The organism is Microbacterium sp. SLBN-154 (assembly GCF_006715565.1).
Lineage (GTDB): Bacteria > Actinomycetota > Actinomycetes > Actinomycetales > Microbacteriaceae > Microbacterium.
Genome location: NZ_VFNL01000001.1, coordinates 2,149,405 through 2,205,769 on the forward strand (window position 1 = coordinate 2,149,405; position 56,365 = coordinate 2,205,769).

Annotated in this window: 51 protein-coding genes, 3 tRNA genes and 1 other RNA gene (2 of these 55 running past the window's edge); 27 read left to right on the forward strand and 28 right to left on the reverse strand. The window is 68.7% G+C overall.

The window, feature by feature from the left end:
- Positions 1–542: the 5' portion of a dihydrofolate reductase family protein gene (locus tag FBY40_RS10420; protein WP_141938531.1), read on the reverse strand. The gene continues 22 nt to the left of window position 1, outside the view; 542 of the gene's 564 nt are visible here — the first part of the coding sequence; the start codon lies at positions 540–542; the stop codon falls past the left edge of the window.
- Between the two features lie 130 nt (positions 543–672).
- Between FBY40_RS10420 and FBY40_RS10425 the strand changes: the two genes are divergently transcribed.
- Positions 673–936, forward strand: a complete 264-nt coding sequence (locus FBY40_RS10425) for a DUF6458 family protein (protein ID WP_141938532.1) — start codon at positions 673–675, stop codon at positions 934–936.
- A 30-nt stretch (positions 937–966) separates the two neighbouring features.
- A complete protein-coding gene (locus FBY40_RS10430) occupies positions 967–1,746 on the forward strand; it encodes an SDR family oxidoreductase (RefSeq protein ID WP_141938533.1) in 780 nt (259 codons plus the stop codon).
- A gap of 122 nt (positions 1,747–1,868) precedes the next feature.
- Here the strand turns inward: FBY40_RS10430 and FBY40_RS10435 are convergent, their stop codons facing one another.
- Positions 1,869–2,711 carry a carbohydrate kinase family protein gene (locus tag FBY40_RS10435; RefSeq protein ID WP_141938534.1) on the reverse strand — a complete coding sequence of 281 codons (843 nt, stop codon included), beginning with the start codon at positions 2,709–2,711 and terminating at the stop codon, positions 1,869–1,871.
- Positions 2,711–3,643, reverse strand: coding sequence for a pseudouridine-5'-phosphate glycosidase (locus tag FBY40_RS10440; RefSeq protein ID WP_141938535.1), 933 nt, complete (start codon positions 3,641–3,643; stop codon positions 2,711–2,713). Before FBY40_RS10440 ends, FBY40_RS10435 begins: the two co-directional genes overlap by 1 nt.
- A gap of 172 nt (positions 3,644–3,815) precedes the next feature.
- On the opposite strand from FBY40_RS10440, the gene FBY40_RS10445 reads away from it, so the two are divergent.
- The 4 genes from FBY40_RS10445 (at position 3,816) to FBY40_RS10460 (ending at position 8,594) form a co-directional block, all read left to right on the forward strand.
- The gene (locus FBY40_RS10445) at positions 3,816–4,763 is read left to right on the forward strand and encodes an SMP-30/gluconolactonase/LRE family protein (RefSeq protein ID WP_141938536.1); all 948 of its coding nucleotides are present in this window, start codon (positions 3,816–3,818) and stop codon (positions 4,761–4,763) included.
- 115 nt (positions 4,764–4,878) lie between these two features.
- The gene (locus tag FBY40_RS10450; protein WP_141938537.1) at positions 4,879–5,727 is read left to right on the forward strand and encodes a DNA-formamidopyrimidine glycosylase family protein; all 849 of its coding nucleotides are present in this window, start codon (positions 4,879–4,881) and stop codon (positions 5,725–5,727) included.
- A gap of 21 nt (positions 5,728–5,748) precedes the next feature.
- On the forward strand, positions 5,749–7,647 hold the full coding sequence (locus tag FBY40_RS10455) for an alpha-amylase family protein (protein WP_141938538.1): 1,899 nt from the start codon (positions 5,749–5,751) through the stop codon (positions 7,645–7,647).
- A gap of 26 nt (positions 7,648–7,673) precedes the next feature.
- On the forward strand, positions 7,674–8,594 hold the full coding sequence (locus FBY40_RS10460) for an AEC family transporter (RefSeq protein ID WP_141938540.1): 921 nt from the start codon (positions 7,674–7,676) through the stop codon (positions 8,592–8,594).
- A gap of 11 nt (positions 8,595–8,605) precedes the next feature.
- Here the strand turns inward: FBY40_RS10460 and FBY40_RS10465 are convergent, their stop codons facing one another.
- From FBY40_RS10465 to FBY40_RS10475, 3 genes are all read right to left on the reverse strand, one after another.
- Positions 8,606–9,304, reverse strand: coding sequence for a coenzyme F420-0:L-glutamate ligase (locus FBY40_RS10465; protein ID WP_141938541.1), 699 nt, complete (start codon positions 9,302–9,304; stop codon positions 8,606–8,608).
- Between the two features lie 12 nt (positions 9,305–9,316).
- Positions 9,317–10,672: an RNA polymerase sigma factor gene (locus FBY40_RS10470; protein ID WP_141938543.1), complete on the reverse strand. Its 1,356-nt coding sequence runs from the start codon at positions 10,670–10,672 to the stop codon at positions 9,317–9,319.
- A gap of 236 nt (positions 10,673–10,908) precedes the next feature.
- Positions 10,909–11,829, reverse strand: coding sequence for a proteasome assembly chaperone family protein (locus tag FBY40_RS10475; RefSeq protein ID WP_141938544.1), 921 nt, complete (start codon positions 11,827–11,829; stop codon positions 10,909–10,911).
- A gap of 82 nt (positions 11,830–11,911) precedes the next feature.
- Here FBY40_RS10475 and FBY40_RS10480 point away from each other — a divergent pair, with 82 nt between their 5' ends.
- From FBY40_RS10480 to sucB, 3 genes are all read left to right on the forward strand, one after another.
- The gene (locus FBY40_RS10480) at positions 11,912–13,384 is read left to right on the forward strand and encodes a leucyl aminopeptidase (RefSeq protein WP_141938546.1); all 1,473 of its coding nucleotides are present in this window, start codon (positions 11,912–11,914) and stop codon (positions 13,382–13,384) included.
- Positions 13,381–14,769 carry a dihydrolipoyl dehydrogenase gene (gene lpdA, locus FBY40_RS10485; protein WP_141938548.1) on the forward strand — a complete coding sequence of 463 codons (1,389 nt, stop codon included), beginning with the start codon at positions 13,381–13,383 and terminating at the stop codon, positions 14,767–14,769. The genes FBY40_RS10480 and lpdA overlap by 4 nt, the downstream gene beginning before the upstream one ends.
- Positions 14,770–14,863: 94 nt before the next feature.
- Entirely contained in the window at positions 14,864–16,675 is a 1,812-nt protein-coding gene (gene sucB, locus FBY40_RS10490; RefSeq protein ID WP_141938549.1) for a 2-oxoglutarate dehydrogenase, E2 component, dihydrolipoamide succinyltransferase, read from the forward strand.
- Positions 16,676–16,714: 39 nt separating this feature from the next.
- Here sucB and FBY40_RS10495 read toward each other — a convergent pair whose 3' ends face one another.
- Positions 16,715–18,064, reverse strand: coding sequence for a hypothetical protein (locus FBY40_RS10495; protein WP_141938551.1), 1,350 nt, complete (start codon positions 18,062–18,064; stop codon positions 16,715–16,717).
- 122 nt (positions 18,065–18,186) lie between these two features.
- Here FBY40_RS10495 and FBY40_RS10500 point away from each other — a divergent pair, with 122 nt between their 5' ends.
- Positions 18,187–18,897 (forward strand): DUF4191 domain-containing protein, encoded by a 711-nt coding sequence (locus FBY40_RS10500; RefSeq protein WP_141938552.1) that lies wholly within the window; start codon positions 18,187–18,189, stop codon positions 18,895–18,897.
- Positions 18,898–18,901: 4 nt separating this feature from the next.
- Here the strand turns inward: FBY40_RS10500 and FBY40_RS10505 are convergent, their stop codons facing one another.
- The gene (locus FBY40_RS10505; protein ID WP_124293268.1) at positions 18,902–19,294 is read right to left on the reverse strand and encodes an RDD family protein; all 393 of its coding nucleotides are present in this window, start codon (positions 19,292–19,294) and stop codon (positions 18,902–18,904) included.
- A 136-nt stretch (positions 19,295–19,430) separates the two neighbouring features.
- On the opposite strand from FBY40_RS10505, the gene glnA (FBY40_RS10510) reads away from it, so the two are divergent.
- On the forward strand, positions 19,431–20,855 hold the full coding sequence (gene glnA / locus FBY40_RS10510; RefSeq protein WP_141938554.1) for a type I glutamate--ammonia ligase: 1,425 nt from the start codon (positions 19,431–19,433) through the stop codon (positions 20,853–20,855).
- Positions 20,856–20,973: 118 nt separating this feature from the next.
- Here glnA (FBY40_RS10510) and FBY40_RS10515 read toward each other — a convergent pair whose 3' ends face one another.
- The gene (locus FBY40_RS10515) at positions 20,974–21,579 is read right to left on the reverse strand and encodes a hypothetical protein (RefSeq protein ID WP_141938556.1); all 606 of its coding nucleotides are present in this window, start codon (positions 21,577–21,579) and stop codon (positions 20,974–20,976) included.
- Positions 21,580–22,002: 423 nt separating this feature from the next.
- On the opposite strand from FBY40_RS10515, the gene FBY40_RS10520 reads away from it, so the two are divergent.
- Both FBY40_RS10520 and FBY40_RS10525 read left to right on the forward strand, forming a co-directional pair.
- Positions 22,003–22,236 carry a hypothetical protein gene (locus FBY40_RS10520; protein ID WP_141938557.1) on the forward strand — a complete coding sequence of 78 codons (234 nt, stop codon included), beginning with the start codon at positions 22,003–22,005 and terminating at the stop codon, positions 22,234–22,236.
- Between the two features lie 30 nt (positions 22,237–22,266).
- Complete coding sequence (locus tag FBY40_RS10525; protein ID WP_235014781.1) at positions 22,267–23,613, forward strand: hypothetical protein; 1,347 nt, start codon at positions 22,267–22,269, stop codon at positions 23,611–23,613.
- Between the two features lie 467 nt (positions 23,614–24,080).
- Here FBY40_RS10525 and FBY40_RS10530 read toward each other — a convergent pair whose 3' ends face one another.
- The 6 genes from FBY40_RS10530 to FBY40_RS10555 are packed head-to-tail and all read right to left on the reverse strand — an operon-like array spanning position 24,081 to position 30,222.
- Positions 24,081–24,626, reverse strand: coding sequence for a DUF4352 domain-containing protein (locus tag FBY40_RS10530; protein WP_141938559.1), 546 nt, complete (start codon positions 24,624–24,626; stop codon positions 24,081–24,083).
- The gene (locus tag FBY40_RS10535; RefSeq protein ID WP_235014782.1) at positions 24,623–25,297 is read right to left on the reverse strand and encodes a hypothetical protein; all 675 of its coding nucleotides are present in this window, start codon (positions 25,295–25,297) and stop codon (positions 24,623–24,625) included. The genes FBY40_RS10530 and FBY40_RS10535 overlap by 4 nt, the downstream gene beginning before the upstream one ends.
- 24 nt (positions 25,298–25,321) lie before the next feature.
- Positions 25,322–25,534, reverse strand: a complete 213-nt coding sequence (locus FBY40_RS10540) for a three-helix bundle dimerization domain-containing protein (protein WP_141938560.1) — start codon at positions 25,532–25,534, stop codon at positions 25,322–25,324.
- Positions 25,535–25,592: 58 nt separating this feature from the next.
- Positions 25,593–28,595 carry a bifunctional [glutamine synthetase] adenylyltransferase/[glutamine synthetase]-adenylyl-L-tyrosine phosphorylase gene (locus FBY40_RS10545; RefSeq protein WP_141938561.1) on the reverse strand — a complete coding sequence of 1,001 codons (3,003 nt, stop codon included), beginning with the start codon at positions 28,593–28,595 and terminating at the stop codon, positions 25,593–25,595.
- Between the two features lie 7 nt (positions 28,596–28,602).
- Positions 28,603–29,940, reverse strand: a complete 1,338-nt coding sequence (gene glnA, locus FBY40_RS10550; RefSeq protein WP_124293283.1) for a type I glutamate--ammonia ligase — start codon at positions 29,938–29,940, stop codon at positions 28,603–28,605.
- Between the two features lie 60 nt (positions 29,941–30,000).
- Complete coding sequence (locus FBY40_RS10555; RefSeq protein ID WP_124293284.1) at positions 30,001–30,222, reverse strand: SPOR domain-containing protein; 222 nt, start codon at positions 30,220–30,222, stop codon at positions 30,001–30,003.
- A 78-nt stretch (positions 30,223–30,300) separates the two neighbouring features.
- On the opposite strand from FBY40_RS10555, the gene ppgK reads away from it, so the two are divergent.
- Positions 30,301–31,098 (forward strand): polyphosphate--glucose phosphotransferase, encoded by a 798-nt coding sequence (ppgK, locus tag FBY40_RS10560; protein WP_141938562.1) that lies wholly within the window; start codon positions 30,301–30,303, stop codon positions 31,096–31,098.
- A gap of 138 nt (positions 31,099–31,236) precedes the next feature.
- On the opposite strand, the gene rnpB is transcribed toward ppgK, so the two are convergent.
- The 3 genes from rnpB to FBY40_RS10575 all read right to left on the reverse strand — a co-directional run bounded on the left by rnpB (position 31,237) and on the right by FBY40_RS10575 (position 34,143).
- Positions 31,237–31,597, reverse strand: an RNA gene (gene rnpB, locus FBY40_RS10565) — RNase P RNA component class A.
- Between the two features lie 43 nt (positions 31,598–31,640).
- Positions 31,641–33,377, reverse strand: coding sequence for a bifunctional 3'-5' exonuclease/DNA polymerase (locus FBY40_RS10570; protein WP_141938564.1), 1,737 nt, complete (start codon positions 33,375–33,377; stop codon positions 31,641–31,643).
- Positions 33,378–33,411: 34 nt separating this feature from the next.
- Positions 33,412–34,143 (reverse strand): zinc ribbon domain-containing protein, encoded by a 732-nt coding sequence (locus FBY40_RS10575; RefSeq protein ID WP_141938565.1) that lies wholly within the window; start codon positions 34,141–34,143, stop codon positions 33,412–33,414.
- Positions 34,144–34,273: 130 nt separating this feature from the next.
- Here FBY40_RS10575 and FBY40_RS10580 point away from each other — a divergent pair, with 130 nt between their 5' ends.
- From FBY40_RS10580 to FBY40_RS10615, 8 genes are all read left to right on the forward strand, one after another.
- A complete protein-coding gene (locus FBY40_RS10580; protein WP_141938567.1) occupies positions 34,274–35,239 on the forward strand; it encodes an LLM class F420-dependent oxidoreductase in 966 nt (321 codons plus the stop codon).
- A 33-nt stretch (positions 35,240–35,272) separates the two neighbouring features.
- A tRNA-Val gene (locus FBY40_RS10585) sits at positions 35,273–35,345 on the forward strand.
- A gap of 109 nt (positions 35,346–35,454) precedes the next feature.
- The gene (aceE, locus tag FBY40_RS10590; RefSeq protein WP_141938569.1) at positions 35,455–38,181 is read left to right on the forward strand and encodes a pyruvate dehydrogenase (acetyl-transferring), homodimeric type; all 2,727 of its coding nucleotides are present in this window, start codon (positions 35,455–35,457) and stop codon (positions 38,179–38,181) included.
- 18 nt (positions 38,182–38,199) lie between these two features.
- Positions 38,200–39,393 (forward strand): PucR family transcriptional regulator, encoded by a 1,194-nt coding sequence (locus FBY40_RS10595; RefSeq protein ID WP_141938570.1) that lies wholly within the window; start codon positions 38,200–38,202, stop codon positions 39,391–39,393.
- A gap of 94 nt (positions 39,394–39,487) precedes the next feature.
- Positions 39,488–40,402, forward strand: coding sequence for an ACP S-malonyltransferase (locus FBY40_RS10600; RefSeq protein WP_141938572.1), 915 nt, complete (start codon positions 39,488–39,490; stop codon positions 40,400–40,402).
- Positions 40,399–41,400: a beta-ketoacyl-ACP synthase III gene (locus FBY40_RS10605; RefSeq protein ID WP_141938574.1), complete on the forward strand. Its 1,002-nt coding sequence runs from the start codon at positions 40,399–40,401 to the stop codon at positions 41,398–41,400. The genes FBY40_RS10600 and FBY40_RS10605 overlap by 4 nt, the downstream gene beginning before the upstream one ends.
- Positions 41,401–41,468: 68 nt before the next feature.
- Positions 41,469–41,717, forward strand: coding sequence for an acyl carrier protein (locus FBY40_RS10610; protein ID WP_124293295.1), 249 nt, complete (start codon positions 41,469–41,471; stop codon positions 41,715–41,717).
- A gap of 60 nt (positions 41,718–41,777) precedes the next feature.
- The gene (locus FBY40_RS10615) at positions 41,778–43,016 is read left to right on the forward strand and encodes a beta-ketoacyl-[acyl-carrier-protein] synthase family protein (protein WP_141938576.1); all 1,239 of its coding nucleotides are present in this window, start codon (positions 41,778–41,780) and stop codon (positions 43,014–43,016) included.
- Positions 43,017–43,171: 155 nt separating this feature from the next.
- Here FBY40_RS10615 and FBY40_RS10620 read toward each other — a convergent pair whose 3' ends face one another.
- Positions 43,172–43,675, reverse strand: a complete 504-nt coding sequence (locus FBY40_RS10620) for a DUF3145 domain-containing protein (RefSeq protein ID WP_141938578.1) — start codon at positions 43,673–43,675, stop codon at positions 43,172–43,174.
- Positions 43,676–43,854: 179 nt separating this feature from the next.
- On the reverse strand, positions 43,855–44,628 hold the full coding sequence (locus FBY40_RS10625) for a hypothetical protein (RefSeq protein ID WP_141938580.1): 774 nt from the start codon (positions 44,626–44,628) through the stop codon (positions 43,855–43,857).
- A 152-nt stretch (positions 44,629–44,780) separates the two neighbouring features.
- On the opposite strand from FBY40_RS10625, the gene FBY40_RS10630 reads away from it, so the two are divergent.
- Both FBY40_RS10630 and FBY40_RS10635 read left to right on the forward strand, forming a co-directional pair.
- On the forward strand, positions 44,781–46,799 hold the full coding sequence (locus FBY40_RS10630; RefSeq protein WP_141938582.1) for a DUF262 domain-containing protein: 2,019 nt from the start codon (positions 44,781–44,783) through the stop codon (positions 46,797–46,799).
- 35 nt (positions 46,800–46,834) lie between these two features.
- Positions 46,835–46,911: transfer RNA gene (locus FBY40_RS10635), tRNA-Ile, on the forward strand.
- Positions 46,912–46,927: 16 nt separating this feature from the next.
- On the opposite strand, the gene FBY40_RS10640 is transcribed toward FBY40_RS10635, so the two are convergent.
- A complete protein-coding gene (locus tag FBY40_RS10640) occupies positions 46,928–48,007 on the reverse strand; it encodes a DMT family transporter (protein WP_235014784.1) in 1,080 nt (359 codons plus the stop codon).
- A gap of 42 nt (positions 48,008–48,049) precedes the next feature.
- Between FBY40_RS10640 and def the strand changes: the two genes are divergently transcribed.
- Positions 48,050–48,616, forward strand: coding sequence for a peptide deformylase (gene def / locus FBY40_RS10645; RefSeq protein WP_141938584.1), 567 nt, complete (start codon positions 48,050–48,052; stop codon positions 48,614–48,616).
- A gap of 269 nt (positions 48,617–48,885) precedes the next feature.
- The gene (locus FBY40_RS10650; RefSeq protein WP_141938585.1) at positions 48,886–49,263 is read left to right on the forward strand and encodes a VOC family protein; all 378 of its coding nucleotides are present in this window, start codon (positions 48,886–48,888) and stop codon (positions 49,261–49,263) included.
- A 55-nt stretch (positions 49,264–49,318) separates the two neighbouring features.
- Here the strand turns inward: FBY40_RS10650 and FBY40_RS10655 are convergent.
- The 5 genes from FBY40_RS10655 to dusB all read right to left on the reverse strand — a co-directional run bounded on the left by FBY40_RS10655 (position 49,319) and on the right by dusB (position 54,787).
- A tRNA-Asn gene (locus FBY40_RS10655) sits at positions 49,319–49,391 on the reverse strand.
- Positions 49,392–49,473: 82 nt separating this feature from the next.
- Positions 49,474–50,259 (reverse strand): ATP-binding cassette domain-containing protein, encoded by a 786-nt coding sequence (locus FBY40_RS10660; protein WP_141938586.1) that lies wholly within the window; start codon positions 50,257–50,259, stop codon positions 49,474–49,476.
- 43 nt (positions 50,260–50,302) lie between these two features.
- On the reverse strand, positions 50,303–52,216 hold the full coding sequence (gene dnaG, locus FBY40_RS10665) for a DNA primase (RefSeq protein WP_141938587.1): 1,914 nt from the start codon (positions 52,214–52,216) through the stop codon (positions 50,303–50,305).
- Complete coding sequence (locus tag FBY40_RS10670) at positions 52,216–53,559, reverse strand: deoxyguanosinetriphosphate triphosphohydrolase (RefSeq protein WP_141940134.1); 1,344 nt, start codon at positions 53,557–53,559, stop codon at positions 52,216–52,218. Before FBY40_RS10670 ends, dnaG begins: the two co-directional genes overlap by 1 nt.
- Before the next feature lie 61 nt (positions 53,560–53,620).
- Entirely contained in the window at positions 53,621–54,787 is a 1,167-nt protein-coding gene (gene dusB, locus FBY40_RS10675) for a tRNA dihydrouridine synthase DusB (RefSeq protein WP_141938588.1), read from the reverse strand.
- 57 nt (positions 54,788–54,844) lie between these two features.
- Here dusB and FBY40_RS10680 point away from each other — a divergent pair, with 57 nt between their 5' ends.
- On the forward strand, positions 54,845–55,351 hold the full coding sequence (locus tag FBY40_RS10680; RefSeq protein ID WP_141938589.1) for a glutathione peroxidase: 507 nt from the start codon (positions 54,845–54,847) through the stop codon (positions 55,349–55,351).
- Between the two features lie 21 nt (positions 55,352–55,372).
- Here FBY40_RS10680 and FBY40_RS10685 read toward each other — a convergent pair whose 3' ends face one another.
- Positions 55,373–56,068, reverse strand: coding sequence for a DsbA family oxidoreductase (locus tag FBY40_RS10685; protein WP_141938590.1), 696 nt, complete (start codon positions 56,066–56,068; stop codon positions 55,373–55,375).
- A gap of 29 nt (positions 56,069–56,097) precedes the next feature.
- Positions 56,098–56,365 carry the 3' end of an isoprenyl transferase gene (locus FBY40_RS10690; protein ID WP_141938591.1) on the reverse strand. The gene runs 560 nt beyond the window's last position, so 268 of the gene's 828 nt are visible here — the last part of the coding sequence; its start codon lies off the right edge, out of view — the gene reads right to left on this strand; the stop codon is at positions 56,098–56,100.

The following is a 56,365-nucleotide window of genomic DNA, read 5'->3' on the forward strand; positions in this document are numbered from 1 at the left end:
CGAAGCTCGGCGAACTGGCCCGCACGTGACATCGACTCGAGGCGAAGTCGGTCGGGGCCGATGCGTCGGGGGAGAAGCGGGCGACCCGAGGGCAGGGTCGCGGGAGCGACCGAGAGCCTGATCTCGGTCAAGAGTCCGGCGTCGGCGAACTGCCCGGCGAGGTCGCCGCCTCCGACGATCCAGACCGCCCGCTCCGCCGCTGCCGTACGGATCGCCGGCCACTGCGGCGCCACGTCACCCCGTGCGAACCGGATGTTCGCGCCGGCGATGCGGGGCAGGTCGCGGGTTGTGAAGACCCAGGTCGCGCGGTCGCCGTAGATCTCCGTCCACTTCTCGGGATGGCTCGACAGGTCTTCGTGGTCGACGACCCATTCGTATGTCGTGGACCCCATCACCAGCACGCCGACCGTCTCGAGGAAGGCGGAAAAGTCGCTCTCGGCCTCGTCCGCGCCGGGTGTCGCGAAGAGCCAGTCCAGCGAATCCTGATCGTCAGCGAGGAATCCGTTCAGCGTGGTCGCCGTGTGGAAGATCACCGGAGTCATGGCCGAAGCATAAGGCTGACCTCCGACATGCCGCATCCGACCCCTGCGTGTCAAGTGGGTGCGCGCGTCTTCGTCGACCCGTCACAGTGAGGGGGGTTACCGCCCTCGCATACCCGGAAAGGGGAGACCCATGAGTATTGGTGCTGGCATTGCTCTGTTCGCCATTGGAGCCATCCTGGCGTTCGCCGTCAACGTGCAGGTCGAATGGGTCAATCTCGACCTGATCGGCTACATCCTGATGGGCGCGGGAGCTGTCGTCTTCCTCATCGGCATCGTCCTGCTCGCTCGCCGCCGCAGCACGGAGTCGGTGAGCCGCACGACGGTCGACCCCGCGACCAACGAGCGCGTCACCCGTCAGTCGACCAGCCGTCCCGACGACGCCGCAGGGCTCTGAGGCCTACCCGGCGGACCGTAGGCTCGAGGGATGAGCCCTTCGTCTCCGCCGGGTACCGCCCTCGTCACCGGCGTCGGACGTCGCCGGTCGATCGGATCGGCGCTCGCTCTCGGTCTCGCCCGTGATGGGTGGGACCTCGTGCTCAATCACTGGGACGAATACGACGAGCGTGTGGGCCTCGATCGCGGAGCATCCGATCCTGACGACATCGCAGACGAGTGCCGTGCGCAGGGCGTCACGGTGACCGTCATACGCAGTGACCTCGCGGACCCCGCCGTGCCGGAGGAACTCGTTGCCGCAGCATCCATGGGGGGTTCCCTCCGCTCCCTGGTGATGTCCCACTGCGAGTCCGTCGACAGTTCCATCCTCACCACCGATGTGGCGAGCTTCGACCGTCACTTTGCCGTCAACGCGCGGGCGACGTGGCTTCTCATCAAGGCGTTCGCCGAACGGCTGCCGCAGAATGCTGCGCCGGGACAGGTCGCGGGGTCGATCATCGCCCTGACCAGCGATCACACGGCGCACAACCTTCCCTACGGCGCGAGCAAAGGCGCCCTCGATCGGATCGTCATCGCGGCGGCCGTGGAGCTGGGCGCGCGAGGCGTGAGGGCGAATGTCATCAATCCGGGGCCGATCGACACGGGCTGGATGGATGAGGGCATCCGACGCTGGGCGCGCGAAGCCACTCCGGCAGGACGTCTCGGTACACCCGACGACATCGCGAACACGGTCCGGTTCCTGCTGTCACCGGAAGGTTCGTGGGTCAACGGCCAACTGCTGAAGGTGAACGGCGGGTTCGCCGCCGGCTGAGGGCGCCGCCGCGAGGCGGCGCGTCCGAGGCGAGCCACCGTCTTCGCGTCGAGACACCCCATATATCGCGGCGGCTCGATGCGAACGCAGTGTCTCGGCGGCGAGAAGTGCAGACGAGCTGGCTACAGGGCACCGGGTCGGAGGAGTCCTTCCCGCGCTGATGCACAACCGGCGGCGGCGCACCCGGCGGGATCCTCGCCGCGAAGCGCTGCGACGATGTAGCCGGCGGCGAATGCGTCTCCGGCACCGGTGGTGTCGATCACTCCCTCGACGCGATCGACCGCGATCTGCATGAGGCCGTCGTCCTCGCGGACCTGCACCGGGTCCTCACCGCGCTTGATGACGAACACCGTCCCCGCGGGCAGCGCGACGGTCAGGCCGTCAAGGAGTACGGCTTCCTCGGCGTTGGCGAAGACCACAGCGGGGGAGAGGCGTGCGAGCAGATCGCTCAGCGTCTCCCTTCCCAGCGCCCGCATGGTCGCCACGCTCGACAGATCCAGGCTGATCGGCAGACCCCGCTGCCGCGCCCACGTCGCTGCGGTCGACAGTGCCTCACGCGAGACAGCATCGACCACGCCGTAGAGGGGGAGGTGCAGCCAGTGCGTTCCCTCGAGCCATCCGGGATCGATCGGCCCGAGTTCGGCCGCGGCCCCACGATCGGTGAGCATCGTCCGCTCGGCGAACTCGTCGACCAGGATGACGATCGAACCTGTTCGTCCCGCCCGCTGCACACAGACCTCGACCCCCGAACGCTCCAGTTCGTGAACGAGCGCCTCGCCCTCGGCATCCGATCCGACCCTGCCGATGAATCGGACGGATGTCGCGGGCGCCGCTGCGGCGGCGACGTTGGCTGCGCTGCCCCCTCGGGTGTGGGTGATCGTCACCGGGTTGTCGGTGCCCCGCTCCAGAGAGGAGGCGCCGAGCACGACGATGTCGGCGAGGAGGTCGCCGATGACCGTGAGCATCACTCGGCGCCGGCGAGGGCGGCGGCGATCTCGGCGCCGAGCGCGACATTGCCCCGATACACCTCGACGTTGACGTCGAGGCTCCGGCCCCCGGTTTCGCGTTGCATGAAGTCCAGGAGGAAGGGCGTGATGTCGTGGCCCGAGACGCCGGCCGACGCGGCGGCGTTCAGTGCACGGGAAAGAACGGCATCATGAAGCTCGGGCGGCAGCTGGAGGTCGGTGTCGACGGGCCGCGCGACAAGGAGCGTGGAGGTGATTCCGAGCGCGTCGCGCGCACGGGCGATGTCGGCGATCTCGTCGGCGGAGTCGGATGAGTACTCGATGTCGAGCCCCGAGTCGGCGATGTAGAAGCCGGGGTAGTCGGTCGTCCTATACCCCACGACGGTGAGGCCCAGCGTCTCCATTCGCTCCAGGGTGAGTGGGACGTCGAGGATCGACTTGACGCCGGCGCTCACCACGACGAGGGGGAGTGCGGCGAGCGTCGGCAGATCGGCCGATTCGTCGAAGGTCTGTTGCGCGTCGCGGTGCACGCCGCCCAGACCACCCGTCGAGAAGACCCGGATGCCCGCGCGAGCGGCGAGGAATGCGGTTGCCGCGACCGTGGTGCCGCCGCTCAATCGCTTCGCGGCGGCCACAGGAAGGTCGCGGAGGCTCAGTTTGACCACGTCGTCGTCGTTTCCCAGTCGATCGATCTCGGCGGGGGACAGGCCGACGATCGCTCGCCCGTCGACGACGCCGATCGTCGCCGGGACGACGCCTCGACCGCGCAGCCGGTCTTCCGCTTCTCGCGCGACCTCGAGGTTGCGGGGGCGGGGGAGTCCGTGGGTGAAGATCGTCGATTCCAGTGCGAGCACGGGGAGGCCGCGATGGAGCGCGTCGTGCACCTCCGGCGAGATCTCGATGTGGCCGAGGGCGTGGTGGGGTGAGGGCATCAGGTCTCCCTTCCGTGGGCTGTGCTCAGTCAACCAGGCGGGGCGACGATTGAGCAGGCGTTCGAACCGCGGAGCCGTCGCGCGAACGATCGCCGGTTCGGCGTCGTGGCGCGTGTCTGAGACCTTTCTCATCTCCGCCCCCATGCCCCAGGACCGCCCATAGGATCTGGCCATGACGCGCCGACGCTTCGCCCTCGTCCTCCCCGCCCTCGCTGTCGCGGGGCTCCTGGCGGCACTCCCGGCCACCGGCGCTGTTGCGGCTCCACCGGTCTCGCGGGGAGGGGCAGTCGACCAGATCGCGCTTCCTGACGGGTTCCAGCCCGAGGGCATCGCCATCGACAACCGAGGGATCGCCTACTTCGGCTCGCTTGTCGACGGCGACATCTATGCCGCCGACGTGCGTACCGGCAAGGGTGCCATCGTCAGCGAGGGCCCGGGCATCCCGGCCGCGGGGCTCAAGGTCGATCAGCGGGGAAGACTCTTCATCTCGGGCGGGCCCACGGGCATCGCCCGGGTCGTCGACACGGAGACCGGCGATGAGGTCGCGCGATATCAGCTCACGGCCCCCGGCGGATTCATCAACGACGTCGTCCTCGCACGTGATGGCGCGTGGTTCACGAACTCGTCCGCGGCGGAGCTGTACTTCCTGCCCATCCCGCGTTCGGGCGTCCTGCCCGACCCGTCCGAGATCGTCACGCTGCCGCTCACGGGGGAGTGGGTGCAGCAGGAGGGATTCAACGCCAACGGCATCGCCCTGACCACCAACCGCCAGGCGCTCCTCGTGATTCAGTCAGCAACGGGCACCCTGTTCCGCGTCGACCCCGAGACGGGTGTCGCCACCACCGTTGACCTGGGCGGATTCTCGCTGCAGAACGGTGACGGACTCCTCGTCGTCAACCGCACGCTCTACGTGGTCCAGAACCGACTCAATCAGGTGGCCGAGTTCCGTCTCGATGTGCAGGGAACATCAGGAACGCTCGAGAACATCATCACCAGTGAGGCGTTCCGTGTGCCGACGACGGTCGCTTCGTACCGACAAGATCTCTATCTGCCGAACGCACGATTCGGCACCCCGCCGACTCCCACGACCGATTACGACGCGGTGCGAGTGGATCGCTGATTCTTCCCGGGGGAGTCGCGCGGTGGGCGGTCCGACGTCGGGGCCGTATCTAAACTGACATAATGTGCATTATCGGCGTAACGGTGGTGTCTGATGTTCCGCCTAGAGTTGCGGGATGCCCGAGGGTGACAGTGTCTACCGCCTGGCCCGTCGGCTGGAGCATGCGTCGGTCGGTCGCACGATCGTGTCGGGTGAACTCCGCTCCGGCAGCCACGCCGGGGCGAAGCTCGACGGACGACGAATCCTCTCGTACGACTCCCACGGCAAGCACCTCTTCACCCGCTTCGACGACGGATGGACGCTGCACACCCACCTGAAGATGCAGGGATCGTGGTCGGTGACCAGACGTCCGCTTCCGCGTGCGGAGCTGCACCGCGTCCGCTGCCGGTTCTCGCTCGACGAGGGCGTCACACTCTGGGGCGTCGACGTGCCCGTCCTGGAGTACGCGCCGACCGCCGACGAGCACCGCGTGCGCGAACGGCTCGGCCCCGACCCGCTCCGTCACGACTGGGATGCCGCGGAGGCGACGCGACGGCTGTCGAGACGCCCGGACAGGCCGACGGTCGCTGCGCTGCTGGATCAGTCGAATCTCGCCGGTCTTGGAAACCTGTGGGTGAACGAGCTCGCGTTCCTGCGCGGCATCCATCCTTTCGCCTCCATCGGCCGGACCGATATCGCGGCAGTGGTCGACCTGGCCGCCCGGTGCCTGGGCATCTCGGCCACCGTTCCGGGCATGTATCAGGTGACGACCGGCAATCGCGGGCGCGGGGCGACCCATTGGGTGGTGGGTCGCGCCGGGCGACCGTGCCTGCGCTGCGGCACGACCATCGAGGTCGCCGCCGAAGTGCCGAACGATCCGGCCCGCCGGCGCACGTGGTGGTGTCCGCGATGCCAGCCGGGCGTATCGCCGCCGGTCGAACCGGACCCGGAGTCCACGGCGGGCGATACGATGCGATCCACGTGATCCCCGTCGATGTGGAGCGCCATGACACGCCTCAGCCCTGATTACTCGATCGACCTCGAGGCAGCCACCGCGGCGGCGACGGCGGCGCTCGGCGACATCGACCCCGGTTTCGATGAGCGCCTCGCCTCGATCCTCCCCGACCTGCACCGGCTGTTCCTGCGCCTCTACGGCGATCGCGAAGACGGACGAGAGGCCCTCGCCGAGGTGGTCGCAGCGGCAGCAGCCGGGTGGCGGGAGCGACCGGCTGAACTCAAAGACCTCGACGCCCGGCGCACGGAACACCCGGACTGGTTCCTGTCGGAGCGGATGCTGGGCGGGGTCTGCTACGTCGACCGCTACGCGGACACACTGGCCGGCATCCGGGCACAGATCCCCTACTTCCAGGAGCTCGGGCTGACGTATCTGCACCTCATGCCTCTGTTCGACTCCCCCGAGGGCAACAACGACGGCGGCTACGCGGTCTCGAGCTATCGCAAGGTCGACCCGGCGCTGGGAACCATGGCCGATCTGGCCGCTCTCTCGGCCGATCTGCGGAAGGCCGGCATCTCGCTGGTGCTCGACTTCATCTTCAACCACACCAGCGACGAGCACGAGTGGGCGAGGAAGGCCGTCGCCGGCGACCCCGACTACGAGGACTTCTACCTCATCTTCCCCGACCGCACGATGCCGGACCGCTACGAGGAGACGGTGCGCGAGATCTTCCCCGACGACCACCCGGGCGCATTCGTGCAGCTGCCCGACGGGCGCTGGATCTGGGCGACCTTCTACCACTTCCAGTGGGACCTCAACTACGCCAACCCCCGGGTGTTCCGGGCGATGGCGCAGGAGATGATGTTCCTCGCCAACCAGGGCGTCGAGGTGCTCCGCATGGATGCCGTCGCCTTCATCTGGAAGCGCCTGGGAACGTCATGCGAGTCGCTTCCCGAAGCGCACCTTCTCCTCCGCGCCTTCAATCTCGTCCTTCGCCTCGCCGCACCCTCAGTGCTGTTCAAATCCGAGGCGATCGTCCACCCCGACGAGGTGATCACCTACATCTCCCCCGACGAGTGCCAGCTCTCGTACAACCCGCTTCAGATGGCGCTGGGCTGGGAGGCCCTCGCCACCCGCGACGCACGTCTCCTGCAGAAGGCGCTCGACGAGCGCCACGCGCTGCCGCCCGGGACCTCGTGGGTGAACTACGTGCGCAGCCACGACGACATCGGATGGACGTTCGCCGATGAGGATGCCGCAGAGCTCGGCATCGACGGCTACCCGCACCGCCGTTTCCTCAACGACTTCTACGTCGGTCGCTTCGAGGGCACGTTCTCGCGCGGCGAGCCGTTCCAGGAGAACCCCAAGACCGGTGACGCCCGAATCGCCGGAACGACCGCATCGCTCGCGGGCGTTGAGGCGGGTGACCCCGGAGGTGAGGATCGCGTCATCCTCGCCCACGCCCTCGCCCTGTCCACCGGTGGTATCCCGCTGATCTACCTCGGTGACGAGGTCGGTCAGCTCAACGACTACGGCTACCGGGATGATCCGGTTCATGCCGATGACAGCCGGTGGGTGCATCGCCCGCATCGAGACGAGAGGGCCTACGCGTCACGCCACGACACGGCTACCGTCGCGGGCCGCATCAACACCCGGCTGCATGCACTGATCCGGGCCCGGAAAAAGTCCCCCGAGTTCGCCGCCGGCAATCCCCTCCTCCCCTTCCACACGCCGTTCCCGGAGGTGGTGGGTTTCCAGCGTGTCGGCGCGGACTCCACGATCCTCGTGCTCGGCAACGTCGGTGACTCCGGGGTCCTGATCGAGCCGGTCACGCTCTCGGGATTCCGAACGGAGGCCACGGAGATCGTCTCAGAGTCCCCCATCGCGCTCGCGAACGGCCTCATGCTGCCCGCGCACGGTGTCGTCTGGCTCCGCGTACGACAGGCCTGAGAGATCGGCCGCACTAGCATCGAGGGATGCTCTCGGCTCTCACCGGCTTCGTCGTGGTGGGCGTCTCGATCCTCATCGGCTACATCCTCGGGCGCATCAACCTGCTCGGGGAACACGCCCGCCCCGTGCTGGCGCGGCTGACCTTCTTCGTCCTGTCGCCGTTCCTCCTGTTCGTCGTGCTCGCCGAGGCCGATGTGCGAACGCTCTTCTCGTCGTTGTTGCCGGTGTCGGCGATCGCGGCGGTGGCGGTCATCGTCGTCTATGCCGTCGTCGCCCGATTCCTCTGGGGCCGCTCCATCGCCGAGACGACGATCGGCAGTCTCAGCGCGGGCCAGGTGAACTCAAACAACATCGGCATCCCGCTGTCGCTCTACCTGCTGGGAAACGCCGCCTTCCCGGCCCCCGTCATCCTTCTGCAACTCCTGGTGTTCACGCCGATCACGATGGCGATCCTCGACGCGGTGACGGCCGGCCGTTCGTCGCTCTGGAAGACGATCGGCCGCGTCGTGACCAACCCCATCGTCATCGGCTCCGCTCTCGGCGCCACCGTCTCGATCAGCGGCATCGAGATCCCCGAGGTCGTCATGGCGCCCGCCCAGCTGGTCGCCGACGCCTGCGTGCCGGTCCTGCTCATCAGCTACGGTCTGTCGCTGTTCGGTCAGCGTGTGCTCGGCGCACATGGGCGCCGTCGCGACGTGATCCTCGCCACGACGCTGAAGCTTCTGGTGATGCCGGCGATCGCCTGGGTCGTCGCCGCGCTGGTGTTCGCACTCCCCCGCGCCGACGTGCTCGTCATCGTGGTGCTGGCCGCTCTCCCGACCGCCCAGAACGTATTCAACTACGCTCAGCGCTTCGACGTCGGCGAGGCAATCGCGCGGGACACCGTATTCCTCACCACGATCGGGTGCATCCCCGTGCTTCTCGCCGTGACGGCGGTCCTCGGCTGAGGAGCAGAGGGTCAGGAAGCGCGGATGATACCGAGCGGCGTGGACTGGTGGCCCTGTCCCAGCGGGTTGTCTTTCAGGATCTTGACGAGTTGATTCTCGCGGGCCTTGCTCACCGTGGAGCCCAGGATGTTGCCGCCGAGGTCGTTGATGTCGACCACCGCCACCTCGGGAACGCCGTCGAGGAGGTCTTTCAGCCGACGCGCCACGTCGCGGGGGCGATCGGGTCCGAGGACCACCGCTTTGTTGTAGGGCGGAATCGTGCCGCTCGTGGGGCCGTCGATCGCGCGCGCCTTGTCGCCGGCGATCCGATAGAAATCACCCTTGCGACCGAACACCTTCGTCACCGCGGACACGGCGGCGGCGAGCAGGATGCGGGGGGTTCCGCACTCGCGGAGCGCCATCTCCATCGTCTCGGGCATCCCGAGTCCGATGCCGTGCGGGGTGCGGGTCACGTACCGCGACAGGAACCGCGCAAGCCGTCGCGGCTGGATCTCGTCCAGCGGGTACGAGCGGCCCTGCGTGATCGCGACGATCTTCTCGGTCACGAACAGCAGATCGTCGGGTCGGACGAGGCTCGCCGCGTACTCGCGGACGAAGGCGTCGAGGTCATCGCCCGGCATCACGACCCGCGTGCGGATCGGGATTCGGGCGAAGGACTCCCCGTCGACGGTGACCGTCAGGGCCTTGCCGTCGTTCGCTTCGCCGGTCACGCGTCCGACCGCTTACTCAAGGTAGTCCCGCAGCGACTGCGACCGGCTCGGGTGGCGGAGCTTGGCCATCGTCTTCGACTCGATCTGGCGGATCCGCTCACGCGTCACACCGAAGGTGTCGCCGATCTGGTCGAGGGTCTTGGGCTGGCCGTCGCCGAGCCCGAAGCGCATGCGGATGACGCCCGCCTCGCGTTCCGACAGCGAGTCCAGCAGCGACTCGAGCTGACGCTGCAGCATGGTGAAGCCCACCGCATCGGCGGGCACGACCGCCTCGGTGTCCTCGATCAGATCCCCGAACTCGCTGTCGCCGTCTTCACCGAGCGGCGTGTGCAGAGAGATGGGCTCTCGCCCGTACTTCTGCACCTCGATGACCTTCTCGGGGGTCATGTCCAGCTCTCGGCTGAGCTCTTCCGGCGTGGGCTCGCGGCCCAGATCCTGCAGCATCTGACGCTGCACTCGAGCGAGCTTGTTGATGACCTCGACCATGTGCACCGGGATGCGGATGGTACGCGCCTGGTCGGCCATGGCACGGGTGATTGCCTGGCGGATCCACCACGTCGCGTAGGTCGAGAACTTGAAGCCCTTGGTGTAATCGAATTTCTCGACGGCACGGATCAGGCCCAGGTTGCCTTCCTGGATGAGGTCGAGGAACTGCATGCCGCGTCCGGTGTAGCGCTTGGCGAGGGAGACCACCAGGCGCAGGTTCGCACCGAGCAGGTGGCTCTTGGCGCGCTGACCGTCACGGGCGACCCACTGCAGGTCCAGACCCAGCTGCGACGCCTTCTCGGCTACCGACATGTGCGACAGCTTCTCTTCGGCGAACAGGCCCGCCTCGATGCGCATCGCCAGCTCGACCTCTTCGGCCGCGTTCAGCAGCGGAACCTTGCCGATCTGCTTCAGGTAGTCCTTGACCGGGTCGGCGGTGGCGCCGGTGATCTGCGTCGAGTAGACGGGGATGTCGTCCTCGTCGTTGGAGATGACGATGGCGCCGGTCGGAAGCGGCTCGGCGAACACCGGCTTGGTGTTCTCCTCCTCATCCTCCTCGGACTCCCCCTCGGTCGTCGCTGCGGCGACGGCCTTGGGTGCCGCGGTGTCGGCGTCACCCTCGGTGTCATCGACCTCGTCGCCGGAGATCTCGTCGTCGGCGTCGAGCTCGACGTCGTCCATCTCCTCATCGACCTCGTCGGCGTCAGCCTTCTTCTTGCCGGCCTTGGCCGTCGTCTTGGCGGCGGGCTTCTTGGCAGGGGCCTTCTTGGCCGCGGGCCGCTTCTTCGCGGGCGCTGCGGCGGCGGTCTCGACTTCCTCGACCGTGTCGGCGGTGTCGGTGTCCTTCGTGGTGCGGTTCGTCGTCTTCGTGCCTGCGGTCACGGTTCGCCTTTCACCGACACGAACGCGGAGCGCCGCGGCGGTATCTTTCGGACACTAGTAAGACCCTTGTCAAGTCCCGTTCCCGTACGCAGGGCAGCGGACGGGGGACGACAATGGGTCAGAACGTCCATTGTCTCACATCTGTCTGGGCGGTTCGCATCCCCGCTCCCCCACGAATCCCCGAAACCACCCTCAGGCGTCAACGTCCAGAGCGCTGGGCGAATTCCCTTCGACGGTCAGGGGCGCTTGTCCTCGTCGCCATTCGGCCGCGAGGCGAGGAAGCGCTCCAGCTCCGCTGCGAGCTCGTCGGCGCTCGGGAGATCGCCGGTGTGGAGGATGGGCGTGGCGTTGGTCGCACCCGCCATGTACGCATCGTAGCGCTCTTCGAGCCCCTGCAGCATGCGGGACAGTTCGTCACTGCCCGCGACCTGCTCCTCGACCTTCGTCAGGTACTCGCGGTTCTCTTCGCGCAGACCGTCTCCGTCGAAGACGAGACCGGTGGCGACCGTGATGCTGTCAAGGCCCGCCAGAGCCGCGGCGGGGTATTCGGTGTCGGCGAGATAGTGGGGCACGAGCAGGACGAACCCGGCGACGGCGGCCCCTCTCTCGGTGAAGCGGTACTCCAGCAGGTGCGCCACGGTCGCGGGCACCTGGGTGTGAGGCTGCCACACCGAGTGCGCCTCGGTCAGCTCGGTTCGGGTGCCGCTCACGGTCGTGCCGATCGGACGCGTGTGCGGGACCGGCATGGGGATCGCGTGGACCCAGGTGATGGAGGAGACACTGAAGCTCGCGGCGAGGTCGAGGACGGCCTCCGACACCCCGTCCCAGGCGAAGTCGGGCTCGTAGCCTGCGAGCACCAGGAACGGCGTGCCGAGGGCGTCGCGCGCAAGCGAGAGTTCCAGCCGCGGCGGACGGTAGTCGGTGAGGTGGTCGGCTTCGAAGGTCACGATCGGCCGGCGCGCGCGGTAGTCGAGCAGGATGTCGTTGGAGAAGACGGCAAGCGGAATCGGGTCCAGGTCGTCGCGGATGTACTCGATGAGACGAGCCACCGCTCCCCCGGCGTCGGTGAAGCCGGTGAGGGCGATCACGAGAGGAAGGCCCGCCGGCACGGCCGGGGCGGAGACCGAGCGCTCGTAGAGAGGACCGGCGTAAGGCATGGCTCCATGCTACGAGTCGGCGCGACACCGCGAGCCGGCCCGCTGCCGCTGACAGCGAACACCGCTCAATAGGATGGAACCCATGTCGTTCCCCGACCTCGAATATCGTTCCGCCCCCCTTGCCGAGATCGACGCCGACGCGGTCGTCGTGGCACTGCCCCCTATCGACGGTGACGCCGCCCCGTCTCTGGATGATTGGCCCGGCCTGAAAGATGCGCTGGTGGCGACCGGATTCAGTGGGTCCCCCGGCTCCTTCCAGCGGGTGTATGCGCCCGATGTCACCTCCCGGCCGCTCGCCGTCGTCGGGACGGGCTCCGCACCGGATGCCGCGGCCGTGCGCGACGCGCTTGGCGCGGCCCTGCGCGCACTGACGGGGTTCGAGACCGTCGTCGTCGCCGTGCCCTTCGCCTCGGAGCATGTCCTCGCCGCTGCGGAGGGCGCTGCCCTGGGCGGCTACCGCTTCGAGGGATACAAGGCCGACGGTCCTCAGCGTCGGGCGAGTCGCGTGATCCTTCAGGGTCCGGATGACCTCGACGACAGCGCCCTCGACGCGGTGCGCGCGACGGCGTCGGCCGTCGCGCTCGTCAAGGATCTCGTCTCGATCCCCGCGGAGTGGCTCGGCCCGGCCGATCTGGCCGACCGAGCCGAGAAAGAGGTCGAGGGCCTTCCCATCGAGGTGACGGTGTGGGACGAGCCGGCCCTGCGGGATGGTGGGTTCGGCGGCATCCTCGGTGTCGGTCAGGGGTCGGAGCGGCCGCCTCGGCTCGTGCGCCTCGATTACTCCCCGGCCGGCGCGTCGCGTCACGTCGCCCTCGTGGGCAAGGGCATCACCTTCGACACCGGAGGTCTTTCGCTCAAGCCTCCGGCGTCGATGGTGGGGATGAAGTACGACATGTGCGGTGCCGCGACCGTTCTGGCGGTGGTCCGCGCTGCGGCAGCCCAGCAGCTTCCGGTGCGAGTGACGGGATGGCTCGCTGTCGCCGACAACATGCCCTCCGGTCGTGCCACCCGCCCCGGCGACGTTGTGCGCATCGCCGACGGCACCACGGTGGAGGTGCTCAACACCGACGCCGAGGGACGCCTCGTCCTCGCCGACGGCCTCGTGGCAGCGAGCCGCGAGAACCCCGATCTGCTGATCGACGTGGCGACGCTCACCGGGGCGATCACCATCGCCCTCGGCACCCGGCATGCCGGCGTCATGGGCGAGGATGACGCCGTCGCCCGGTACCTCGCGGCCGCCGGCGATGTCGCCGAGCTCGCCTGGCAGCTCCCCCTCCCCGCGCACATGGTCGACGAGCTCGACTCGCCGATCGCCGATCTGCAGAACGCCAAGATCGGCGATCCGGCGGGCGGGTCGCTGTTCGCGGGTCTGTTCCTCCGGCATTTTGTCGGCCGTACCTCGCCCGACAGCGAAGAGCGCATCCCGTGGATCCATCTCGACATCGCCGGGGTCGGCATGAACAAGGGCGGCGGATACGGGTTCACCGACAAGGGTCCGACCGGGGCGACCGTGCGGAGCCTGCTCCGCCTTCTTCAGACCGAGACCACGCGATGAGCCCCGCGACGACGTCGGAGAACACGGCGGATCTGGTCGTCCTCGGCGGCGGGAGCGGCGGCTATGCCGCCGCGCTCCGCGCCGCCGAGCTCGGCAAGTCCGTGATCGTGGTCGAGAAGGACAAGGTGGGCGGCACCTGCCTGCACCGCGGGTGCATTCCGACGAAGGCCCTTCTCCACGCCGGCGAAGTCGCCGATGCCGTTCGAGCTGCGACGGAGATCGGGGTCGACGCAGAGTTCCGCGGCATCGACCCGGCCCGGGTGCGGAGGTACCGCGAAGGCATCGTCGAGAAGAAGTACCGCGGCCTGCAGAGCCTGCTCAAGGCCCGCGGGATCCGCGTGGTCGACGGCGAGGGGCGTCTCGAGGCCGGTCCCGCCGTGCGGGTCGGCGACACCGTCTACCGCGGCACCGATGTGGTCCTGGCCACCGGGTCGTACAGCCGCACGCTGCCGGGCCTGGAGATCGGCGGCCGCATCCTCACGAGCGACCAGGCCCTGGAGCTGGAGGAGATCCCCCAGCGGGTGATCATCCTCGGTGGCGGCGTCATCGGGGTCGAGTTCGCCAGCGTGTGGCGGTCGTTCGGCGTCGAGGTGACCGTCGTCGAGGGGCTCGACCACCTCGTGCCGGCCGAGGATGTCGCGATGAGCAAGGCGCTCGAGCGCGCCTTCCGCCGCCGCGGCATCGGCTTCTCCCTCGGTGTGCGGTTCGCCGCTGCGACGCAGACCGCCGACGGGGTGACTGTCTCGCTTGAAGACGGGACGCAGTTGTCGGCGGACTACCTGCTCGTCGCCGTCGGCCGGGGCCCCGTCACGGCGGATCTGGGCCTGGAAGAGGCCGGGGTCGCGCTGGATCGCGGCTTCGTCGTCACCGACGAGCGGCTCCAGACCACCGCCCCGCACGTCTTCGCCGTCGGTGACATCGTGCCGGGCCTTCAGCTGGCCCACCGCAGCTTTCAGCAGGGCATCTTCGTCGCCGAGACGATCGCCGGTCTGAAGCCCGTGGTCGTCCCCGAGCAGCTCATCCCACGGGTCGCGTACTCGCACCCCGAGGTGGCTTCGGTCGGTGTGACCGAGGCGCGGGCGGTCGAGGTGCACGGTGTGGACGCGGTGCAGTCGTACGAGTACAACCTCGCCGGCAATGCCAAGAGCGAGATCATCGGCACCGGGGGCCTCGTCAAGGTCGTCCGTCTCAAGGACGGACCGGTCATCGGCGTCCATCTCATCGGCGACCGGGTCGGAGAGCTCATCACCGAGGGTCAGCTGGCCGTCGCCTGGGAGGCCCACCCCGAAGACATCGCCCCCTTCATCCACGCCCACCCCACGCAGAGCGAAGCGCTCGGCGAGGCCTTCCTCGCCCTGGCCGGCAAGCCGCTGCACGCCCTGTGACCCTGACACGTCGCGTCAACGCAGTCCTGACACGGGCCTGCGGGCGCATCACTAAGCTAGACAAGACATCGGCAACCCCGAAGGAGACAAGCCCATGAGCACATCCGTGGTCCTCCCCGCGCTCGGCGAGAGCGTCACAGAGGGAACGGTCACCCGCTGGCTCAAGAAGGTCGGTGACACCGTGCAGGCCGACGAGGGGCTCCTCGAGATCTCCACGGACAAGGTCGACACGGAGATCCCCTCCCCAATCAGCGGTGTGATCGAGGAGATCCTGGTCGACGAGGACGAGACGGTCGAGGTCGGCGCAGTCCTGGCCAAGATCGGCGATGGCTCCGGCGGCGGTGAGGCCCCTGCGCCCGCCGATGCGCAGGAAGAGCCCGCGGCCGCAGCGCCTGCGCAGGCCGAGGAGCCCGCCGCCGAGGCGGCCGAGCCCGCCGACGGTCCCTCGGACGACGGTCCGGCTGCTCCGGCACAGGCTGCGCCCTCGGATTCCACCACCAGCGCCGGGACCGAAGTCGTCCTGCCCGAGCTCGGCGAGAGCGTGACCGAAGGAACGGTCACGCGCTGGCTGAAGCAGGTGGGTGACGCCGTGGAGGTCGACGAGCCGCTGCTGGAGATCTCGACCGACAAGGTCGACACCGAGATCCCCTCCCCCGTCAAGGGCATCCTGCAGGAGATCCTCGTCCAGGAGGACGAGACGATCGCCGTCGGTTCGGCTCTCGCGCGCGTCGGTGACGGTGCTACGGCCTCGGCGCCCACGCCGGCTCCGGAGGCTCCCGCCGCGGAGAAGCCGGCCGAGCCGGCTCCGGCCGCCGAGGAGAAGAGCTCCGAGGAGAAGCCCGCCCAAGAGAAGCCCGCCGAAGAGGTCGCGCCCGTTCCCGAGAAGGTCGTCGCGCACGCCCCGGTCTCGACCGGTGTCGCCACCGAGCAGGAGCCGTCGCCTTCGAGCGCTCCGTCGTCGGCCGCGCCGGCGTCCTCGGGTGATGACGAGGTGGCCTACGTCACCCCGCTCGTGCGCCGGCTCGCCCAGCAGCAGGGTGTCGATCTGGCGTCCGTGAAGGGCACCGGTGTCGGTGGTCGCATCCGCAAGGAGGACGTACTCAAGGCCGCTGAGGACTCCAAGGCTCCGGCTCCGGCCGCGGCCCCGTCCGCCCCCGCCGCCCCGGCCCGCACTCCGCTGGAGGTCTCGCCGTTGCGGGGGACCACCCAGCCGATGTCGCGGCTGCGCAAGGTGCTCGCCGAGCGCGCGGTGGCGTCCATGCAGGCGACCGCTCAGCTCACCACCGTCGTCGAGGTGGATGTCACCAAGCTCGCCGGTTTCCGAGACCGCGTGAAGGGCGACTTCCAGTCCAAGACCGGCGACAAGCTGTCGTTCCTGCCGTTCTTCGCCCTCGCGGCGGCGGAGGCTCTCCAGGCCTTCCCCGTCATCAACAGCACGGTCGACGGAACGAACATCGTCTACCCGGCGACCGAGAACCTCTCGATCGCCGTCGACACCGAGCGCGGCCTGCTCACCCCGGTCCTGCGGGACGCGGCATCGAAGAATCTCGCGCAGATCGCCAATGAGATCGCCGACCTCGCCGCGCGCACGCGCGACAACAAGCTGAAGCCCGACGAGCTGGCCGGTGGCACCTTCACGCTGACCAATACCGGATCGCGCGGTGCGCTGTTCGACACTCCGGTCGTCTTCCTCCCGCAGTCGGCGATTCTCGGGACGGGCATCGTCGTCAAGCGTCCGGGAGTGGTCTCGGTCGACGGCCGCGACGCGATCTCGGTCCGGTCGTACGTCTATCTCGCGCTGTCCTATGACCACCGGGTGATCGACGGGGCTGATGCCGCGCGGTTCCTCGGTGCGGTCAAGGCGCGTCTGGAGCAGGCGGACTTCGAGGGCGACCTCGGCATCTGATCCACTGCAGAACAGCACCACGCGGGGGCCACATCGTGATCACGATGTGGCCCCCGCGTCGTGGATGTCGCGGATGAGCCAGTCCTCGCCGATCCGGACGATGACGATGAGCTGAGACGTCGCGGAGGCGTTCGAGCTGTCGTGCGCGGCCACGCGCAGCACGGCCGCGCCGCCCAGATCGTCGAGGAACGTGACCGTCCGTAGGCCGGTCGGCAGGTCTGATGCCCCCGGGGCCGGCGCACGCTCCGGATCCACGATGATCGCGGCGAGACATTCCCTGTCCTCACCGCAGGCAGCGCGCGCGGTCAACAGCCGGTCGGCGACGGCGACGAGATCGGCGGGGGTGGGCTCCGTCGAGCCCGTGGGGGCGGCGGCAGCGGTGTCCGCCGAGTCCACCTCCGATGCGGGCGCGTGGCTCGCGTCCGATGACGGCGTCGTGACCACTGGCTCGGCCGCGGCCGGCGACTCCGGATCGCTCGGCCACGTCAGTCCCACGGCAAGCACCACCGCGGCCGCGCCGGCTGCGATCACGAACCCCCGACGGCGAGACCGCGGCCGCTTGGTGCTCACAGCCCGCCAGACGCCGGTGGTGGCCCGTGAGACGGTGTCACCGAGATCGCGGTCCATCAGCGCGGAGATGCGGGCGAGCAGTCCCCTGTCGTCGGATTCGGCGGACGTCGCAGCCCGAGCCGCTGCGCGCGACGCCTCTGGGGTGACCAGCGGACGAGCCGAGACGCCCGGTACTGCACCCGGGGTCGTCGAGGCGGTCCTCCTCGCTCCTGCGCGCAGTGGCTGTGGTGACGCCAGGGCGAACAATCGCTCCTCGAGACCCAGGACGTCGCGCTCGTGCGGATGCGCCTTCTCCATTGCCGAGAGCCCGTCGCGAAGCACCTCGGCCCACGCGGGGAACATGCCCAGAAGAAGGCGGAAGATCGCCGCGGACTCCGAGGGATCCGTCGGCTGCAGCGCGAGCACCGGACGCGCCTCGTCGGTGAGCCACCAGGTCCCGGCTGTCCCTCCGGTCGATGCTCCGGCGTCGACGTGGCCGCGCAGCACGCTGACGGCGAGGGTGAGGGCCTCTCCTGCCGACAGCGGGTCGCCATCGTCGGAACGTCGCCTCACGACGTCGATGAGCCGATCGCTGCAGATCGGGAACAGTGCGGCGTGACCCGCCGCCGTCCTGACGAGGTCGGAGGGAGCGAGGAGATGATCCGATCTCGAGGCGCGCCATCCCGCCCAGTCCTCGCCGAGCGCACGTGCATCCACGAGAAGCCATGCGGCGCCTCCGCTGTCGCGCACCACCTCTCCGGGCCAGGGTGCCGCGGTGTCATCCACACGTCGCACCGATCGATAGGGCCGTCGCAGCGCGTGCTGGGAATCGATCGCCATGACACCAGAGTCGGGAGTGCGCACCATGTCGCGTTCTGGCTTGCTTCCATCTGTGGACACCGGGGGCCGTTTCCGGGCCTGTGCAGGAGAGGTCGCGAGACCCGGAAAGGTAGGCTGGAACCATGGCCGCACGCAGTACCGCCCCCGAGAAGCGTCCCGGGTTCTTCTCGCAGATCCGCACCCTCTACACCTTCACGGTCCAGGCCTACCGCTGGATGCCCTGGGCCCTCATCGGCATCCTCATCGGCGGCACGCTCCTGGGCGTCGCGTTGGGTGCGCTGATCCCGCCGGGAGCGATCTGGAGCATCATCCTGTGGGGCATCACGGGATTCATGTTCGGCATCCTCGCGGCGCTGATGACCATGACGCGGCTGTCGACGAAGGCGATGTATCGCAAGATCGACGGCATGCCCGGCGCCACCGGCTACGTGCTGTCCAGCGCCCTCGGCCGTCGCTGGCGCGCATCGGAGATGCCGGTGGGCATCAACCCCAAGACCCAGGAGGCGGTCTACCGTGCGATCGGACGTGGGGGCATCGTCATCGTCGGTGAAGGCGCTCGCGGTCGACTCACCCGGCTCGTGAACGAAGAGCGCGGAAAGGCGCAGCGCGTGGCATCCGGTGTTCCCGTGACTGTGCTGTACGTCGGTCACGGCGACGACGAGGTGCCGATCGGCAAGCTCGCTCCCGCCATCAAGTCCCTGCCGAAGAAGATCGACCGCGCGACCATGGCGGCCGTCGTCAAGCGGATGGACTCGGTGTCGCAGTCCGTCGCGTCGCTTCCCATTCCCAAGGGCATCGACCCGCAGCGGGTGCGCGCCCCGCGTCCTCGCTGAGGGCTCAGTCCCGAATGAGGACGGTGCCCGCCGCCTTGTCGTGAAGCCCCCGTTGGTCCGCATCCCAGATCACCGCGGGGATGACGAGGATCAGCAGGATGGTGCGCAGCACCGGCCGCCACAGGCCGACCCACCCGCCGTCGAGGCGCACCAGTCGCATCCCGAAGATGCGGTGCCCGGGGCTGCCCTGGAGGGTCGGGAGGAACACGATCTGGATCGCACCGAAGATCAGCAGGATGGCGAGGGCATCCCACCCGAAGAACCCCGAGATCAGGTACGCGGCGCCGTAATCGATGAAGAGGGCCCCCACGCGACGACCGAGACGGCCGATCGATCCCGCGCCCTCGCGGGGGCGCCCCAGTCGCTCTCCGGGATAGTCCTGTGCGCTGGCGACCACGATTCCACCCTACCCGCGGTCGCCGCGTAACATGCCGGAAACAAAGGTGTCACGGTCGGGCAATCCCCTGCCGATACGGTGCCTCAAGGCCCGCTCGACGGGCGGCAGTTCCCGATGCCCTACCTCTGGAGTCTCCATGTTCAGTGATTCATCCGAGGTGCTGCGGTTCATCAAGGACGAGGACGTCAAGTTCCTCGACATCCGTTTCACGGACCTCCCTGGTGTGCAGCAGCACTTCAACATTCCGGCCGCCACCGTCGACGAGGAGTTCTTCACCGTCGGGCAGCTGTTCGACGGCTCCTCGATCCGTGGGTTCGCGAACATCCACGAGTCCGACATGCAGCTCATCCCCGACGTGTCGACGGCGTACCTCGACCCGTTCCGCGAGGCGAAGACGCTCGTGATGGTCTTCGACATCTACAACCCGCGCAACGGCGAGATCTACGCCAAGGACCCGCGTCAGGTCGCCAAGAAGGCCGAGAAGTACCTCGCCTCCACCGGTATCGCCGACACCGCGTTCTTCGCTCCCGAGGCCGAGTTCTACATCTTCGACGACGTCCGCTATGACGTGAAGCAGAACTCCAGCTTCTACTCCGTCGACTCCGAAGAGGGCGCCTGGAACACCGGCCGGGTCGAAGAGGGCGGCAACCTCGCCAACAAGACCCCCTACAAGGGCGGCTACTTCCCCGTCTCCCCCGTCGACAAGACCGCCGATCTGCGTGACGACATCAGCCTGAAGCTCATCGAGTCGGGCCTGCAGCTCGAGCGTGCGCACCACGAGGTGGGCACCGGCGGTCAGCAGGAGATCAACTACCGCTTCGACACGATGGTGCACGCGGCGGACGACATCCTGAAGTTCAAGTACATCGTGAAGAACACCGCCGAGCAGTGGGGCAAGGTCGCGACCTTCATGCCCAAGCCCCTCTTCGGCGACAACGGCTCGGGCATGCACACCCACCAGTCGCTGTGGAACGACGGCAAGCCGCTCTTCTACGACGAGAAGGGCTACGGCGGGCTGTCCGACATCGCCCGCTGGTACATCGGCGGCATTCTCGCGCACGCCCCGGCGGTGCTCGCGTTCACCAACCCCACGCTGAACAGCTACCACCGTCTGGTGAAGGGCTTCGAGGCCCCGGTGAACCTGGTCTACTCGGCGGGTAACCGCTCGGCGGCCATCCGCATCCCGATCACGGGCTCCAACCCCAAGGCCAAGCGCATCGAGTTCCGTGCGCCCGACGCTTCGGGCAACCCCTACCTGGCCTTCGCGGCCCAGCTCATGGCGGGGATTGACGGCATCAAGAACCGCATCGAGCCCCACGAGCCGGTGGATAAGGACCTCTACGAGCTCCCGCCCGAGGAGGCCAAGGGCATCCCCCAGGTCCCGAACTCGCTGCAGGACTCGCTCGACGCCCTCGCGGCCGACCACCAGTTCCTCCTCGAGGGCGGCGTGTTCACGCCGGAGCTCATCGAGACCTGGATCGAGTACAAGATCGAGAACGAGATCCGGCCGATGGCGCAGCGCCCGCACCCGTTCGAGTTCGAGCTGTACTTCGGGGTCTGACGCCAAGCACGAGCTCCACTCCTCCGGGATTCCGCGAGATCACGCGGACTCCCGGAGGAGTTTCGTTTCCCCGCCGTTGCCCCGGCCATGGGCCGTCGACAGTCAGGGGTGGGCGCGTTTACCCGCCTGGGCAGTCGCAGTCTCCACCGCTGGCGCACTGACAGGGCAGAACTGGATAGTCCTCCTCGGTGACTCTGAGGCGAACGTCGAGCTCATCGAGGGGAACGGCGCGCGTCGCATCGTCGAATCCGGGCAGAGCGGGCGGCTCGGTCGGCCCCCCGTCGCCGCAGTCGGCCGGTTCGGTGAGGATGGTCGCCTCGTTCTGCGGGAAGACGAGGGTGAAGCAGACGGCAGCGGTGCTCTGAGAATTCCACCACCCGGTCGTCCGCGTTGCGGTGAGTGCCAAGGTCACCCGGGCGGAAGAAGGCGTGGTCGTGGCGTCGAGGAGCGTGTAAAGGCCGCTCTCCGCCTCCGCCGCCGAGCCCGACAGTGCCGCGCGTGCGTCCCCGATGAACTCGATCTGCGGAATCGTTGCCTCGAAGTCCTCCGCCATCGCGTCGCGGTACGGCCACAGATCGGCCTGCGCCGCTTCCACTTGCTGAGCGAGAGCATCGTTCATCGGGTCTCGAAGCGTGATGACGGGCAACGGTCCCGCCGTGGCGACGGGGACGACGACCATTGCGACGAGCCCCACGACGACCAGGGCGCACACGCCCCACGTCATGGCGGCGACCCTCCTCATCGGCATCTGAACGCACTCACCTCAGGTGACGAGAGGTCGTTTGCCCGCGTCAGTCCGTGCTCGTCCTCGAAGCGTCCGAGCGCAGCCCGCTCGCTCCGCTCCGTCGCCAACAGCACGACTCAGTGTCCTCCGATGGCGGAGCTTCCGCCGTGGCGGCGTTGGTCCGTCGGCGGCATGTACGGAACCGAAGGCGGCTCCGACCCGCCTGTGCGTGCCGAGCGGGTCTCGTAGGTCTCAGCGGGAGGCCGGATCCATCCGACGACCCGTTGCCACAGTGAACGATTCGTCGAAGCCATGTCCCTGATCTTCCCACTACCCGCCCGAAGCCGGCGTATCACCCGGCCCGCTCCAGGGCTCTCCCTCGTGTGCGCACGAGTGCACGCTTACGCAGGGAAAGGCGACATCATGGCGATCAACGACGACGCGCAGAACACCGGCGAGAAGGCATCGGGTCCCTTCGTGATGCTGGTCAACGCCGACGGCACCCCCTTCACCGGCTACGCCGAGGACGGCGGCGGGATCGGCGGGCACCTGCTCGGTCAGGTCTGTCACAATCACGTCCTCACCGAGGTCTACGCCGACTTCGACGGCGAGGGGCACCTCGCCGGCATGCACACCCACGACGTCGGCAGCTGCTGAGCCACCGCCCCGCACCGCTACGGTGTAACGGTGCGGGAGATCATCCGGATGGGGCTTCGGCTCCTCGTCGCCCATTGGCCCGCGCTCCTGGCGTGGTACCTCGCGGGTTCGCTCGGGCGATACCTGTCGATCCAGCTGGCGGGATTCGTGGGCGGGTACACCGCGCTCGGCGGCATCCTGCTTCTTCCGCTGGCGATCCTCGCCAAGCTCGTCAGCGTCGTCGCGATGTTCCTCGTCCTGAGGGACGGGATGCTGCGGCTGAACGCGATCGCACCGAACCCGGTGGATCGTGGCGAGCGCCTGCGCTCGTTCCGCGACGCGCTGCTGTCTGCGGTGCTGCCGTTCATCGCGGTCTACGCCGTGCTCGGCTTCCTCATCGAGGATGTCGCCGCCTACCTGCGGGTGGCCCTCGCGGTGCAGACCGATCGCCAATGGGCTGCCATCGTCGAAGAGACCACCGTCGACACCTCCGGCGCGGTGGACAGTCTCAGTTGGGAGCCCTGGACGATCGTCGTCGTCGTGCTCGCCTTCGCCGGTCGCTGGGCATGGAAGCGTTGGCGCACCGCGCTCCCCCGGTGGACGGCGCTCCTCGCGACGTACCTCGAGGCGCTGTGGATCTTCCTCGCCGCGTACTTCCTCGGCGAGGCCCTCGGGCAGGTCACCGCGTGGATCGACACCCGCCAGGCGATGGTCTGGCTCGCCGATCTCCGGCAGGCGGTCGGCGATCTGTTCGCGCCGCTGGGATGGACCTGGGACGCGGTGGAGTGGCTTCTCGGCCAGGCCGGCGCCGTCCTCTTCGTACCCCTGGCCTGGTTGACGATCGCCGGCGTCATCTACGGGCGCACCGTCTCGCCGCAGGGGGTGCAACTGCGTGGCGCTCTCGTCGACCGCGCCCGGTCGCGCTATGGGACCCTTCCCCAGCGGCTCCGCCGCCGCCTCGTCGATCTCGGATCAGAGGTCGGCGGTCGGTTCCGACCGATCTGGCAGGCGATCCTCCTCATGTGGCGGGGCGGGCCGATCCTCATCGGCGGGTACGTGCTGCTCTACACCCTCATCCTCTTCGTCGGGGAGGGGCTCCGCGTGCTCCTCACCCGACTGGTCGGTCCTCACGACCTCTTCGACTTCTGGGTGATCGCCGCCACACCACTCTTCCTCATCGTCCCGCTCATCGTCGAGCCGCTGCGCACCGTCCTCATCGCCGCGACGTACGACGCGACGGTGGGTGCGCTCATCGGGGCGCCGGTGGTGTCGTCAGGGGATGACCTCGAGTCGGAGGAAGCCCGGCAGCTCGTCCGGGACGGCGAGCTCGACGCCGAACGGGCCGCGAGCGTCGTCGGGGACGAGGTAGGGCACCTCGAGGGTGAACGGGGCCTCTGAACCGGTCTCGCAGGAGCTCGGCTGCTCGTAGCGCCAGTCCACCTCGGTCATCGCCGCAGCCCACTCCCGGCTCGCGGCGCCGAGCTCGCGGAGGACCGGGGTAGTGCAACCGGGGGTCTCCTCGAGCGGGTCGACGGGGATCTCGACGACGAGCACGCGGGTTCCGGCCGGTGCATCGGCAGCGAACGTGCCGGTCTCGTCGACCGCCGTAGCCGGACCCCAGGACGCGCCCGCCCAGTCGACGCTCTCGCCCGCGGCGGCCGTGGTGGGGAACACGGGGTCGGCCTGACTCCAGCGCCACCACTCGACGCCCGTCGGGACGAGAACCGCCGCCGGCAGCAGAATCGCGGCCGCACCCAGCGCGAGGGCGTTGCGTCGCCACCATCCCTGTCTCGATGGCACTGGTCCGGATGGGGTCGGTGTCGAGGGGGCCTCTGTCGATCGGGACTGTGGCGACCGATTCGGTGTCATCGCTCCGCCCACCCGGTCTCGAGAAGTTCGACCTCGCCTTCGGCTTCGAGCGTACCGAGGTCGAGATTGAGGGTCACGAGACTGTCGAGACGGGGATCGTCACCGATCCCCAGCTCGAGAGTCGCGGTGTCGCGCGCGAGCTCGCTCGGAAGCTCGAAAGCGAGGCTTCCCTCCCGCGGGATGCCCGGGGTGAGACCGGTGCGGAGAAGCGACGCGGGTCGCTCGCTGGCGCGGTAGGTCACACCGTCGATCGTGAGCTCGGCGTGCGCCAGGATCGTGCCGGTCTCCTCCTGGGTCGCCTCGGCCCGGAGGTCGACGACCAGCCAAGTGCCTTCGGCCGACCAGCCGCCGGCGACGGCCCGTGAGGCCAGTCGCACGTCCGTGACGTTCATGACGAATCCGCGTGCGGAAGCCGTCTCGCCGATCTCCGCCGCGAGAGGGAACGGGGCTTCGGCGTCATCCTGAGAGGGAGTGATCTGGAGAACGCCCCAGGCCGCGACGACGAGCGCGACCCCGATCGTCCACGCCATCCACCGCCTCATCCCTCGTCTCCCTCGGCGTCTGCTCCTGCGCCGACGTCGGTGACCTCGAGAGTCATCGTCGCGGCCGCGACGGGCGACTCCCAGTACTCGCCGGCGACGACGAGTGCGCCCTCGCGAAGGCTCAGATCCCGCAGCACGATTTCGATCTCGTCGCCCTCCGCGAGAGCGTTACGATCGACCGCCCACGTCACCACCAGCTCAGCCGGAACGCGCGGCTGCAGGTAGGGCGAGAAGGTGGTGTCGTCGAACCGGGCGATCGCTGCGGGAGGGGCGTCCGCGAGTTCCGTCACGCGCACCCCCGCACTCAGCCCGCCGGAGCTCTCGGACGCAAGAGCGCGGTCCCAGACGTTCTCGGCCGTCAGGACGACCGCGAGCACTCGCTGACCGGGTCCGACGGTGATCCCCGCCTCCGGCAGTTCGTCGATCAGGACCGCCCGTTCCACCGTGAGGGCGAACTGCTCGTTGACGTGGGTCTCACCCGGTTCGAGTTCGAGAATCGGGGGCACGGCGGCCTGCGCGAGCCCTCCGAATGCCGCGGTGCCGCCGAGGAAGACGGCCGTGAGGATGCCGGCGAACCAGCCGGTCGGGATGCGATCCCAGGTGCGGGCGATCCAGGCACTCCGAGGGGGCGGCGGCGCGTCGGGGGTGGGTGCCGCGGATGGGACCGTCACGCCGACACCCTATCCCGGAAGGCATCATCCCGATGACAGCGTCTGATCGAGGGAGGCGCGCGCCTCGCGTTCGACCAGAACCGGAACGAAGTCGCGCACCTTGGCGCCGTCGAAATGGTGTCGGGCGCGATCGAGAGCCTGCTCGATGTCGGCCGGGGATGCCTGCGGATAGCGCTCGCGCAGGCGGTCGGCGATCTCGGTGAACACGACATCCTCGTCGGGGATCTCACGAGTCATGTCAGAAGGATGCGCCTGAATCGGTTGGCGGCGCAAGGTGGACAGGCGCTCGTGCGCCTCAGCCGTAGAAGAGTCGCTCGAAGCTTCGTCGGGCCCGACGTGCCGTGCGCAGCCAGTCCTCCTCGACCTGTGTCGCCGATCGCGGTGGGTACTCCAGCAGTCGGCCGATGCCGTCCAGCTTCTTCCGGTCCGTCGGCAGCACGTCGCTCGTCTGTCCGGACAGAAGGGTGTTGGCCGAGCGTAGACGGCTGGCGAGCCGCCACGCCTCGAACAGGCGCGCGGCATCCGCCTCGGGAACGATGCCGGCATCCTTCGCCGCCGTCAGCGCGATGGTGGTCGAGGTGGTGCGCAGCGCCGGCACGGTGTGGGCGTACTGCAGCTGCAGCAGCTGGACCAACCACTCGACGTCGCTGAGGCCGCCGGGTCCGAGCTTGAGATGCCGTGCCGGATCGGCCCCCTGCGGCAGGCGCTCGTTCTCGACCCGGGCCTTGATCCGCTTGATCTCGCGGAGCCCGGCCGGGTCGGGCGACGCGGGGTAGCGCACCTCGTTGGCGAGCCCGGTGAACGCGGTGATGAGTTTGACGCTGCCTGCCACGCCTCGGGCGCGCAGGAGCGCCTGGGCCTCCCACGACAGCGACCAGCGGCGGTAGTACTCCTCGAACGCGTCCAGCGATCTCGCAAGCGGCCCGTTGCGCCCCTCGGGGCGCAGCCCCGCATCGAGGTCGAGCGGTGCACGATGATCCTCGGAGTACTGCCGCAGCGCTCCCACGAGCTGCAGAGCCTTGCGTGCCGCCCGCTCGGGATCCAACCCGTTCGGGCGGTAGACGTACATGACATCGGCGTCCGAGCCGAACCCGAGCTCGGCTCCGCCGAACCGTCCCATGGCGATCACCGAGAAATCCAGTGGCGCATCCTCGGGGTCGAGAACGTCGCGTCGGACGGCCCGCAGCGTCGCCTGGATGGTGACTTCGGTGATCGTGGTCAGGGCATCAGCAAGTTCTTCGATCGTGAGGGTGCCGACGATCGCCGCCATGGCCGTGCGCAGAAGCTCGCGGCGTCGAAGCGCCCGCACGGCTCGCATCGCGTCGTCGACGGTCTCGTGGCGGGTCTGGATGGCCCGCGCCTCCTCCTGAAGCGCGAGGCCGCTGCGGGGTCGGAGCAGATCAGGGTCATCCAGCCACGCAGCCGACTCGGGGATCCACTCCATCAGCTCTCCGACGTACCGCGAGCCCGACAGTACGCGGGTGAGGCTCTCGGCCGCTCCTGACGAGTCGCGGAGCATGCGGAGGAACCACGGAGTGTCGCCCAGCCGCTCGCTGATGCGGCGGAAGGCAAGCAGCCCGTAGTCGGGATCGACGCCGTCGGCGAACCAGCGGATCATGACCGGCATGAGGTGCCGTTGGATCGTCGCCTTCCGGCTGAGTCCGCTCGTGAGCGCACCGATGTGGCGCAGCGCCCCGGCAGGATCGGTGAAGCCGATCGCCGCCAGTCGGTCGTGAGCCTGCGCCGGTGAGAGCGACCGTTCGGCCTCGGGAAGGCTTGCGACCGCGGAGAGCAGGGGACGATAGAACAGGCGGACGTGGATGTCGCGGACCTCGCGCTTGGTCGCCTCCCATGTCTGCCACACCCGCTCCCCCGTCTCGGCGAGCCCCGTGGCGCGTGCCAGCACGCGAAGCTCGTCAGCATCCCGCGGCATGAGATGCGTGCGGCGGAGGTTCCTCAGCTGCATCCGATGTTCCAACAGACGGAGCCTGCGGTAGTCGCGAGAGAACGCGGATGCTTCGGCGCGTCCGATGTAGCCCTCCGATGCGAGAGCTTCGAGGGCCGGCAGCGTTCCGCGCTGCCGGATCCGGTCGTCGCTCAGGCCATGGACCAGCTGGAGCAGCTGGACGGTGAACTCCACGTCCCGGATGCCACCGGGTCCCAGCTTGATCTGGACCGCGACCTCGTCGGCGGGGATGTGCTCGGTGACCCGCTCACGCATGCGCTGGACGCTGTCGACGAAGTTCTCGCGCGCCGCGCTCGTCCACACCTTCGGCGCGAGGGCGGCGACGTACTCCTCCCCGAGCGCGACGTCTCCCGCCAGCGGTCGGGCTTTCAACAGCGCCTGGAACTCCCAGCTCTTCGCCCAGCGCTCGTAGTACGACAGGTGCGAGCCGAGTGTGCGCACCAGCGCCCCCTGTTTGCCCTCCGGGCGGAGGTTCGCGTCCACCTCCCACAGCGGGGGCTCGATCTCGGCGCCCGAGATGCCGCGCATGGTCTGGACGGCGAGCCGTGTGGCGATGTCGACGACGCGACTCTCGCCGATCTCCTCGATGGTGTCGTCGTCGGCGCCGGCGACGAAGATGACGTCGACGTCGCTGACATAGTTGAGCTCCCGCGCCCCGGCCTTCCCCATGCCGATCACGGCGAGGTTCGTCCGCGCCACCTGCTCGACCGGGAACAGACCCGCCCCGGCGGCCCCGCGCGAGACGCGGGTCCGCGCGACGGCGAGCGAGGCTTCCAGCGCGGCACCGGCGGCATCCGCGAGGCGCGCCGCGACGTCGGGGATCGCGTCGAGCGGCTCGGGATGGAGCAGATCGAACGCCGCGATCTGGGCGAGGAGGCGCCGGTAGCGTACGCGCAGTCTCACCCAGGAGTCCTCTGCGCCGTCTGCGGCGAAGCCGTCCTCGACACCGATGGCCTCGAGCATCTCCTCACGCAGGGATTCGGCGCTCGGGAGAGCGAGCCCGGCCCCGACGAGGTGGACCAGTTCGTCGGGGCGTCGCAGGAAGAACTCCGCGAACCCCGTCGAGGCCCCCAGCAGTGCCCACAGGGCGCGCCATCCCTGTGGGTCGGCATGGATCCGGCGCACTGGCTGTGCGTCGCGTCGGGCGATCCGTGTGAGAGCCAGGAGCGCGCCGTCGGGATCTGCGGCGGCGGCGGCAGCACGGAGCAGGTCGGAGCGGGGCACGTCGATGGCCCCGGCCAGCTCCTCCAGCAGCTCTGCGCTCTCCGAGAGCGCGCTGAACCCCAGCCGAGCGAGCTCGGTAAGAGAGGACGTGCGCTCGCCCGTGCTCATCGGCTCGTCAGAGCATCTCGAGGTTGCTCTTCAGCTCGAAGGGGGTCACCTGCGAGCGGTACTCCTGCCACTCGCGCCGCTTGTTGAGGAGGACATACGTGAAGACCTGCTCGCCGAGGGTCTCGGCGACGAGCTCCGACTCCTCCATGTACTCCAGCGCGTGGTCCAGGCTCGCCGGGAGCGGGGCGTATCCGAGCGCGCGGCGCTCGGCGTCGGTGAGCGACCAGACGTTGTCCTCGGCTTCAGGAGGCAGCTCGTAGCCCTCTTCGATGCCCTTGAGGCCTGCGGCCAGCATGAGCGCGTACGCGAGGTAGGGGTTGGCCGCCGAGTCGAGAGCACGGTACTCGACGCGGGAGGACTGACCCTTGTTCGGCTTGTACAGCGGCACCCGCACGAGGGCCGACCGGTTGTTGTGGCCCCACGTGATGAAACTCGGTGCCTCGTCGCCACCCCACAGTCGCTTGTAGGAGTTGACGAATTGATTCGTCACCGCGGAGATCTCGTTGGCGTGGCGAAGCAGGCCGGCGATGAACTGGCGCCCGATCTTCGAGAGCTGGTACTGCGCTCCTTCTTCGTAGAAGGCATTGACGTCGCCCTCGAACAACGACATGTGCGTGTGCATGCCGCTTCCGGGCTTGCCCCCGAGGGGCTTGGGCATGAACGTCGCATACACGCCCTGTTCGATCGCTACCTCCTTGATCACCGTCCGGAACGTCATGATGTTGTCGGCGGTGGCGAGGGCATCGGCGTAGCGGAGGTCGATCTCGTTCTGGCCGGGACCCCCCTCGTGGTGGCTGAACTCGACCGAGATCCCCAGGTCTTCCAGCATCCGCACCGATCGGCGACGGAAGTCGTGCGCGGTCCCGCCGGGAACGTTGTCGAAGTATCCGGCCGAGTCGACCGGTTCGGGACCCTCGGTGCCGAACGACGAGGACTTCAGCAGATAGAACTCGATCTCAGGGTGGGTGTAGAAGGTGAATCCCGCGTCAGCGGCCTTTGCCAGCGCACGCTTGAGCACATGACGGGGATCGGCGACCGCAGGCTGGCCGTCGGGGGTGGTGATGTCGCAGAACATGCGCGCGGTGGGGTCGATCTCACCGCGCCAGGGCAGGATCTGGAAGGTGCTGGGGTCGGGATGGGCCAGCAGGTCGGATTCGTACGACCGTGTGAGACCCTCGATCGCCGAACCGTCGAAGCCCAGACCCTCCGAGAACGCCCCCTCGACTTCGGCCGGGGCGATCGCCACCGACTTCAGCGTCCCGATGACGTCGGTGAACCACAAGCGGACGAACTTCACGCCGCGTTCCTCGATTGTGCGCAGTACGAAGTCCCGCTGCTTGTCCATGGGTTCCTTTCCGCCGGGGTGTCGCGGACGCGGGGCTGAGCCGACCGCGCCGAGGTCAGACTAGTTCGCGCCGTCGGTGCCGGCCGGACGGCTCTCCCAGCCGTCCTCGCGTGCTTCGTCCTCGGCCCAGGCGCGGGACCGCTCGCGCAGCACCTCGGGCGCTTTCGCGGCTTCCTCCGCCGTGTCGAAGGGACCAGCACGGTCGATGGCGGGCGATTCGAAGCCCTTCTCGACCTCGCCGGTGGTCAGGTTGTACCAGTACTTCTCGCTGTCGTTGGCCACATCGACTCCTCGGCTCGCCCACGGATCATCCGCTGGGTCGATCCTATCGATCGACGGTGCCCTCGATAGGCTTGTGCCATGGCTTCTGACGCGACGCGTGCCGTCGGCATCGACATCGGCGGCACCGGCATCAAGGGTGCGGTGGTCGACCTGAAGGATGGGACTCTTCTCACCGATCGGGTGAAGGTGTCCACCCCGAAGGGTGCGGAGCCGCCCGATGTCCTCGAGGCCGTCAAAGAGGTCCTGTCGCGCCTGGACGTCGCCGAGGACGCCATCCCGCTCGGGGTCGCCTTCCCCGCCATCGTCAAGAACGGCACGACCCTCTCCGCGGCCAACGTCTCCGACAAGTGGATCGGGTTCGAAGCCGAGAAGTTCTTCGAGGAGGGGCTCGGACGCGACATCTACTTCGCCAACGATGCGGATGTCGCGGGGGTCGCCGAGATGCGCTACGGCGCCGCGCGCGACCAGAACGGGCTGGTGATCCTCACCACTCTCGGCACGGGCATCGGCTCCGCGGTGATGTACCGCGGTGTCCTGATCCCCAATACCGAGTTGGGTCATCTCCAGCGCGCCAAGCACGGCAAAGACGCCGAGGCGTTCGCCGCCTACTCCGCCATGGAGCGCGAAGAACTGTCCTGGGAGCAGTGGGCCGAGCGACTTCAGTGGTACTACGACTACGTGCAGTTCCTCTTCAGCCCCGATCTGTTCATCGTCGGGGGCGGGGTGAGCAAGCATGCCGACAAGTTCCTCCATCTGCTGTCGCTCAAGACGCCCATCGTGCCGGCGACCCACCGCAACAACGCCGGGATCATCGGTGCGGCCGCCCTGTCGCTGGGTGTCGATCCGCAGCTGGCCGACGCGACATCCGCTGAATGATCGGATGATGAGCGCGCGTCAACGGTAGCCCCATCCGGGGGCCGCCCACGTCGAGGGCTGGATTCGGTGCGGCATGACCGACTGATCCCGCACGCCCGAGGGCCTCGCCAGGCGGACGCAGGTCGAGCGGGCGGAGGGCGAATGGGCCGGCCTGTACGCCGGGTTCTGTCCGGGGGCGTGAGCCCCGTGGACGGTCATCTCTCTCGGCGACACGTTGCCGTGCCGCTCCAGCGGCCTACCCGAGGACTCGGCGAGCCGCGTCAGCATCCTCTGTCTGGCCTTGCTCCGGGCGAGGTTTACCGTGCGGATCGTGTCACCACGACCCCGGTGGTCTCTTACACCGCCGTTTCACCCTTACCGGGGTCTCCCCCGGCGGTCTGTTCTCTGTGGCACTGTCTCGCGGATCACTCCGGGTGGGTGTTACCCACCGCCCTGCCCTGTGGAGCCCGGACGTTCCTCGGCGCGGGCAGACCCGCGACGCGACCGTCCAGCCGACCCATTCGCCTTTCGAGTGTAGCGCGGGGCCGGCAGGCGCCCGGAGGTCAGGTCTTGGCCGCAGACTCGGTGATCCGCAGATCCAGGGGGAAATCCAGCGGGAAGTCCCCGAACAGCAGACGGGCGGCGGAGACGGATGCTGCGCGCACGGCGTCGGCCACCTCCTCGGCCTGTGAGAGCGGAGCGTGGACGATGATCTCGTCGTGCAGGAAGAACGCCAGATGCGGATGCCGGTCGAACACCGGACCCGAAGCGACCGCCGGCGGGTCGACCACGTCGCCGCCGAGGGCGTGGAGTCGACCCCGCAGGTCGGCGATCCAGGCCAGGGCCCACTCGGCGGCCGTCCCCTGCACGACGAAGTTGCGGGTGAATCGGCCCCGGTCGCGGGCGCTGCGCCTGGCCCGTTCCTGCTCGGCCGGTGTCGCGTCGGGTTCGCTCGCGCGATCCTGCGCCGTTCGCCATGCCGGGCTCGGTTGCGCGGAGGTTCGTCCCCACTGTGTCCGAACGACCCCTCCGGCCTCGCCGACGCGGGCCGCCTCGTCGACGAGTGCCATCGCACGGGGAAAGGACCTCCGGAGCCGCGGCACCAGCCGTCCGCTCTCACCGGTCGTCGCCCCGTACATCGCACCCAGCAGCGCCATCTTCGCATCGGCACGCGTCGCGACGGCGCCTGCTTCCACCACGCCCCCGTAGAGATCCCTCCCTCGCGCCGCTGCGGCCAAGGAGAGGTCGCCGGCCATCGCAGCGAGCACGCGGGGTTCGAGCTGGGCGACATCGGCGACGACGAGGCACCAGCCGGGATCTGCGCGCACGGCTTCGCGGAGTACCCGCGGGATCTGCAGGGCGCCCCCGCCGGAGGATGCCCACCGGCCCGTGACGACACCGCCGGGAACGTACACCGGTCGGAATCGCCCGTCGTGCACCCATTCGTCCAACCACGACCAGCCGTTCGCGGTGAGCAGTCGCGACATCCGCTTGTACTCCACCAGCGGGCCGATGGCCGGGTGGGTGTGACGCTCGAGTTCCCAGCGGCTCGTCGTCTCGACGTGTATCCCCACCCGATGCAGCGCGCGGAGGAGCTTCGGAGGCGAGTCGAGCGAGACGCCAGGGTCGCCGAGAGCTGCGCGGATCTCCTCAGCGAGCAGGCGCATCCGCTCCGGCAGCTCATCACCGCGGGGGCGCGGACCGAGAATGGCCGAGAGCACGCGATCGTGCGTCGCGGTGTCCCAGGGAAGACCTGCCGCCGTCATCTCCGCGGCAGCGAGGGCCCCAGCCGATTCGGCGGCGAGCAGAAGCCGGAGTGAGGCCGGCGACGCGCTCGCGGCGACTGCTTCCCGCTGCCGTACGAACTCACGCAGGACGGCATCGATCTCATCCGGCAGCCGCGTCGCGCCGGCGTCGGGATCCAGGGCGAAGAGGGTGTCGCCGTCTTCGCTCGCGGCTGTCGTCCGCGGGGCAGCCCACCCCGGATCGGCGCGGGCAGCGAGCTCGGCGGGCGCGTCGGCGGACGATCGGAGGATCGCGTGGGCGAGGCGCAGATCATGGCAGCGTGCGACGCGGACGCCGGCGGCGAGCAGGCGTCGATAGATGGCGTCGGTGTCCGACCAGATCCACCGTGGTGCGTGAGAGGCTTCCATCCGTCTCACCCACGGCGCCACCTCTCCCGTCGCAAGCACGTGACGCTCACCCTCGGAGCCGGCCGCGGTCAGGATGACCGCTTCCCACCCGTCTGCGCGCGTGCCCAGGGCGACCCGCGCGACGTCGGCCGATGATGGCGCGCTCATCCGGCGGGCTCTACCCGTCGGGTGGCTCCGGGTCTCAGACGCCCGACTCTTCGGTGCGGACGAGGATGCCACCGCATTCCGGACAGGTCACCACCGTGTCGTCCGGGGTCTGCCTGATCCGCTGCACGTCCGTACCCGACAACACCATGTGGCAGCCCTCGCAGGTCTGTCGGCGCAGCAGACCAGCACCGACGCCGCGGGCGGCAAGGCGTTCGTAGAGCGCCAGCAGGTCGCTGGCGATCGATCCTGCGACGGCGTCGCGGTCGCGCTGGGCGGCGGTCAGAGAGGCCTCCGCCTCGGCCACCGCGCGCTTCGCCTCGGCGCTCAGCTGCGCCCCTTCCTCGTTCGTCGCGCGGATGAGCTCCTCCTGCTCGACGACGGCGGCTTCCGCAGCGTCGAGCTTCTCCATCACCTCGAGCTCGGCGTCCTCCAGGTCGCGCTTCCGCCGGGCGAGGGAGGCGAGCTCGCTTTCGAACCCCTGTGCCTCGCGGGAGTTCGAACTCGCCGCCAGGCGCTCTTCATCGCGTGCCCGGCGCGCATCCACGACGGCGACGTCGGACTCGATCCGTGCCAGTTCCGCACGCAGATCGTCGCGCGCACCCGCGCGACGGCTGAGCTCCTGCGTCAGTTCGGTGCGGCGGGCGAGAAGCTCCTTGACCCGTTGAGCCTGCGGCGGGTTCCGCCGCGCGTGATCTGCCTGGCGGATGCGGGTATCGAGGTCGGACACCTCGAGAAGACGGCGCTGATCGGCAGGAGTGGCGTTCACGTGTCCAACCTACCCGCCGCGTCAGCCGCACCGTCGGACCTGCCCTGCCCCATACGGGTCGCGAACGCAAGGCCTCGGCGGAAGATGCCGAGGTCCGTAGCCTGGGCGCCACCAGACCTGAGGAGCACCGATGACGAACTTCGGCTACACCCTGATGACCGAGCAGAGCGGCCCGAAAGAGCTCGTGCGCTACGCCCGTCTGGCCGAGGACGTCGGCTTCGACTTCGAGGTCTCGAGCGATCACTTCTCTCCCTGGCTGACCACCCAGGGACACGCGCCCTATGCGTGGTCAGTCCTGGGGGCGGTGGCCGCCGTCACCGAGCGCGTGGAGCTGATGACCTACGTCACCTGCCCGACGGTGAGATATCACCCTGCCGTGGTCGCGCAGAAGGCCGCGACGGTGCAGCTGCTCTCGGACGGGCGATTCACCCTCGGCCTCGGGTCCGGCGAGAGCCTGAACGAGCACGTCGTGGGCGAGGGCTGGCCGGGGGTGGACGCGCGACAGTACATGCTGGTCGAGGCGATCGAGATCATCCGTGCACTGCTCACCGGCGACCTGGTGACCTACGACGGCCAGTACTACCGGGTCGACTCCGCCCGCGTCTGGGACGCTCCCGACGGCGGGGTGCCGCTCGCGACAGCGGTGTCGGGCCCGAAATCGATCGAGCGGTTCTCTGCGCTCGTCGACCACATGATCGCCGTCGAGCCCGAGGCGGAGCTTGTGACCGGGTGGGACGAGGCGCACGGGGGCACGTCGCGGAAGATCGGCCAGATCCCGATCTCGTGGGATCCTGACGAGGATGCCGCGATCGCCCGCGCCCACGAGCAGTTCCGGTGGTTCGGATTGGGCTGGCCGGTCAATTCGGAACTGCCCACCCCGGCGAGCTTCGCTGCGGCCACCCAGTTCGTCCGACCCGAGGATGTCGCCGAGGGCATCGCGTGCGGCCCCGACCTCGACAAGATCGCCGAGAGCGTTCGCCCCTACCTCGACGCCGGATTCACCGATGTCGCCCTCGTGCAGATCGGCGGAGACCACCAAGAGCGCTTCCTCGCCGAGGCGGCCGGTCCGCTGCTCGAGCGGCTCCGCGCGCTGTGACCGAGTCCACAGCCCTTCTAGACTGAGCGGGAGGGGCCTTTAGCTCAGCTGGTAGAGCGCCACGTTTACACCGTGGATGTCGTCGGTTCGATCCCGGCAGGGCCCACCGAGGACTCGATAGGCTTGTCGATGGTGTGTTGTGCGGAGCGAACAAAGCGAGCCGCACGTCCGTGGTGAATGTCTGGCATGATCTGCCAGCTGAAGAAAGGTCTCGTGTGACTGTTCACGACCAGGATCCGTACTCTCAGGGCCCGCAGGACAGCGATCCGGAAGAGACGTCGGAGTGGCAGGAGTCGCTCCAGCAGCTGGTGCAGGCCAAGGGTCCGCAGCGCGGGCGCGAGATCATGCTCAGCCTGCTGAAGGCGTCGAAGGAACTCCACCTCGGGGTTCCGATGGTTCCCACCACCGACTACATCAACACCATTGCGGCCGAGAACGAGCCCGACTTCCCCGGTGACGAGGAGATCGAGCGGCGGTATCGCGCGTGGATCCGCTGGAATGCCGCCATCACGGTGCACCGCGCCCAGCGACCCGGGATCGCCGTCGGCGGGCACATCTCGACCTACGCCTCGTCGGCCGCGCTCTACGAGGTCGGCTTCAACCATTTCTTCCGTGGGCAGGACCACCCCTCCGGCGGCGACCAGATCTTCATCCAGGGCCACGCCTCGCCGGGCACGTACGCGCGCGCCTTCCTCGAGGGTCGCCTGACCGAAGCGCAGCTCGACGGATTCCGTCAGGAGAAGTCGGCTGCGCCCAACGGCATCCCGTCCTACCCGCATCCCCGCCTCATGCCGGAGTTCTGGCAGTTCCCGACGGTGTCGATGGGTCTCGGTCCGATCAACGCCATCTACCAGGCGATGACGAACAAGTACCTCACCAACCGCGGCATCAAGGATGTCTCCGACAGCCACGTGTGGGCGTTCCTCGGCGACGGCGAGATGGACGAAGTGGAGAGCCGCGGGCAGCTCCAGGTCGCCGCGAATGAGGGCCTGGACAACCTCACATTCATCGTCAACTGCAACCTGCAGCGCCTCGACGGACCGGTGCGCGGCAACGGGAAGATCATCCAGGAGCTGGAGAGCTTCTTCCGCGGCGCCGGCTGGAACGTCATCAAGGTGATCTGGGGCCGCGAGTGGGACGATCTGCTCGCCCGCGACAGCGAGGGTGCCCTGCTGAACCTGATGAACGTCACCCCCGACGGCGACTATCAGACCTATAAGGCCGAGAACGGGGCGTACGTCCGCGAACACTTCTTCGGCCGCGACGAGCGCGCGGCCGCCCTCGTCAAGGACTACAGCGACGAGCAGATCTGGAACCTCAAGCGAGGCGGGCACGACTACCGCAAGGTCTACGCCGCGTTCAAGGCCGCGGCCGAGCACAAGGGTCAGCCCACCGTCATCCTGGCGAAGACCATCAAGGGCTATGGCCTCGGCCCGCACTTCGAGGGTCGGAACGCCACGCACCAGATGAAGAAGATGACGCTGGACGACCTCAAGCTCTTCCGTGACGCGATGCACATCCCGGTGAGCGACGCGCAGCTCGAGGAGAACCCCTACCTGCCGCCGTACTACAACCCCGGCCCGCAGGACGAGACGATCCAGTACCTGCAGGAGCGGCGCCGCGCGCTGGCGGGTTACCTGCCGGAGCGGCGCACGCACCACGTCGGGCTGGAACTGCCCGGTGATCAGGCGTACGCCCTTCCCAAGAAGGGATCGGGCACGCAGGAAGTCGCGACGACGATGGCCTTCGTGCGTCTGCTGAAAGACCTGTTGCGGGTGAAGGACTTCGGTCACCGCATCGTCCCGATCATCCCGGACGAGGCCCGGACGTTCGGCATGGACGCGTACTTCCCGACGGCGAAGATCTACAACCCGCACGGCCAGCACTACACGTCGGTCGATCGCGAACTGCTCCTTGCCTACAAGGAGAGCCCTCAGGGGCAGATCATCCATGTCGGCATCAACGAGGCGGGCGCGCTCGCAGCGTTCACCGGGACCGGTACGTCGTACTCGACGCACGGCGAGCCGTTGATCCCCGTCTACGTCTTCTACTCGATGTTCGGATTCCAGCGCACCGGCGACGCCCTGTGGGCGGCCGGCGACCAGATGACGCGTGGCTTCCTCATCGGCGCCACCGCGGGGCGCACGACCCTGACGGGCGAGGGCCTCCAGCACGCCGACGGGCACTCGCCGCTCCTGGCCTCCACCAACCCGGCGGTGGTCAGCTACGACCCCGCCTACGGCTACGAGATCGCCCACATCGTGCGGGCGGGAATCGAGCGGATGTACGGCGGGAACCATCCCGATCCCAACGTCATGTACTACCTCACCGTGTACAACGAGCCGATGATCCAGCCGGCCGAGCCCGAGGGGGTCGACATCGAGGGCATCGTCCGCGGAATCCACCGCATCGCACCCGCCACCGGCGAGGGCGCACGTGCCCAGATCCTCGCCTCGGGCGTGGGTGTGCCGTGGGCGCTCGAGGCCCAGCAGCTGCTGCGCGACGACTGGGGCGTCGAGGCCGATGTGTGGTCGGTGACCTCGTGGGGCGAGTTGCGTCGCGACGGTCTCGCCGCCGACGAGCACAACTTCCTCCACCCCGACGGCGAGCAGCGCACTGCCTACGTCACCGACAAGCTGGCGGGGACGCCCGGCCCGGTCATCGCGGTCAGCGATTTCGAGCATGCCGTGCAGGATCAGATCCGTCCGTGGGTGCAGCACAACTTCCACACCCTGGGCGCCGACGGGTTCGGGTTCTCGGACACCCGCCCGGCCGCACGCCGGTGGTTCAAGATCGACGGGCCGTCGATCGTCGTCAAGACCCTGCAGGCTCTGGCCGCCGAGGGGACCGTGGATCGTTCGCTGTCGGTGCAGGCGATCGAGAAGTATCGTCTGCACGACGTCAGCGCGGGCACGAGCGGGAACGCGGGCGGCGAGAGCTGAGCCGGGACGCCTCCGACGATGGACAAGGCCGAAACGCTCGCCTGGCTCCGACGTATCTCAGGCGACCTCGCCACGGCCACGATCCAGCGTCTCGAGGATTCGCTGCCCTGGTATGCCGAGATGCCGCCGGCTCGTCGGTCGGCGGTGGGTCTGGTCGCGCAGGCGGGTATCAGCTCCTTCATCCAGTGGTACGACGACCCCGGGTCCACTCCGTGGATCGCCGCGGACATCTTCGCGGCCGCGCCTCGTGAGCTTCTGCGGAGTGTGTCGCTGACGCAGACGCTGCAGCTCATCCGCGTCACCGTCGAGGTGACCGAGGAGCGGGTGGCGGGGAAGGACGAGAACCTCCGCGAGGCGATCCTGCTGTACTCGCGCGAGGTTGCCTTCGCCGCCGCAGACGTCTACGCCCGTGCCGCCGAGGCGCGCGGGCTGTGGGACGCGCGCCTGGAGGCGCTGGTTGTGGACTCGATCCTCACCGGCGAGGCCGACGAGGAGCTGCCGAGCCGTATCGCGGCGCTCGGCTGGCACGGACACGGCGAGGTGGCGGTGCTCGTGGGCACCACTCCCCCGCAGTTCGATGTCGATCAGTTGCGGCGCACCGCGCGCAAGCTCGGCGTCGACGTGCTGATCGGCGTCCAGGGTTCGCGCCTCGTCCTGGTCGTCGGTCGCGCCGACGCACCGCGCGGAGAGGAAACCCCCACCGACCTGCCGTTCGACGAGATCGCCCGGCGCCTCGAACCGGGCTTCGGAACGGGCTACCTCGTGCTCGGACCCGCCGTGCCTGCTCTCGTCGAGGCCAGCCAGAGCGCGCGTGCCGCCCTCGCCGGCTTCGCGGTCGCCCGTGCCTGGCGCCATGCGCCCCGCCCCGTCGAGGCCGATGACCTGCTCCCCGAGCGGGCTCTCGCCGGGGATCCGCTGGCGAAGCAGACGCTGGTGGAGCGGATCTACCGCCCTCTGCAGAATCACAGCTCCGACCTCGTGACGACGCTGTGGAGCTACCTCGACAACGGCCGCTCGCTCGAGGCGACCGCGCGGGAGCTCTTCGTGCACCCGAACACCGTCCGCTACCGACTCAAACGGGTATCGGAGGTCATCGGTTGGGATGCCACCGGTCCGCGCGAGGCTCTCATTCTGCAGACGGCGCTGGTCCTCGGATCGATCGGGACGGATGCCACTCGCCGCCGCTCTCCTGGCCCGAGGCGGGCCGGATGACGATGCCTCTCCTGTGCGAAACAAACAAAGCCTCGCGCGATTTCTGTGTTGCGACCTCCAGAAGGTGCCGCAGGATCATTGAAAGGATGGAACCGTGATCATCGCCGTCTTCCCCGGACAGGGCTCGCAGACGCCGGGATTCCTCGCCCCGTGGCTGGAGATCCCGGGTGCCCGCGAAACCCTCGAGGTCTATTCCGACGCAGCCGGCGTCGATCTCGTCGCCGCGGGCACGGAGTGGGACGCCGACCGCATCCGCGACACCCAGGTGGCCCAGCCGCTCATCGTCGCAGCCGGGCTCCTGGCCTGGGGCGAGTTGGGCAGGCCGCGTCAGGTGGCGGGAGTGGCCGGGCACTCGGTCGGAGAGTTCACCGCCGCGGCCGCCGCGGCGATCCTCCCCGACGCCGAGGTGCTGCGCCTGGTCGGCGTGCGCGGTCGGGCGATGGCGGATGCCGCAGCGCAGGCCGACACCGGAATGAGCGCCGTGATCGGCGGTGACGAGGCGGCGGTGCTCGAGCGGCTGGCGTCGCTCGGACTGACACCGGCCAACCACAACGGCGCCGGACAGATCGTCGCCGCCGGAGCCCGCGCGGACCTCGACCGCCTCGCAGCCGAGCCCGTCGCCGGCACCCGCGTCATCCCGCTCCAGGTGGCGGGCGCGTTCCACACCGACTACATGGCACCCGCCGTGGCGACCCTTCGCGACGCGGCAGCCGAGACCGTGGGTGGCGACCCCCTCCGCACCATCTGGACGAACCGCGACGGCTCCGCGGTGGCGACGGGACGCGCGTTCATCGATCTGCTCGTCGAGCAGGTCGCCTCACCCGTGCGCTGGGACCTGTGCATGGCGAGCTTCGCTGCCGCCGGTGTCACCGGCATCATCGAACTCACCCCGGCGGGCACGCTCACCGGGCTCGCAAAACGTGCGCTCCGCGGCATCCCGACCGTCGCCGTGAAGACCCCGGACGACCTCGCGGCCGCCGTCGAGCTCTGGGAAGGATCGGCGGCATGACCATCTCCCTGCGTCAGCCCACGGGTGCGGCCCATACGCGCATCTACGCCTACGGTGCCGCGCGCGGCGAGCTCGCGGTCCCGAACGACGATCTGGTCGGGCCGATCGACTCCAGCGACGAGTGGATCCGCCAGCGCACCGGAATCGTCACCCGTATGCGGGCCGGAGCCGACACCGACGCCATCGACCTGGCCACGGAGGCCACCCAAGAGGCGATCGAGCGTTCCGGTGTCGAGCCGAGCGCTGTCGATCTGGTGATCTGCGCGACGATCAGCAACCCCAAGCAGACGCCGTCGGTATCGGCGATCGTCGCCGATCGCGTGGGCGCCAATCCCGCCGCCGCCTACGACGTCAACGCCGCATGCGCCGGCTTCGCGTACGGCGTGGCTCAGGCCGACGCCCTGATCCGGGCCGGCGCCGCGCACTACGCCGTCGTGGTGGGCACCGAGAAGCTCAGCGACGTCGTCGATCCGGCTGATCGCAGCATCTCCTTCCTGCTCGGCGACGGTGCCGGCGCCGTCGTGGTCGGGCCGAGCGACACGCCCGGCATCGGTCCGACCGTCTGGGGGTCCGACGGCTCCAAGTCCGATGCGGTCGGGATGAACCACACGCTGACGGATTTCCGGGACGGGAAGGCGCCCTGGCCGACCCTGCGTCAGGAAGGTCCCACCGTCTTCCGCTGGGCGGTGTGGGAGATGGTCAAGGTCGCGCGCGAGGCACTGGAGGCGGCCGGTGTCGAGCCATCCGATCTCGCCGCCTTCGTCCCGCACCAGGCGAACATGCGCATCATCGACGAATTCGCCAAGCAGTTGAAGCTTCCCGACACGGTCGTGATCGGTCGTGATATCGAGACGACCGGCAACACGTCAGCCGCGTCGATCCCGCTCGCCACGCATCGTCTGCTGCAAGAGCATCCCGAGCTCAGCGGAGGACTGGCTCTGCAGATCGGGTTCGGCGCCGGACTCGTCTTCGGCGCGCAGGTGATCGTGCTCCCGTGAGCGCGGGACGCACGACCCTAAACTGAACGGGGCCCGACCGGGCTTCCCCCGAGAAAACAGGAGAAACCATGGCATTCACCAACGACGAGGTCCTCGCCGGGCTCGCTGAGCTCATCACCGACGAGACCGGCATCTCGGCCGACGAGGTAGCCCTGGAGAAGTCGTTCACCGACGACCTCGACATCGACTCGATCTCGATGATGACGATCGTCGTCAACGCCGAGGAGAAGTTCGGCGTGACGATCCCCGACGACGAGGTGAAGAACCTCAAGACCGTCGGCGACGCCGTCACCTACATCACGTCGAACCAGGCGTAGCGCCCTCCGGTGGGGGCCCTCGGCCCCCACCGGCACGACACACCGAGGAATCACCTACGCATGAGCACGTCACGCATCGTCGTCACCGGAATCGGCGCCTCCTCTCCCATCGGCGCGACCGCGCCCGAGAGCTGGGAGGCGCTGCTCGCCGGGGCTTCCGGAACCCGGACCCTCGAGCACGAGTGGGTCGAGCAGTACCAGCTGCCCGTCACCTTCGCCGCGCAGGCCAAGGTGCGTCCCGACACCGTTCTCGAGCGTCCCGTCGCCAAGCGGCTCGACCCGGCGTCGCAGTTCGCCATGGTCGCGGCGATGGAGGCGTGGGAGGACGCCGGACGACCCGACGTCGCCCCCGAGCGACTGGGCATCGATTTCGCCACGGGCATCGGCGGCGTCTGGACGCTGCTGGATGCCTGGGACACCCTTCGTGAGAAGGGTCCGCGTCGCGTCATGCCGATGACCGTCCCGATGCTCATGCCCAACGCGGCGGCGGGCAACCTCTCACTGCACTTCGGCGCGCGGGCCTTCGCCCGCACGGTGGCCAGTGCCTGCGCGTCGAGTACCGAGTCGATCGTCAACGCCGTGGAGCATCTGCGCGCGGGCCTGGCCGACGTCGTGATCGCCGGGGGCACGGAGTCGGCGATCCACCCGATCACGATCGCCTCCTTCGCCTCGATGCAGGCGCTTTCGCGCCGCAACGACGACCCCGCGACCGCGTCTCGTCCCTGCAGCGTGGACCGTGACGGATTCGTCATGGGGGAAGGTGCCGGCGTCCTCATCCTCGAGACCGAGGAACACGCCCGTGCCCGCGGCGCGAAGATCTACGCCGCCGTCGTCGGTGGCGGCGTCACGGCGGATTCGTATCACATCACGGCGAACGACCCCGAAGGAGTGGGGGCGTCCCGGGCCGTGCGGATGGCGCTGGAGATGGCGGACGCCTCGCCCGATGACGTCACACACGTCAACGCGCACGCCACCTCGACGCCCGTCGGCGATCCGAACGAGTACACCGCGCTCAAGACGGTCTTCGGCGACCGGATCGACGAGATCCCCGTGTCAGCCACGAAGGCGTCGACGGGCCACCTCCTCGGCGGCACCGGTGCCCTCGAGGCGATCTTCACGGTTCTGGCTCTTCGCGAACGCGTCGCCCCGCCCACCATCAACATCACGACGCAGGATCCGCAGGTTCCCTTCCGCATCTCGGGCGAGCGCATGACGCTCGGACAGGGCGACCAGCTCGCCATCAGCAACTCGTTCGGATTCGGCGGGCACAACGCCGTGGCCGCGTTCGCGAGCGTCTGAGCCTGCGCGTCCCTCCACGGCAGAGGCCCCCGACCTCGGTCGGGGGCCTCACCTGTCTCCGTGCGTCGATTCGCGGTCCCCGTTCCCGGGAGTGAGCACCGATCACCGGTAATGGCGCCTCGCGCACGGGATACGTCCGTCAGGTCATGGGGCGGTCATCCCACCTTGTGCAGCCACACGACGGATGCCTCGTCGCCGGCGTGACGGAAGGGTTCGAGTTCGTCGTCCCACGCCGCGCCCAGCGCGACATTCAGTTCACGCTGCAGCTCCTGGGCGTCACCGGCGGCAATCTCCATCGCGTAGCGGAGTCGATCCTCTCCGATGACGATGTTGCCTGCGGCATCCGTCTGGGCGTAGTGGATGCCGAGTCCCGGAGTGTGGATCCACCGGCCCCCGTCGCTGCGCGGCGTGGGGTCCTCGGAGACTTCGAAACGGAGGTGCTCCCAGCCGCGGATCGCCGTGGCCAATGCGGCGCCCGTGCCCGCGGGACCCTCCCAGTAGAACTCCGCGCGCCGACTTCCCGCCAGCACGGGTTGGTCGGCCCACTCGAAGGTGACGGGTCGACCGAGAGCGCGGCCGACCGCCCACTCGAGGTGGGGGCACAACGCGCGTGGCGCGGAGTGGATGTAGATCACTCCACGCGCAGTGGTTGTCGCCATGATGACTCCGTTTCTCCAGGTACGTCTTCCCCTACGACCTGCGAAACGTGTGCTCCGGCGTGTTCGGTTGTGCGGCCATTATCACCCGAGGATCATCGGAATCACAAGCATGTAATTCCGACACGCCGAAGGCCCCGGCGCACGCGCGTCCCGGGGCCTTCGGAGAGGAGTTCGGCGCCTCAGGCCTCGCTCATGGCCAGCTTCTCCTGCTGGCCCTTCGCGGCGTAGTAGGCCGCGCGGGCGGCGTCGCGGCGCGCCTGCTCGACCTGCCCGGCCTCGAGGACGTCCTGCGGCACGTCGACGATCTCGGCGTGGGGAACGCCGTTGTACTTCGCGATGTAGGCGTCCAGCTCGGGGCCCGACTCCCAGGACGTGATGAGGCAGTAGCGCGGCTCGCTGCCGAGGTGGGTGGCGGCGTGCCACAGACGCTGGGTGTCGATGATCAGCTGAGCGCCGGCCGGCAACGCGATCCGCACCTCACCCTGGGGGTCGGTGCGGTTCTCCCGCAGGACGAAGAAGCTGTCCTTGTCGTCGGTGAGATTGAAGAACCCGCGGACGACCCATCCGGTGCCGTCGGGGTTGAGACGGTTGTTGTCGTCCTGGTGCAGGTTGTACAGGCAGTCGGCGTAGGAGTTCGGCTGCAGCTCGATAATGCGGCAGCGACCCACATTCGCGCCCGGTTCGAGGGCTCGCTCGGTGAGGGTGGGCGCGATCGCCGTCTGGGAATCGATCCAGACCCCGTCCTTGTCGGTGCGCGGCGGCTTGTGGTTCCAGAAGCCGTTGCACTCGATCTCGCCCTTCGCCGACGCCAGCGGTGCGAACCGGGTGTCGCCGGAGGACTTCCAGTCGACGTACTCGAGGTCGAGCCACTCCCTGGGATCGATCTCCTTGCCGTAGCTGTCCAGCACCACGTAGCCGGTCTCTTCGAGAGCAGCTGACTTGATGTAACCCATAGCGTTATGCCCTTTCGTAGGTGGCCAGCACGTTTTAACAGGCCAACTAAGGCAAGCCTACCTCCGGCAGGCGCGGGAGCCCGGGGAGCCGAGACCGGTTCATTAGACTCGACGCGGTCTGCCCCTGTCATCCCGAGGAGAGAACCGCCCCGATGGTCACCGCCACGAATGTCGATGCCACCGCCGTCAACACGCTGCGGTGGCTCGCCTCCGGCGACCGCACGATCGTCGTCCCGGTCTACCAGCGGCAGTACCGGTGGGACATCGGCAACTGCGAGCAGCTGCTCGCTGACATCCGAGCCGTCGCCGACCTCGACGATCGTCACATGCACTTCATCGGCTCCGTCCTGTCCGCGGTCTCGGACGACGAGCTCGTGCTCATCGACGGTCAGCAGCGCATCACGACTCTCATGCTTCTGGTGGCGGCGCTGCATCACGCCGTGGGCGATAACGACCCCGCACTCTCGACGGAGCTTCAGGCCGTCCTTCTTCGTGAGGGTGAGCCGGGCGAAGGGCCTCGGACGACGCTGCGCCCTCACCGGGCATGGGCTGATGTCTTCCGCTCGGTGATCCTCGGCAACGACGCCGATCCGGCCGTGCGGGAGTCGCGTTTCGCCGACAATTACGCCTTCTTCCGCAGCCAGGTGTCACCCGATGAAGCACCGCACATCTGGCGAGGACTGCAGAAGCTCGAACACGTCGCGATCAGCCTCGGAGCGGGCGCCAACGCACAGCAGATCTTCGAGAGCCTGAACTCGACGGGAGAGCCACTGCGCGACCACGAGCTCATCCACAACTACGTGCTGATGGGCCTCTCTCACGCCGAGCAGGTGCGCATCGAGGAGGAGTACTGGCTGCCCATCGAGCAGGCGACCGGCGAGAGCATCGCCGCATTCTGGGAGCAGTACCTCGTCATGCGGACGGGTCGTGAGACCGAGGATGCCGCGGGCCGGGGCGTCTACGACGTCTTCCGCCACGAGTTCCCCCGTCTCGAACCCGGTGCGCTGGACGCCCACGCGTCGGAGTGGCGGGAGTACGCCGAGATCCACCGCATCCTGAGAGAACCCGAGCGCGAAGCCGACGAGGACGTGTCGCGGAGGCTGGCCGGGGTGGGTGTCTTCGGCCCCATCGCGTTCCCGCTCGTCATGCGGGCGTACCGACGCTTCCGCGGCGGTGATCTCTCGCGAGAGGGGCTCCTCAACCTGCTGCGGCAGGTGGAATCGCTTCTGCTTCGGCGCACGGTCGTGGGGATCGGCACCGACCGGATCGTCGCGCGTCTGTGCCGCGCCGAGCACGAGGGTGCCCAGGCGCTCAGCAGAGCCATGGCCCGCATCACACCGAGCGATGAGCGTGTGTCTGTCGCGCTGAAGTACTCCGATCTCCCCCACCCGCACTACGTCCTGACCCGGCTGTTCGACGTCGATGCGCGCGCCGCCTGGGACATCGATCACATCGTGCCGCTCGCACCGGGAGAAGCCTGGAGCGGCGACGGAGTCCGCAGCTGGGTCGAGTACTCCGAGGACGAGCAGAACAGCCATCGCGCCCTCGCGCGCACCCTGGGGAATCTGGCGCTCCTCGAAGAGCGACTGGGGATGCAGGTCTTCGACGCGCCATTCCCGGTCAAGCGCACCGGGTACGCCCGGTCCGCGGTGGACGCGACGGCGGCGCTGGCGGCTCAGGAGGGGTGGAGCACGAAGGAGATCTCTGACCGCTCCGCCGCATTGACCGCGCGGTTCGTGCGCGTATGGCCCCGGGACGCGCTCAGCGGTATCGACGATGACGGCCTGACCCCGGTGCTGGACGCCGTCCGCCGTCGCGGCTGGCCGCGAGGCTGGGAACGCGAGTGGGATTACGTCGAGTACCGCGGTGAGCACTGGGAGGTCAAGGACGTCCGCTACCTCTTCCACCGCGTCTTCGCGCGGCTGTGGGCCGATGCGCGTGACGCGGTCGTCGCATACAGTGCGCGCCGAGGAGGTCCGGTCTACCCCGAGCGGGCGTGGACCGGTCAGTGGGACGCACTGGATGCGGATCATCACCTCTATCTCGGGTGGGATTCCAGCTACATGCTCAGCGCCGTCCAGGGCGTGCTCGCGGAGGCGGGCATCGCGGAGGAGGTCTTCGTGAAGTACTCCTACATCGGAGCGGTGATGTCCACCGGCGTGCGACGCTGAGGAGCAGTGTTTCCGGCCGCTAGGCTCGGATGCGAGGGGCGGTGGCCAAGCTGGTCAAGGCAGCGGGCTCATAACCCGACGATCGTGGGTTCAAGTCCCACCCGCCCTACCAATGACCCCGACGAGGATCAGCGGCGTGGATCGTCGCGGTCGCGCACCGGCGGCTCAGGCCAGACCTTCGCAACAGCCTCCGTGACGCGGATCGATCCGGTGGTGGGTCCGGCGACGGTGCCGTCGCCGTCCGAGCCCCGCTGGATGGGGATCTCCTTGCTGTCACTGACGATCTGCGGGTGGTAGCGGGCAAGCTGGAACACCCCCCACACCGCGATGACGCCCGCGATCAGGAAGCCGATGTTGGCCCAGAGCGGCGCGGTCGCGGCCTCACCGAGGACGATGAGGCCGATGAGGATCGCCACGATGGGGTCGATCACCGTGAGGCCTGCGATGACGAGGTCGGGCGGACCGGACGAGTACGCGGTCTGCACGAAGTACGCGCCGATCCCCGTTCCGATCAGCAGCGCGATGAGGCAGAGCAGCGTCAGCCACTCGAAGTTCTGATTCTGGATCCGCACGATGATGACCTTCGCCAACGTCGCGACGAATCCGTAGATCACCCCAGCGGCCATGATGTAGAACAGTGCGCCCATCCGCTTGCGCAACCACACCCACAGACCCGCGAAGGCGACGGTGACTCCGGCGAGGATGAGGAGGATCGTGATGAGCTGCCCGTCGGAGATGGGCGATTCGGTGGCGAAGAGCGCGGCGATTGTGACGAAGATGAAGATGCCGCCGACACAGGCGGCGATGGCGATGAGCGAACGCCTCGTCGGCTTGTGTCCGCTGATCCGGGCGTTCAACAGGGTGGTGATCACCAGAGCGATCGCGCCGAGCGGCTGGACGACGATGAGCGGTGCGAACGAGAGGGCGGCGAGTTGGCAGGCGATCGCCAGCCCCAGCATCATCGTTCCGATCACCCACGATGGCCGCGACAGCAGGCGCAGCAGCTGACCGCCGCTGAGACCGCCCGCCCCTCCGGCGCCGCTCATCTGTTCGACTTTGGCGACGCCGCGGTGCTGGTACTGCGCGCCGAAGGACATGAACACCGCGCCGAGCAACGCCAGAGGAATGCCGATCAGCAGTCCTGGATTCTGGAACACACCGACGAGGACCTCGCCGACATCCTCCAGTTGTACGTCTGCGCTCAGCACCCCTCGACCATACCCGCCGAGTCGCGTCGATAGGCTCGAGACATGGCCGTTCGACCGATTCGCATCATGGGAGACCCGGTGCTCCACGCCCCCGCCGCCCCCGTGGAGGAGATCACCGACGAGATTCGGTCACTCGTCACCGACATGTTCGAGACGATGGACGCGGCCCCCGGCGTGGGTCTCGCAGCCCCTCAGGTCGGGGTGCCTCTGCGCATCTTCACCTACTCGTACGAGGACGACGAGGGTCTCCCCTGGCGCGGAGTGGTCATCAACCCCGAACTGTGGATGCTGCCGACCGTGCCTGGCGAGCCCGACCCCGACGAGGAGTCGGAAGGCTGCCTGTCGTTCCCTGGCGAGCGGTTCCCGCTTCGCCGTTCGGATCGAGTTCGTGTGACGGGGAACGACCTCGAGGGGCGGCCGGTCTCGCTGGACGTGGACGGGTGGCGCGCGCGCATCCTGCAGCACGAATTCGACCACCTCGACGGCGTCCTCTACATCGACAGGCTCGACGACGGGGAATGGAAGACCGTCCAGAAGATCGCGCGTAAGCGCGGCTGGGGTCGTTCCGGCTCGGCATGGATGCCGGGCGTCGACGATCTCGACGCCTGAGATCGGCACCGGGTCGCCGGGAGGCGCCTCCGGGCCCGACGCTGCGACCCGTCAGGAAATGTCGTCCGCCGGCCTTCTGAGCAGCATCCATCGACGGCTCGCGGCCGGTGACGGGCGTGTCTGGGGTCGTCCCGGCTCGGCGTGGATGCCGGAGGTTGGGGGCGGTCCTCGGTCGGGCGGTCCTCGCTGCGCACGGGGGCATTTCGCGCCGGCAGAAGCAGGAGTACCGTCGCGCGGGAAGGGCAAGAGAGAAAGAAGGTGAGGGCACCATGTTCGAAGACGCGCACGGCGTCGCAGTCATCGCCGCGTCGGATCTGGCTCGCGCGCGTGGGTTCTACGAGGGCGTGCTCGGGTTGACCCCGGTGACGGAGCCGTCCGAGGAGGAGGTGTTCTATCGACTCGGGCAGACGCAGGTGCTCGTGTATCGGACGGGCTTCGCGGGTACCGCGAAGAACACCGTCTTCGCCGTCGAGACACCGCACCTGGACAGGGATATGGCCTCGCTCCGGGAGCGCGGGGTGACGTTCGAGGACTACGACTTCCCCGGCCTGACCACGGTCGACGGTGTGGCCGATCTGGCGACGGAGAGGGCCGCGTGGTTCACGGATACGGAGGGGAACGTCCTGGCGCTCAGCGAAAGGAAGTGAGGCCGACCCCGCATGCGAAGAAACGGCCCGGGGGTGGAGCCCCGGGCCGTTTGCGCTCCCCCACTTGGACTCGAACCAAGAACCTATCGGTTAACAGCCGATTGCTCTGCCAATTGAGCTATGGAGGAATGTCCCCTCGCCGCGGCGCGGGCAACCCGACCATGCTAGCAAACGTCGAGGGGTCCCCGTGACACCGGACGGCGAGTGATCTCAGGAGGCAGCACGCCGCCGGTCGTCGGCGCCTCCGGGTGTCCAGAGGAGATCGTCGAGGTGCCGGCCGGTGGCGACCGGGTGGCCTCCGCGGAGGACGAGAACCTGCGCGTCGAGTTCGCGTGCCACGTCCTCTTCGTTCGTCACGATGACACTGGCCATCCCGGCGTCGTCCCGACGACGCCGGATGGCGTCATGCGCCGCACGCCGCACTTCGACGTCCATGTTGGCGAAGGGTTCGTCAGCCAGGAGCACTTTCGGCTGCAGCATGAGAGCTCGTGCGAACGCCACGCGCTGGCGCATTCCTGCGCTGAGTTCGTAGGGGTACTTCGCCGCGGCCCCCAGCGGCAGCATCATCTCGTCGAGCAGTGCGGCGACCCGGATCGACAACGCCCGTTGATTGACGCGGCGATCGCGGCTCGTCACCGGTTCGGCGATGGTCTCGGAAACCGTCAGCCGCGCGGGGAGTTTCGCCCCGGCGCCCTGTGGCAGGAAGCCGGCCACATAGGTCAGAACGCGATGCTTGCGCCCTGGGCGGCGAACCGAGATGCCCTCGACCACCGCGTCTCCGCCGACCACACCGAGATCGGCCGGGGCGAACCCCGCGAGCGTCATCAGGAGGCTGGACTTCCCCGCGCCGGTCGGTCCCATGACCGCCAGTGTGCGGGCTCGCGGCAGCTGGAACGACACGCCCTCGACCACCCGGAGGGCGCCGGGACGGGGGTTCCACGCCAGGGACAGATCACGGCTGTGGATCGCGACGTCATCGTCTCGTGGCGGGGCCATAGCCCCATCATGCCTGGTCACCGGGGTGCGGGCGACCGAGCCTTCAGCTTTCGGCCGTGACGACCTGTCGATCGTGGTCGAGTTCGCGCAGGCGCAGACGGACCGCCCGCCCCTCTTCGGACTCCGGAGCCACCCGCTGGATGGCGCGGAGCAGCTCCCGCTTCTCCTCTTCGATACCGCGCAGGACGACGCGACGGGCGAGATCGGCCGTGGAGGCGACGGCGGCGTCGTCGGTCAGCGCGGGGAAGGCGCGGGTCAGAAGCTCGGCGGCGAGCGACCGGTAGGGCTCCCGCACCTCCGACACCGCATCCGCCGCCCACCCCATCCGATCCATGTCCGGGACGATCGCGAGGGTCTGCCGGACGGCTTCGAGTGCGGGTACCCGGAAGGGCTGCGCCAACGCGCGGCTGCGAAGTGCCGCGTCGATCCGATGTCCGAACTGCAGGAAGCCCGTGAGGGCGTCGCGCTCGAGGGCGGTGTCGGCTGTGCGAGGCAAGGTCGCCACGCTCGGACGGACGTGCTGGTCCTCCCCTGCCGGAGGAGGATCCTCGACGGGACGACCGCCGCGCCCACCCGCGCGGTCCGCATCGCCGTCGCGCGGGTTCTTGTTCCGCGGCTCACCGGCGTGATCGCGCGCGGCGCCGCGCGCCGCACGTTCGACGGCGGCCGAGACCTCCCCCAGGTCGAGCCCGAGCCGGCGGGCGAGGACACGGGTGTAGCCCGGACGCAGGGACGGGTCGCGAATCTCCGCCACGATCGGCGCCGCGGCTCCGAGCGCACCTGCGCGCCCCTCCACGGACGCGAGGTCGAACCCCGCCAACCGCTGGTCGATCACGAACTCGAACATGGGCGCCTTGTGGTCCATGAGGGCGCGCACCGCGGCATCCCCCTTCGACATGCGGAGATCGCACGGGTCCAGGCCCTCGGGTGCGACCGCGACGTACGTCTGCGCGGCGAACCGCTTCTCGTCGCCGAAGGCGCGCAGCGCCGCCTTCTGGCCCGCGGCGTCGGGATCGAAGGTGAAGACCACCTCGCCGGCCGCGCTGTCATCACCCATCACGCGACGCAGCACCGTGATGTGATCGGTTCCGAACGCGGTGCCGCAGGTGGCGACGGCGGTGGTGACCCCCGCGAGGTGGCAGGCCATCACATCGGTGTAGCCCTCCACCACCACCACGCGGTGATCGCGCGAGATGTCGCGCTTGGCGAGGTCGAGCCCGTAGAGCACCTGCGCCTTGCGGTAGATCGGGGTCTCCGGGGTGTTGAGGTACTTCGGTCCGCCATCGTCCTCGTAGAGCTTCCGCGCCCCGAAGCCGATCACCTGGCCGGTGACGTCGCGAATGGGCCAGACCAGGCGACCGCGGAATCTGTCGTACACACCGCGCTGACCCTGCGAGACCAACCCCGCAGTCGTGAGTTCCTCTCGGCTGAACCCCTGGGCGGTCAGGTGGTCCATCAGGTGCGACCACCCCCGCGGCGCGTACCCCACGCCGAAGTGCGCGGCCGCGCCGGCGTCGAAGCCGCGCTCTCCGAGGAAGGTGCGTGCCGCGGCGGCGTCCGGAGTGACGAGCTGGGAGCGGAAGTACTCCCCCGCCGCCGCGTTGGCCGCATAGAGCCGGCTGCGTCCGGTCGTCTCGGGCGCAGCACCGCCGTCCTCGTAGTGGAGCGCGTACCCGATCCGTCCGGCGAGACGTTCGACCGCCTCGGTGAATGACACGTGGTCCATCTTCCGGAGGAAGGTGTAGACGTCCCCCGACTCGCCGCACCCGAAGCAGTGGTAGAAGCCGACCTGGGGGCGGACGTGGAAGCTGGGGCTGCGCTCGTCGTGGAAGGGGCACAGGCCTTTCAGCGACCCGACGCCCGCGGATTTCAGAGCCACGCGTTCGCCGATGATGTCACCGATGTTCGTGCGGGCCTTCACTTCCTCCACGTCGGCCTGACGGATGCGACCCGCCATCAGTGCGACACCGATTCCGCCGTCGGACGTCGCGAGCCGGGAGCCCAGATTCCGAGCGCGGCGGCGTCGATCTCACCCACCAGGCGCGTGTGCCAGGCGATGGCGAGCTGATCGGTGAGGCTCGCCACCTGATCGACGATGACCCGTCGACGCGCGCTCTCCGTCTCAGCGGAGACGAAGTCCTCTGCGTGCATGGCGTCGAGGTGCGCCGGCTCGTCCCACAGCGCCGTTGCGAGGCGCTTGAGCGCGCGACGCTGCTCTTTGTACAGCGTCTTCCGCCCGTCGATCGAGACCACCGTCGCACCGATGATGCCCTTGAGGACCGCCATCTCCGCTTCGATGACACGCGGCACGACGACGTGGGCGCGGTATCGGGTGAGGACAGAGGCGTCGTACGCATCGCGGGTGGCGGTCGTCGCCGCACGGGCGAAACGACCGATGAGATCCGAGGTCAGGTTCTTCAGCCGGGCAAGATCCTGGCGTGTGCCGCGGAACTCGATGATCCATTCCGGAAGGCGCATCAGCCGATAGAGCGCATCGGCCAGCTCGTCGCGGGCGAAGTCGAACCCCACCCAGGTCTGGACGGCCGTGAGGAGATGCTCGTGCTCGGCGGGGTCGGCAAGGCGGGCGGGGTCGAGGTAACCGTTGACGACGGCGTCCTCGAAGTCGTGGACCGAGTAGGCGATGTCGTCGGAGAGGTCCATGACCTCGGCCTCGATGCACCGCACCCGCCCCGGGGCGCCCTCGCGCATCCAGCGGAAAACCGGCTCGTCATCCGGGTAGACGCCGAACTTCAGCCGACCGCCGGGATCGGGCACCGGATGGTCGGCGGTCCACGGATACTTGCACGTCGCGTCGAGGCTCGCGCGGGTGAGATTCAGTCCGACGCTCCGGCCGGCGGGGTCGAACACTTTCGGTTCGAGTCGCGAGAGGATGCGGAGGGTCTGCGCATTGCCTTCGAAGCCGCCGATGTCGTCGGCCCAGTCGTTGAGCGCGCGCTCTCCGTTGTGACCGAAGGGCGGATGCCCGAGGTCATGGCTGAGGCACGCGGTGTCGACCACATCGGGCGAGAGCCGGAGAGCGGTTGCGAGCTCGCGCCCGACCTGGGCGACCTCGAGCGAGTGCGTCAGGCGGTTGCGTGCGAAATCCGCGGGGCTGGCCGGGCTCAGCACCTGCGTCTTCGCTGCCAGCCGACGCAATGCCGCGGAGTGGAGCACGCGGGCGCGATCCCGTGCGAAGTCATCGCGCTGGGACCGATGGGTCTCGGTGTGGAAGCGCTCGGCGTCACCGTCGTCATAGCCGCTCGGTCGACCGGGTGCCACGCCGAGTCCTGCTCCGCCGATCCACGCTGTGGAGGAGCCGTGACCGGCCGCGCCCTCGCTCGCCGGGAATGCCGCCACCGGGTCAGCCACCGCTGTGATCGAGTTCGGCCTCGGCGAGGGCGGTGGAGGCGTCGGCTCCGATGTCGCGGGAGTCGAGCCATCCGTCCGGAAGCGCGGGCCGCTTGGGCGTGCCGGCGCGGCCGCGCTGGCCCTCGGCGGGTGCGCCCGGGTACGGGGCGTCGAGGTCGAGGGTGGCGAGGAGTTCGTCGATCTCCGCGAGCGTGGACACCGTCGCCAGCCGAGCCCGGGTGTCACCCCCCACCGGGTAACCCTTGAAATACCACGCGACGTGCTTGCGGATGTCGCGGCACCCTCGACCCTCGTCGTCGAAGAACTCCACGAGCAGTTCGGCGTGCCGTCGGAAGGCGCGTGCGACGAACGCGAGGGTGGCGTCGACAGGCTCTCCGGCGGCGCTCCCGTCCCTGCCCAGGGCGCGGGCGAGATCGCCGAACAGCCAGGGGCGACCGAGGCACCCGCGGCCGACGACGACCCCGTCGCATCCGGTCTCCGACATCATGCGCACCGCGTCCTCGGCAGACCAGATGTCGCCGTTCCCGAGAACCGGGATGCTGGTGACGGCCTCCTTCAGCGCCGAGATCGCCGCCCAGTCGGCTGTGCCGGAATAGAACTGCGATGCCGTCCGCGCGTGGAGGGCGACGGCCGAGATGCCGGCGTCCTCGGCGATCCGGCCTGCGTCGAGGTACGTCAGGTGATCGTCGTCGATGCCCTTGCGCATCTTGACCGTGACCGGGATGTCTCCCCCGGCGCGTGCCGCACGGGTGACGATGTCGCGGAACAGGTCGCGCTTCCAGGGAAGCGCCGCGCCCCCGCCTTTGCGCGTGACCTTCGGCACCGGGCAGCCGAAGTTCAGGTCGATGTGGTCGGCACGGTCCTCTTCGACGAGGAGCCTCACGGCGGCTTCGACCGTGGTGGGGTCGACGCCGTACAACTGGATCGAACGCGGGACCTCGGACTCGTGGTGGGTGATCAGACGCATCGTGGTCGCGTTGCGCTCCACCAGCGCGCGCGAGGTGATCATCTCGCTGACGTAAAGGCCGGCACCGTACTCACGGCAGAGACGGCGGAAGGCGGTGTTGGTGATACCGGCCATCGGCGCGAGCACGACCGGTGCGTCCAGGGTCAGCGGACCGATCCGAAGGGTCGGGGCTGGGGCGACAGCGAGTGACACCTCTGTATTCTCCCATCCTCGCGGCCGGGGTCGCGAAAGCGGATTTAGCCTGGGGATATGACCTCCGAAGCCACCCTCACCGATCTGCGTTCCATCCCGTTCACGACCGCCGACGGCGGCACGTCGACGCTCGGCGATTACGCCGACCAGGTCGTGCTGGTCGTCAACGTCGCCTCCCGCTGCGGCCTGGCACCGCAGTACGAGCAGCTCGAGGAGCTCCAGCGCACGTACGGCGACCGGGGCTTCATCGTGCTCGGCTTCCCCTGCAACCAATTCATGGGGCAGGAGCCGGGATCGATGGAGGAGATCATCGAGTATTGCGCCACGACCTGGGGCGTGACCTTTCCGATCCAGGAGAAGGTGAAGGTCAACGGCAACGGCGCGGCGCCGGTGTACAAGGCACTCAAGCGCGCCAAGGACCTCGAGGGCAAGAAGGGCCCGATCATCTGGAATTTTGAGAAATTCCTCATCACCCCCTCGGGCCAGGTGCACCGCTTCCGGCCGAACGTCAAGCCCGACGACCCCGCGATCGTTTCGGTGATCGAGGAGAACCTCCCCCGCTGACCTCCGGCCGGCGGCCCGGTCTCAGCCGGCGCTCGCGGCGGGTTCGGCCTCGGCCGTCGTACGACGCTCCGACCACACCTGACGCAGGATCTGCGCGAAGGCCTCAGGCGGCTGGGCCCCGGAGACGCCGTACGTGCCGTCGATCACGTAGAACGGCACCCCGGAGATGCCGTATGCCTGCGCCTGCGCCTGGTCGCGGCGCACCTCCAGCTTGAATCGATCCGTGGCGACGACCTCGCGGGCCGCGTCGGCGTCGAGACCGGCGTCCCCGGCGAGCCGCACGAGCTCGTCGTCCGTGCCGATGTGCCGGCCTTCAGTGAAGTACGCCGACATCAGCCGTTCGACCAGCTCCAGCTGCCGGCCGTTCTCCTTGGCGAAGTGCAGCAGCCGGTGGGCCTTGCCGGTGTTGGCATGGTGGAGGAGATCGTAGCGGTACGCCAGTCCCGATCCCTTGGCGACCTCGGTCACGCGGTCGATCATCTGCTGGGCCTCGTCGCGGCTCACACCCTTGCGCTCGGCGAGGTAATCCACCTCGCTGCCGTCGTAGTCCGGCGGAGTGTCGGGGGCGAGCTCGTAGGAGTGGTACACGATCTCGACCTCAGGCGCGTCGTCGTCGGCCAGGGTCTGGGCGAGGCCCGCTTCGAGGTTGCGCTTGCCGATGTAGCACCAGGGGCAGGCGATGTCGCTCCATACATCGAGCCGGAGGGGTTCAGTCATACCGACCACAACCATCCCCGGCAGCCTCGCTATTCCTGCGGATCGTGATCGGCGATGTCGGATGTCGGCTGATCGACCGCCCCGCCGAAGCGGCGGTCGCGGTCGAGATACAGATCGATCGCGCGCCAGAGGTCGGCGCGGGAGAAATCCGGCCACAGGGTGTCGAGGAAGACGAACTCGGCGTAGGCCGACTCCCACAGCAGGAAGTTCGAGGTCCGCTGTTCGCCGCTGGAGCGGATGAACAGGTCGACGTCGGGCATGTCGGGCTGGTAGAGGTGGCGGCGGATCACCTTCTCG

Excerpts from the sequence above, each read along its gene's own strand:
- FBY40_RS10425 (WP_141938532.1), top strand. The coding sequence starts at position 673 with ATGAGTATTGGTGCTGGCATTGCTCTGTTCGCCATTGGAGCCATCCTG.
- FBY40_RS10430 (WP_141938533.1), top strand. The coding sequence starts at position 967 with ATGAGCCCTTCGTCTCCGCCGGGTACCGCCCTCGTCACCGGCGTCGGA.
- FBY40_RS10435 (WP_141938534.1), bottom strand. The coding sequence starts at position 2,711 with ATGCTCACGGTCATCGGCGACCTCCTCGCCGACATCGTCGTGCTCGGC.
- FBY40_RS10440 (WP_141938535.1), bottom strand. The coding sequence starts at position 3,643 with ATGCCCTCACCCCACCACGCCCTCGGCCACATCGAGATCTCGCCGGAG.
- FBY40_RS10445 (WP_141938536.1), top strand. The coding sequence starts at position 3,816 with ATGACGCGCCGACGCTTCGCCCTCGTCCTCCCCGCCCTCGCTGTCGCG.
- FBY40_RS10450 (WP_141938537.1), top strand. The coding sequence starts at position 4,879 with ATGCCCGAGGGTGACAGTGTCTACCGCCTGGCCCGTCGGCTGGAGCAT.
- FBY40_RS10455 (WP_141938538.1), top strand. The coding sequence starts at position 5,749 with ATGACACGCCTCAGCCCTGATTACTCGATCGACCTCGAGGCAGCCACC.
- FBY40_RS10460 (WP_141938540.1), top strand. The coding sequence starts at position 7,674 with ATGCTCTCGGCTCTCACCGGCTTCGTCGTGGTGGGCGTCTCGATCCTC.
- FBY40_RS10475 (WP_141938544.1), bottom strand. The coding sequence starts at position 11,829 with ATGCCTTACGCCGGTCCTCTCTACGAGCGCTCGGTCTCCGCCCCGGCC.
- FBY40_RS10480 (WP_141938546.1), top strand. The coding sequence starts at position 11,912 with ATGTCGTTCCCCGACCTCGAATATCGTTCCGCCCCCCTTGCCGAGATC.
- lpdA (WP_141938548.1), top strand. The coding sequence starts at position 13,381 with ATGAGCCCCGCGACGACGTCGGAGAACACGGCGGATCTGGTCGTCCTC.
- sucB (WP_141938549.1), top strand. The coding sequence starts at position 14,864 with ATGAGCACATCCGTGGTCCTCCCCGCGCTCGGCGAGAGCGTCACAGAG.
- FBY40_RS10495 (WP_141938551.1), bottom strand. The coding sequence starts at position 18,064 with ATGGCGATCGATTCCCAGCACGCGCTGCGACGGCCCTATCGATCGGTG.
- FBY40_RS10500 (WP_141938552.1), top strand. The coding sequence starts at position 18,187 with ATGGCCGCACGCAGTACCGCCCCCGAGAAGCGTCCCGGGTTCTTCTCG.
- glnA (WP_141938554.1), top strand. The coding sequence starts at position 19,431 with ATGTTCAGTGATTCATCCGAGGTGCTGCGGTTCATCAAGGACGAGGAC.
- FBY40_RS10515 (WP_141938556.1), bottom strand. The coding sequence starts at position 21,579 with ATGACGTGGGGCGTGTGCGCCCTGGTCGTCGTGGGGCTCGTCGCAATG.
- FBY40_RS10520 (WP_141938557.1), top strand. The coding sequence starts at position 22,003 with ATGGCGATCAACGACGACGCGCAGAACACCGGCGAGAAGGCATCGGGT.
- FBY40_RS10530 (WP_141938559.1), bottom strand. The coding sequence starts at position 24,626 with ATGAGGCGGTGGATGGCGTGGACGATCGGGGTCGCGCTCGTCGTCGCG.
- FBY40_RS10540 (WP_141938560.1), bottom strand. The coding sequence starts at position 25,534 with ATGACTCGTGAGATCCCCGACGAGGATGTCGTGTTCACCGAGATCGCC.
- FBY40_RS10545 (WP_141938561.1), bottom strand. The coding sequence starts at position 28,595 with ATGAGCACGGGCGAGCGCACGTCCTCTCTTACCGAGCTCGCTCGGCTG.
- glnA (WP_124293283.1), bottom strand. The coding sequence starts at position 29,940 with ATGGACAAGCAGCGGGACTTCGTACTGCGCACAATCGAGGAACGCGGC.
- ppgK (WP_141938562.1), top strand. The coding sequence starts at position 30,301 with ATGGCTTCTGACGCGACGCGTGCCGTCGGCATCGACATCGGCGGCACC.
- FBY40_RS10570 (WP_141938564.1), bottom strand. The coding sequence starts at position 33,377 with ATGAGCGCGCCATCATCGGCCGACGTCGCGCGGGTCGCCCTGGGCACG.
- FBY40_RS10580 (WP_141938567.1), top strand. The coding sequence starts at position 34,274 with ATGACGAACTTCGGCTACACCCTGATGACCGAGCAGAGCGGCCCGAAA.
- FBY40_RS10595 (WP_141938570.1), top strand. The coding sequence starts at position 38,200 with ATGGACAAGGCCGAAACGCTCGCCTGGCTCCGACGTATCTCAGGCGAC.
- FBY40_RS10605 (WP_141938574.1), top strand. The coding sequence starts at position 40,399 with ATGACCATCTCCCTGCGTCAGCCCACGGGTGCGGCCCATACGCGCATC.
- FBY40_RS10610 (WP_124293295.1), top strand. The coding sequence starts at position 41,469 with ATGGCATTCACCAACGACGAGGTCCTCGCCGGGCTCGCTGAGCTCATC.
- FBY40_RS10615 (WP_141938576.1), top strand. The coding sequence starts at position 41,778 with ATGAGCACGTCACGCATCGTCGTCACCGGAATCGGCGCCTCCTCTCCC.
- FBY40_RS10620 (WP_141938578.1), bottom strand. The coding sequence starts at position 43,675 with ATGGCGACAACCACTGCGCGTGGAGTGATCTACATCCACTCCGCGCCA.
- FBY40_RS10625 (WP_141938580.1), bottom strand. The coding sequence starts at position 44,628 with ATGGGTTACATCAAGTCAGCTGCTCTCGAAGAGACCGGCTACGTGGTG.
- FBY40_RS10630 (WP_141938582.1), top strand. The coding sequence starts at position 44,781 with ATGGTCACCGCCACGAATGTCGATGCCACCGCCGTCAACACGCTGCGG.
- def (WP_141938584.1), top strand. The coding sequence starts at position 48,050 with ATGGCCGTTCGACCGATTCGCATCATGGGAGACCCGGTGCTCCACGCC.
- FBY40_RS10650 (WP_141938585.1), top strand. The coding sequence starts at position 48,886 with ATGTTCGAAGACGCGCACGGCGTCGCAGTCATCGCCGCGTCGGATCTG.
- FBY40_RS10660 (WP_141938586.1), bottom strand. The coding sequence starts at position 50,259 with ATGGCCCCGCCACGAGACGATGACGTCGCGATCCACAGCCGTGATCTG.
- dnaG (WP_141938587.1), bottom strand. The coding sequence starts at position 52,216 with ATGGCGGGTCGCATCCGTCAGGCCGACGTGGAGGAAGTGAAGGCCCGC.
- FBY40_RS10680 (WP_141938589.1), top strand. The coding sequence starts at position 54,845 with ATGACCTCCGAAGCCACCCTCACCGATCTGCGTTCCATCCCGTTCACG.
- FBY40_RS10685 (WP_141938590.1), bottom strand. The coding sequence starts at position 56,068 with ATGACTGAACCCCTCCGGCTCGATGTATGGAGCGACATCGCCTGCCCC.